Below are 57,671 nucleotides of genomic sequence, written 5' to 3'. Positions count from 1 at the left end.
GGCACAAATTATAGGTACTTAGAGATGTTTGGATACAAATGTACACTCAGGACAGACACCGAGGTCATGGCATATCTTTTTGACCTTCTTCTAAGAAGGCACAGACTTCCTGTTGAGATTGCAACAAAAGCGTTAGCAGCGCCGTTTTGGAGTGTGATCGACAGGCAAAGCGAACAAGAAAGAGATAAGCTGAGAGCTATCAGGATAGTTTATCAATCATGCCTTGTAAATGGACCATTTTCTATCATTTTAGGTTTCTCAAACGGAATATTAGCATTAAATGATAGGATAAAGCTAAGACCGCTGGTTGCAGCACAAAAAGGCGATTTTGTGTATGTTGCATCAGAAGAGTCGGCTATTAGAGAGATTTGCAAGGATCCAGAAAAGGTCTGGATGCCAAAGGGTGGCGAAGCTGTTTATGTTACTTTGGACGAAGGGGTGATAGTATGATTTCGCTATATGAAAACGAATTTGAGGTCGTAAGGGACGAGCTAAAGTGTATTCGCTGTAAAGTATGTGTGAGACAGTGCGCAAACGAAGTTCATGAATATGATGAAGAAGAAGACAGAGTGGTTGCAGATTCTTCAAAATGCGTTGCATGCCACAGATGTGTTGTAATGTGCCCAACAAAGGCGCTGACAATCAAAAAGACAGAAAATGCATTCAAAGAGAATGCAAACTGGCTACCTTCTTATATAAATGAAATATACAAACAAGCAGAAACAGGCGGGATACTTTTAACTGGTATGGGAAATGACAAGCCAATACCAATTTACTGGGATAGACTCTTAATAAACGCAAGCCAAGTTACAAATCCGTCGATTGACCCGCTGAGAGAGCCGATGGAGCTTAAAACCTTTATTGGTAGAAAACCTGACAAGCTTGAGTTTGATGAAAATGGTAATCTTAAAACCAAACTTCCGCCACAGCTTGAGTTAGAAGTACCTATTATGTTTTCTGCGATGTCGTTTGGCTCTATTTCACTCAATGCTTGCGAGTCTTTGGCGGCAGCAGCAGTTGAGGTAGGAACATACTGGAATACAGGTGAAGGTGGCCTTCATCAAAAGCTTTACAAGTACAAAGAAAGAGCAATAGTTCAGTGCGCATCAGGAAGATTTGGAGTTGATGTTGACTATTTGAATGCAGGTGCGGCAATTGAGATAAAGATAGGTCAGGGTGCAAAACCAGGGATTGGCGGGCACCTTCCTGGTGAGAAGGTTGGTGAAGAGGTATCAAGAACAAGGATGATTCCAATTGGTTCTGATGCAATCTCACCAGCACCACACCATGATATTTATTCAATTGAAGACTTAAGACAGCTCATTTTTGCGCTAAAAGAGGCAACAAACTACACAAAACCAGTTGGTGTCAAGATTGCAGCAGTTCACAACGTTGCAGCAATTGCCTCTGGTATTGCAAGAGCTGGCGCTGACTTTATCACAATAGACGGTGTCAGAGGCGGAACAGGTGCAGCACCGCTTAGAATAAGAGATAATGTTGGTATACCTATTGAGCTGGCTTTGGCAGCGGTGGACTCAAGACTTAGAGAAGAAGGAATTAGAAATCAGGTGTCAATCATTGTTGCAGGTTCAATCAGAAACAGCGCAGATGTTGTAAAAGCCATTGCACTTGGTGCTGATGCTGTTTTCATTGGAACAGCAGCGCTAATTTCCTTGGGGTGCCACGTTTGCCAAAAGTGCCACACTGGAAAGTGCAACTGGGGTATTGCAACACAGGACCCTGTTTTGGTAAAAAGACTAAATCCAGAGATTGGTGCAAGAAGAGCAGCAAACTTGCTTCGTGCATGGGCTCATGAGATAAAAGAGATGCTGGGTCTGATGGGGATAAATGCTTTGGAGAGCTTGAGAGGAAATAGACTTATGCTTCGAGCAGTAGGACTTACAGAAAAAGAGATGGAGATCTTAGGTGTGAAGCATGCAGGAGAGGGGGTCTAAAAAGGTGGCAAAGAAGATATTTCCAAAAGAAGAGGTGTGTGTGGGCTGCCATTTGTGCGAGGTCTACTGTGTGTATGCCCATTCTAAATACAAAAAGCCAACTGTGAAGGCCCATGAGCTTATAAAACTTTACAACAAACATAGGGATTCAAAACCAACTCCAAGGATTTTAGTTGAGGAAAAAAGTGGTGAGTGGACAACCTTTGCACTGCAATGCAGACATTGCGACGATGCCCCCTGCACTAAAGCTTGTATCACAGGTGCTATGAAAAAGCTTGAAGACGGAAGAGTCATCTGCGATGAGGAAAAGTGTGTCGGCTGCTGGTCGTGTATAATGGCATGTCCGCACGGGGCAGTAAGGCGTGGGGAGAACAAAAAAGCAGCATCCAAGTGTGATTTGTGCTTAGAACTTGGCGAGCCTGCGTGCGTGAAGAACTGCCCGAACGAGGCACTTGTAATCAAAGAGGTGTAAAAAAGGGGGAAATGAAGCAAGATGAGATATGTTATAATAGGAAACTCTGTTGCAGCCTGTGGCTGTATTGAGGCGATAAGAAAAGTAGATCTCCAAAACCCTATTGTTGTAATCTCAGATGAAAAGTACAGGGTGTATTCAAGACCACTTATTTCATACTATCTTGGTGGGAAAGTTGACGAGAACAAGATGTATATAAGGGATGAGGATTATTACGAAAAGAACAAGGTAGAAGCAATCCTTGGCAAAAGAGCAGTCTCAGTTGACTTCAAAAACAAAGAGGTTGTGCTTGATGATGGAAGTAAAGTAAAATACGATAAGCTCCTTATTGCAACAGGTGGGAAGCCTTTTGTGCCACTTACAAAAGGATTTGAGCTAAAAAATGTCTTTACATTTATCAAGTTTGACGATGTAAAGGCCATAGATGTGGCTATCAAGAATGGTGCAAAAAAGGCAACAGTTATTGGTGCGGGACTTTCTGGTCTTAAAGCAGCAGAGGCGCTTATCAAAAGGGGCTTAGAGGTTACAGTTGTTGAGCTTGCAAACAGGATTTTGGGCTCTATCTTGGATTTAGAGGCATCAAAGATAGTTCAGGATGAACTGGAAAAACACGGGATTGTTTTTAAGCTTGAAACATCTGTTGATGAGATAATTGGGGATGGCAAGGTTGAAAAAGTAAAGCTGAAAAATGGTGAGGTTTTAGATACCGACATAGTTGTGTTTGCCATAGGTGTTGTTCCAAACATTGACTTTTTGAAAGGGACAGAGCTCAAAATCAACCGTGGAATTGTTGTAGATGATCATATGAGGACAAACATTGAAGATGTATATGCAGCAGGTGACTGCGCAGAGGGGTATGACTGCGTCTATCAGCAGCAAAGAGTAATTCCTATTTGGCCAAATGCGTACAATCAGGGCGAGACTGCAGGTTATAATATGGCAGGAGTTGAAAAGACATTTGACAGAGGCTTTCCAATGAACTCTATAGGATTTTTTGATGTGCATATGATAACAGCAGGAATTGTCATGCCAAACTCAGATGATATAGAGGTTCTTGTAAAGCATGATAAAGAAAAAAATAGCTATAGAAAGATTTACATCAAAAACGGTCGTGTTTTAGGGTTTATGTTTATAAACTCAATTGACAGAGCTGGTATGATAACAAACATGATAAAAGAGGGCTTAAATGTTGAGAGCATAAAGCACAGACTCCTTGACGATGATTTTGGATACTTAGATTTGCCAAAAGAGCTGAGGCAAGAGAAGATTTTAGGGGGTGCAAAAGCTTAAAATGGCAGATAAAGGTAAACTTACAATAGATGCAAAGGGTATACACTACAAAGAACTCAATGAGATGATTGAAAATGCCCTAAATGAGGGGTATAAACAGATAGATTTGATAAACGTAAACGGTCAACGCTATATAGGTGATGGGCTAACTTTCCCAGACAGAAAACTTAACATCTATGGCACCCCTGGCAATGATATGGCAGCCTTTATGAACGGGCTTACAATAGAGGTTTTTGCAAACGGTCAAGACGGTATTGGCAATACTATGAACGCAGGCAAAATCATAGTTCATGGCTCAGCAGGGGATATTATAGGCTATGGTATGCGCGGTGGTGAGATATTTATTAAAGGCGATGTTGGATACAGAGTTGGAATTCACATGAAAGAGTATATGGACAAAGTGCCTGTACTTGTTGTTGGTGGCAAGGCGGGAGATTTTTTGGGTGAGTACATGGCAGGTGGAAGGATTATTGTACTTGGCCTTACTTTAAAGGAAGATGAGGAGATAACAGGGCTTTATTGTGGAACTGGTATGCACGGCGGAGTCATGTATTTAAGAGGCCAGCTTCAGCCGTATCAGCTGGGAAAAGAAGTGAAGATAGTTGATATGGAGGAAGAAGATTACAAGTTTATAGACAAGTACGTAACAGAGTTTGTAAAATACTTTGGCTACAGCAAAGAATTTATAATGTCAAAGCCGTTTTATAAGCTAATTCCATACAACAAGCGTCCTTACGGAAAGCTCTATGCTTATTAATAAAAAATTTTTTAGGTGGCCAGTGGTAATTTTGTTTTTGCCATTGGCCGCTTTATATTATTTTTCTCAAAAGAGGGGGTTTTGCTTTTGGATATTGAAAAGATTTTATTTGAAATGATAAAATACTTTAAAACGGACGTGCGAAGAATAAACCATGCAATAAAGGTATTATCATTTGCAAGGCTGATTGGCAAAATGGAAGGGTTAGATGATAGTAAACAGCAGATTTTAGAGATAGCAGCTATACTTCATGACATTGGTATAAAGGTTTGTGAACAAAAGTATGGTTCTACTGCTGGGCATCTTCAAGAAATAGAAGGACCAGAGGTTGCAAAAAGTATTTTAGATGGCTTTGATATAGACCAAAAAACATTAGAAAGAATTCTTTTTTTAATTGGCAATCATCATTCCTATCACAAGATAGATGATATAGATTTTCAGATTTTAGTAGAGGCTGATTTTATTGTAAATATCTACGAAGATGAGATGTCAAAAGAGGCTATAAAGCAGGTCAAGGAAAAATACTTTAAGACAAAAACAGGCACAGCACTTCTTAAAACTATGTTTGAGGTGTGAGGGGAAAGCTTTAAAGCAGTAGTTTGGCAGCACGGTCAACAACAAAAGTGTGTGTTGACGTTGAAGAAAATAGAAAATGTTGTACTGATGAAAGAAAGATATTTTTTGCCCTTTAGTGGGGTTGTTTCTTTTAGGGCGTATATGTCCTTTCAAGCAAAGTGTATATAAATTTCCTGAGGGTGATAATTTTACAACATTCAAAAGTGATGAGTTTATCAAACAAGCATTTTCTTGCGGTGCAGATGGATATTATATACCAACCAAAAAGTAGCTCTTCTGAAAACTTAGCAGAGTCAATCAATGCAATTTTACAAAGCAGGCTTATGCTTGACAAAGAGATTGCAAAGGTCTTGCCACCTTTTTTAAGTGAAAAAAGCAAGAAGTCCTGCTTAGAAAAGTTTGATTTAACTGATAGGGAAAAGAGATTATAAAGCTTGTTACAGAAGGCTTTCCAAATAAGGAAATAGCAAAAGCCCTCTTTTTAACAGAGGGCACAGTGAGAAATTACATGTCGGTTATGTTAGAAAAATTAAACTTGGAGAACAGAACTCAGCTTGCAGTGCTTTATTATAAAAATCTTAAATAGAGCTCGCGTAATTTCTAAGAGGTTAATTCTTTTACCTCAATATTGATAAGGTTAACGCCTGTCTACTTGTGTCTTCAGACATGAGTAAAGGCGTTATCATTATGTAATTGCAATATTAGATAAAACTACAATAGATGCTTGTTAATCTCCTTTGCATATATTATAATATATGCAAAGGAAATGACACAAAATGGCAGCAGTTCACCATGGAAGGGGATATGTATATTCCATTCAGTACCATATAGTTTGGTGTGTAAAATACAGTCATAAAATTCTGCAGGGAGAAATAGATACAAAATTAAAAGAAATACTTTTTGAGATAGCAAAAGAACAGGGGTTTGAAATAATAGCAATGGAAACAAATCAGGGCCATAAACTAAACTCTGGGGCGGACATTTATGGAATCCTTCATACTTTGTTGCAACAGTGAGTGAAAATACTGAAGAGCAAATAAGAGAGTATATTAATTCTCAAAAGGAGAAGTATTTCAAATGATAATCACATACAGATACAGGCTATACCCCACGAAAGAACAGGAAAGACAACTGAAGAAAACCTTTGGTTGTGTCAGATTTATATGGAATTATTTTCTTGCGTACCAGAAAGAAGTTTATCAAGAACAGAAGAAATCACCAAATGCTTTTACATGGATAAGACAACTGCAGCAACATCTCAAAAGAGAGTATCCATGGCTTAAGGAAGTGGACAAGTTTGCACTTGAAAACGAAATTAAGAATCTTGAACAAGCATTTAAAAGATTTTTCAGAATACAAGCTAAATATCCAAAGTTTAAGAGAAAGAAATCGCACTACTTTTCATACACAACGAACTTCACAAACAACAATATTCAAGTGGACTTTGGGAGATTAGCTAACAATACCAAACTAAACCGCTGCTGGGGTAGAATAAAACTTCCCAAACTCGGCTGGGTAAAAGCAAGAATTCACAGAACTTTTGACGGCAAAATTAAAACAGCAACTATAAAACTGTTCCCAACCGGGAAGTATTATGTATCTATAACGATAGAACAGGACAAAATAGAAAACCCGAAGATAAATGAGACACCACCAAACTTTGCGATTGCTTTAGACCTTGGAGTCAAAGACTTCTTTGTAGACAGCAGTGGCAGACATGTCGAAAATCCTAAAATCCTTGCAAAGTACGAAAGAAAAATAAAAAAAGTACAGAGAGAACTTTCGAGAAAGAAGGTTGGTAGCAATAACTTTGAGAAAACAAGAAAGAAACTTGCAAAACTGTATGAAAAGGTAGCAAATATCAGGATAGATTTTCTGCACAAATGGTCTTCACAGATTATTTGCGAAAACCAAGCAATAATTTGTGAAGACTTAAAAGTAAAAAATCTTGTGAGGCATCATCATTTGGCAAAGAGTATTATGGATGTATCATGGTCAAAATTTGTGGAGATGCTGGAATACAAATCGAAGAGGTATAACAGGATATTTCTAAAGGTACCATCAAATTTTCCCTCATCCCAGATTTGCAGCAATTGTGGATATAGAAATGAAGCGCTAAAGGACTTAAAAATAAGGACATGGCAATGTCCAGGTTGTGGAGTAGTACATGATAGGGATGAGAACGCAGCCAGAAACATACTGAAGCAGGGGTTGTTACAACTGGGTATTACTGTAGCTGTCGAGAATAGCAGGTAGGGCTGGGGCGGTCCGAGCCAATTCAAGGCAATGTCTGTGGAGACTGGACCTCTACTGCTGGGGTATCCCCAGTAGCAAGCCCGGTCAATGAAGCAGGAAGCCCGCGACTTCAGTCGTGGGTGGCTTCACGAATATTTAGGATTTAGAATCTTTAATCTTTCAAGGGAGTACGACTTTAGATACTCTTTCATTATACCTTCAAAATATTTAGCAGGTATTTGGACCTTGACCTTGTACACAGGGATTTTTGTGTTGCGAATATTCAGATAAGTTTCGTTAATTACTGTTTTTTGTTTTAAAACAAGCTCATAAATCTTTTTTTCTCTTTTTTCAAAAACTGGATTTATCTCAGACAGCCCCGAAGAAGCAAAAAATAACTTATACATCTGGCTATTTTCTGGAACTTCACAGAAAATAAGAGAGTCTGCTGGACTTTTAATGTAAAGCTTTTTATCCTTAACAAAATATATAGTATCATCTGTTTGAGAAATGATATAGATTTGATTGTTTTTCCTATCTAAAATCAGTTCTTCCTGATAGCTCAATAGTCCAAGTTCATAGTTTTCGGGATTTATTACGGTTTTTTGTTTATACCTTATTTTGGAGGCTTTATTTAAATTATCTAAAGCATCTCTTAAAGAAACATTAGGTACTGTTGTTTTAGTCTGGGCAATTACAATAGAAGCTTGATACGAAATTGTTAAAAGGCAAATTGAAAGAAGAATGGATAATACTGAGGCAATTTTCTTTCTCATGGTTAATTTCCTCCCTTACGTAGATAATTTGTAAATTTTCTCAAAGAATTATAACATCCAGTAGAAAATAATTCAATTCCTATTTTTGCATGTCAATTTCTTATTGAAGTTGTTTACTAGAACTGATATAATAAATATGCACACATTGTAGAGTGTGATAATGTAACTTTTAAAAAGTTACATTTAATTTTTAATTTATTTGAAACCGTTTTCTAAATTCAATTTTGTTTGATTTTATTTGGTATCTACCCCCAGCACATTTTTTTAAACCTTTTAAAATCCAAAAAATTGGAGGTGTTTTAAAAAGTGTCAATTGAAAAGAAAGTGAATGATCTTTTGCAGAAGATGACAATTGAAGAAAAGGTGTATCAACTCACAAGCATTCTTATACAAGATATTTTGGAGAATGACAAATTCTCACCACAAAAAGCAAAAGAAAAGATACCACACGGAATTGGGCAGATTACAAGGCTGGCAGGTGCGAGCAATCTGTCACCACAAGAGGCAGCAAAGACTGCAAACGAGATTCAAAAGTTCTTGATTGAAAACACACGACTTGGGATTCCTGCAATGATACATGAAGAATCTTGCTCGGGCTTTATGGCGAAAGGTGCAACTGTTTTTCCACAGAGCATAGGCGTTGCCTGCACATTTGACAATGAAATTGTTGAAGAACTTGCAAAAGTGATAAGAACACAGATGAAGGCGGTAGGTGCGCATCAAGCTTTAGCACCGCTGATTGATGTTGCAAGAGATGCACGCTGGGGAAGGGTTGAAGAAACTTTTGGAGAAGACCCATACCTTGTTGCAAATATGGCAGTAAGCTATGTAAAAGGGTTGCAAGGTGATGATATAAAAGAAGGAATTGTTGCAACAGGAAAACACTTTGTTGGGTATGCAATGTCAGAAGGTGGAATGAACTGGGCACCTGTCCACATTCCAGAAAGAGAGCTGAGAGAGGTATATCTTTATCCATTTGAGGTTGCAGTAAAAGTTGCGGGCTTGAAGTCCATCATGCCTGCATATCACGAGATTGACGGGATTCCGTGCCATGCTAACAGAAAATTACTTACCGATATAGCAAGAAATGAATGGGGATTTGACGGAATATATGTTTCAGACTACAGTGGTGTGAGGAACCTCTTAGATTATCACAAGTCTGTAAAGACTTATGAAGAGGCAGCAGCACTTTCACTTTGGGCAGGGCTTGACATTGAGCTTCCAAAGATTGAATGTTTCACAGAAGAATTTATAAAAGCTTTAAAAGAAGGCAAATTTGACATGACTTTGGTTGATGCAGCAGTAAAAAGAGTTTTAGAGATGAAGTTCAGACTTGGGCTTTTTGACAATCCATATATCAAAACTGATGGTATTGTAGAGCTATTTGATAACAAAGAACAGAGACAGCTTTCAAGAAGAGTTGCACAAGAGTCTATGGTACTTTTGAAGAACGACAATTTCCTGCCACTTTCAAAGGATTCAAAGAAGATTGCAGTAATTGGTCCAAATGCAAATTCTGTGAGAAATCTTTTGGGTGACTATTCATACCCTGCTCATATAGCAACACTTGAGATGTTCTTCATCAAAGAAGACAAAGGAGTTGGCAACGAAGAAGAGTTTGTTAGAAACGTAATCAACATGAAGTCTATTTTTGAAGCGATAAAGGACAAGGTTTCAAGCAATACTGAAGTTGTGTATGCAAAAGGTTGCGATGTGAATTCACAAGATAGGTCAGGATTTGAGGAAGCAAAAAAAGCAGCAGCGGACGCAGATGCGGTAATTTTGGTTGTTGGCGACAAGGCAGGTTTAAGACTTGACTGTACATCTGGCGAGTCAAGAGACAGAGCATCTTTAAGACTGCCTGGCGTTCAAGAGGATTTAGTAAAAGAGATTGTAAGCGTAAATCCAAACACAGTTGTGGTTTTAGTAAATGGTAGACCGGTTGCACTTGACGGGATTATGGAAAATGTCAAAGCTGTGCTTGAGGCATGGTTCCCAGGTGAGGAAGGTGCAAATGCTATTGCAGATGTTCTGTTTGGGGATTACAACCCAGGTGGTAAACTTGCAATTTCATTCCCACGAGATGTTGGTCAGGTTCCAGTTTACTATGGACACAAACCATCTGGTGGAAAGTCTTGTTGGCATGGGGATTATGTTGAGATGTCAACAAAACCGCTTTTGCCATTTGGCTATGGGCTTTCATATACCACTTTTGAGTACAAAAACTTTGCTATTGAAAAAGAAAAGATTGGCATGGACGAGAGCATAAAAATATCTGTTGAAATTGAGAACACAGGAAAATACGAAGGAGACGAGATTGTACAGCTTTACACAAGAAAGGAAGAGTATTTGGTAACCAGACCTATCAAAGAGCTAAAAGGCTACAAGAGAGTTCATCTAAAACCGGGTGAGAAGAAGAATGTTGTATTTGAACTCTATCCAGACTTGTTTGCGTTCTATGACTATGATATGAACAGGGTAGTGACACCTGGAGTTGTTGAGGTTATGATAGGTGCATCATCAGAGGACATTAAGTTTACAGGAACTTTTGAAATAGTGGGAAGCAAGAAGGATGCAAAAGAGCTTAAACACTACTTTAGCAAAGTTTGGTGCGAATAATATTTGAAGTTCAAAAAAACGAGGTTGCTGCACTTTTCTGAATTAAAAGGGAGTGTGGCAGCCTCATTTTTTTATAGCAACAATTTCTTTAAGGTAGTAAACAATATTTAAAAAGGATTTTAGTCTCGTAAAGTAGAAATATACAATTAATTACCTTATTTTAATTTGAAGGGAGAGTTATTTGTGGAAAAAATAATTTCAAATTTAAATACACTACCTTTGTTTATGCTTATGTCAAAAAAGCTTACAAAATCTAAGTCCAATCTTTTAAAGCTCATTGCTGCTGCTTCTATGCTAATTGACCACATAGGTTATTTGTATTTTCCCAATAGAGTACTTTTTAGAATAGTTGGACGAATTGCATTTCCTATCTTTGCTTTTCAGGTAGCAGCTGGTTTTAAGTTTACATCAAATCCTAAGAGGTATTTAAAAAGACTTTTCATATTTGCGCTGGTTTCACAGATTCCGTTTAGTCTTATGACAGGGGACCCATACGAGCTAAATGTGATTGCAACATTTTTCTTTGCAGCTGTAGCTTTATTTTTTATTCAGAAGAGATGGTATTTTCTTGTTATAATTCCACTTGCAATCTCTTATTTTGTTCCTATGGACTATGGAATATATGGTGTTTTGTCAATTCTAATTTTTTACTTATCCTTTGATATGCCGCTTTTGCAACTGATAGGATTTTGTATCCTTACGTGGTTTGAAGTACACCTTATTGGCTGGCCTGTCCAGTTTTATTCAATAATATCTGTAGTCCTGATTTTACTAATTAGAATGCTACCAGTTGAATTTGAACTAAGGCTAAACAAATACTTTTTCTACTGGTTTTACCCTGTTCACATGCTGCTTCTTGTTGTGATAGGAAAGATGTTTTAAGATGGGAATTTTCAAAGATTTGTAATTTTGAATGTTTAAAAAATGTGATAAGATTATGATAAGTAAAGACAAATTAAAACAAGAGAGAGATTGTATTATAAAAAGCCTTTTTGAAGGGAGCAATAAGCCAGAATGCTAAACATCAAAGGAAAACTCTTCTTAGCACCAATGGCAGGGTTTACAGACAAGGTATTTAGAAGCCTTTGCAGCAGGTTTGGTGCAGATGTTACCGTAACTGAGATGGTGAGTGCAAAGGCGATCGCAATGGGAAGCCAAAAGACAAAGGAGCTAATTTCGTTTTCTGAAGATGAAAAGATAAAAGGTGTTCAAATTTTTGGAAGCGACCCACATGTAATGGCTGAAGCGGTCAAAATTATTCAAGATGAATTTGAGTACGATTTTATTGACATAAACATGGGCTGCCCTGTTCCAAAAGTTGTAAAAAGCGGTGAAGGAAGTGCGCTGATGAAAAATCCTTCTTTGGCAGCAAAGATAGTTGAAAAGGTTACCAGAGTGAGCATAAAACCTGTGTCTGTCAAGATACGAAAAGGGTTTGATGAGGAGAATATAAATGCACCAGAGTTTGCCTATATCATGCAAGAAAGTGGTGCAAGTTTTATAACAGTCCATGGCAGGACACGCACACAGATGTATTCAGGGAAGGCTGACTGGGAGATAATAAAAATGGTAAAAGAAAAGGTTAAAATTCCGGTTGTTGCCAACGGCGATATAGTGGATTTTGAGTCAGCAAAAAAAGCCTATGAAATAACAAGAGCAGATAGCATCATGATAGGAAGAGCAGCTCTTGGGAACCCTTGGGTATTTCTTCAGATAAAAGAGGGATTTGAAAACGGGCAGGTTACAACAAGAGTCTTACCTCATGAGAAAATCAAAGTTGCAATTGAATTTTTCAGGCAGCTATGCGCTGAAAAAGGCGAGAAGATGGCAGTGCTTGAGGCAAGGAAGCATCTTAGTTTTTTTGTAAAAGGGATAGAAAATGCAGCTAAAATTAGAGATAAAATCAACAGGATTGATAATGCAGAGATTTTGGTTTCGTATCTTGAACAGCTGAAGGCCGAGCTTGAACTGAAGTTAAAAAAGGTCGATAATATTTTATAGAATTTTTTTCAAAATCTTTTTTGACATAATGAAAATGAGAAGGTGGACAAGTTGAGAAGGAAAAATTCGTTTTTATCTTTATTGATAATTTTGATGTTTGCATCAAGCCTTTTTACACCTGCATGGGCTCAACAGGCTATTGAATACACAACTGTTGCCGATTATTCCAAGATGATTAAAAATACCAAGATACTACAGCTTCCTCAAAATCCGGTATCAAAAAAGGGACTTTTGTTTTTAGCAGCGCTGGGATTTCTAAATTCGACAAACAAGGAAAATATAAAACCATCTGATATACTTACAAAAGAAGAAGCACTTTCGATAATTTTAAACAGTGCAGGAAAACAGCAAGATGCTTTCTTGAGAGCAGAAAAGTTAGAATCAAAAAGAGTATCTGGCACAAAGCTTGTGGTACCATACAACTACCTTTATTTAGGATATATACAACTTGCATATGACTTGAAAGTAATTTCCAAAAAAGAGTATCAAGATGCAATGTCACAGGTACAGCCAAGTCAAAAAGACCATGAAAAGATGACAGATGATCTTATCAAAAAGAATAACGAAATTGTTTCAAGAGCTATCTATGAAGGAAGGCCATATTCATATGATGACCTGATTTTTGTAAGGTCGGCACCTGCCACACGTCAGGAAGTTGCCCGCTGGGTTGTGTTAACATTCAAAATACTGCAAAGCTACGAAAACTTAGCCAAAACCTACCCTGACTATGATAAGATTGATAGTAAGTTTTTATCTTCAATAAATACTCTTCTTAAAAACGGAAGCTTAATCGGAAGGACTGATGGTTATCTTCATCCTGATGACTATATAACATATGAGGAGCTAAGTTTCATTTTGTATAATCTTAAAGATTACATTGTAAAGGCGAACAATCTTAAAGAAATGTCTGCTGAGTTAAAAAATATTCAAAGATATTCTGATAAGACTGTGTACAACTTTGAAGACGACAATGGAAATGATATAGAAATAACTACAATTCCAGGGAAACAAGATTTTGTTGTTCTAACAGACTCTGGTGCAGGTTTGTCCTCTTCATTGCAACAAGGGGATTATATTGACCTTTATGTAAATGACAAGGGTCAGGTTATATTGGGTGAGGTTTTATCCAAAGCAGGAACAGTGACATTGAAAGGTGTCATTACGAAGATTGATGTAAAAAAGAATACAATTCAAATAAAACTGCCAGATGGCAAGGCCTATGATCTTTTAGTAAATCCCAAGGCTATAATTTACGATACAAGAGCCTCAAAAGCTGTAAATCTTTCAGATTTGTCAGTTGGAAATATTGCTGTAGTAGTTGCAAAAAAGAACAGAGCAGATAACATTGAGGTTTTGTCTTATCAAGACCAAGACATCAGCAGAGTGGAAGGTGTTATTTCTCAGATCTCAAATGACAGAATTGTTATTAACTCAAACGGGAAGCTAATGTCGTTTTTGCTATCCCCTGATACAGTTTATGTCGACAAAGGAGATTTTACAAGAGGACTTACAAAAAATGATTTTTATCAAGGAATGAGGGTTTTAGTTGGAGAGTATGGTGGGTTTGCTCAGTATATCAGCACAACCTATGATGAGAGAGCTGAGGATATAGTCGGTGGTATACTTTATGAGATTGATACAAACTTAAGTTATATTGAAGTTTACAATCAAGACGGTGTCAGAAAAAGCTACAGGTTTTCTAAAAAAATGGGACTAAAGGTTATAAAAGATGGTAAAACCACTTCACCTGACAGTCTTTCGAAGGGCGATATAGTATATCTTTATTTTAATGGCGATTTTGTGAGAAGTATCACTGCAAGATCAAATCTCCAACCAAAGATTGCTAAAATTGAAGATATCCAGAGAAATCCGATTACAAAAATGCCTGAGAAGATATATCTTAATATTAATGGCAAAGTATATGGACCTTATGAACTGAGTAGCGATGTTGAGGTTGTAAAAAGTAACTCAAAAGGAAGTCTTAAGGATTTGGTTCAAGGTCAGTATGTAAAAGTCACCGGGTCCTTTTTTGGAGCCTCAGCAAATATCAAAAAGATTGAAATATCTACAAATGATTATGTAAAGAATATCTATATTGCAAAAGCAACTACAATCGGTAATATTTTGTATTTGTCAGATATTTCTATTTTGCGAAACAACCAGTTTGAAAGGTTGTATGACTACAAGACATTTAAAATACCATCTGACGCACTGTTTATTGTAGATGGTATAAAACAAAAAAGCACACCCATTTTACAGAATTTCTCTGTAGTGGTAATTACAAAGGATAGGTTTTCGCAAGAGACTGTAGCTACAGTCTTTGCTCTTTCAAAAGGGTGGTTTTCTCAACTGCAAGGTGAAGTGACAAATGTTAAGTCAGGTACCATTACGCTATCTGGTGAGCAATTAAACTTCAACCAAAACTCATACATTGTTGAAAATGGACTTCTTTCAAATACAGCTCCAAAAGTTGGGGATGAGATTATAGCTGTATCTGATGGGAAAAACCTTGTTGTTGCAAAATACAAAGAAGCAGTTTCAAAACCTATTATAGTAAGAGGCGAAGTTTCAGAGATTAGCGAGCTTGAATATATTAAGCTTAAAAACTTTGTATACCTTGACAAACAAAATGGCTGGCAATTTGTTTCAACCCCGCTTGTGCTTTCATACGACACCCAGACAGTATACTGTGATGTATATGGCATAAATAATCCAAAGGATATTTTAGGGCTTATAAACAAAAGTGTGTATGTTATTCATGATGGAAAGTACGCAAAGTCCATTATTGATGCAAGTTTTGGTGGGTATATAGTTATAGGGACAATGGGTAAAAATGGACAAGTTTTAAATCCGCAGTACCATGATATGGTTACAAAAACCTGGAATAAGATAAACACAAGCCTTGTTTTAGATCCGGCAAATGCAATTTTGATAAATAGTTCAGGTGATATTACATCGCAGCCACCGCAGTATGGGGATGAAGTGATCTTGCTTGTGCCTCAAACCAGCTTTAACATTTCTAAAGGAGTAGTAGAGCCATCTATTGTTATAATTAATTACTAAAAAACTTTAAGGTTTTTTGAGCAGTTTTAAAAGGGGGCATAACTTTTGAAAAAAAGGATTCTTGCTTTATTAATTGTCATTGTAAGTATTTTTCTTGGTCCCATTAAAATGGCATTTTCTGAAGAAGGGTATTTAGGTTATGAAGGAGGAATATCTTCCTACAAAGAATCTGACCCGAAAAAGACTAAAATAGATTATTACGAATACACTTTTGTGACAGGCCAACCTGTTTTGCTTTCTGGAACACTTGATGCAAAAATTAGAGCTGCTGGAAAATCTGAGACAATCTCTTACTCATATGATTTGAAGGACTCAACAGGCAAGATTACAGTAAAGAGAACAGTTAGTCTCAAAGGGAGCTTGACAAAACTTCCAAATGGTAGTATAACAAAGGAGTATACGTTGAGCAGCTACAAAGAGACACTGACAGTTGGTGGGGCTGTTTATAACCTTCAAAACTATTCATTTTCAAAATCAACAGCAGTAGATACAAACCCTGCTGTGAACTTCTATCAAGGTGAGTGGAATCTTATCAAAACATATGATGGAGGTTTGAAGATTTCGATTGAAGGTGAAAACTATGGATATGATGGGTACTGGGGGAGTGGTGAATTTCAAAAAGTAAAACAGACTATTGAAACACCTTCATGGTTTGGCGTTGCAAACTTTAACATCGCACTTGTACAAAAAACGCTGTTAGAATTTAAAAAGAACGATACACCATCAAGTATCACCGGTACATATGTTCTAAAATCTAAAGTAGAGGGTAACCTTGACATAACCTATGACATGCCTACATTTACCAAAAACGGTGAGGTCTTGACAAAGCGAAACAAGGGTAAGATTCAAAAAAACATTGAGAAGTCTCCAATCATCAGAATGGCTGTTATTCCAAGCCTGCCCAAGGTAAAAGGATATGAATATGAAGAGGCGGTAAATACATGTTTTGCCTTCAATGGTTTTGACAACAAAGATGATTTTGTTCCAACAGAGTATATTACAAGAGCTCAATTTGCAAAGCTTTTACTTGACACGCTGAACATTTATAGTAACTATTACAACCCGCGAACAGTTCAGAAAAAATCAATCTACAAGGATGTTCCGCTAAATCACAAGTATTATGGGTATATATATGCAATTACAAAAGCCGGACTTATGAAAGGGAAGTCCGCTGATTATTTCAAACCTGAAGACTATATAACAAGAGCTGAAGCAGCTTTGGTAATTTCAAGAGTAATAGGTTTTGACAAAAAGATAACTCAGCCCATAACACAGACAAGCTATTTAGACGATAGCAGCATTCCCACATGGGCAAAAGATGCTGCTCAGGTTTTAAAAGACACAGGAATTATGGCAGGTACTGAAGAGAATATGTTCATGCCCCAGGAAAGGCTTACAAAAGGTGTTGCTGCTAATATCATATTTAATCTTATTAACTATCTTAGAAATGATCTTCCACAGCAGTATCTTAACATGAGCATTTTTCACACTGATTAAAAAAGAAGATAAAAACAATATATTAATGGAGGTAAAGGTGTAAAATGAGCAAAAACAAGAAACTTTTTCTCAAAATTATTGCAATTGTAATTGCATTGTCTTTATTTGTTGCAATTCCTGTATATTCTCAGTTTTTTATAATCTCAAATGACTATCCCACAGATCAGCAAATGGACTATATCAAAAAAGTGCTGCAAGTTGCCAAGGTTTATCATATTGGAAAGTACAGCTATGATGATTTGATTGACATGATGTTTGCAGGACTTTTCAAGAGCCTTGACAAGTACTCAGAATATATGAAACCACAAGAGGCTAAAGACTTTACAGAGAGTGTGAATGGGGAGTTTTCTGGAATAGGTGTTCAGATAGAAAAACAAGATGATTATATTGTGATAACTGGTGTGTTTGATGGAACGCCAGCAAAAGAGGCAGGATTAAAGGTTGGTGATAAAATCATTGCAGCAGATGGGAAATCTCTTGTTGGCAAGACAACAGATGATGCTGTAAAGCTTATTCGCGGGCAAGAGGGAACAACTGTTGTGATTGACATTTTGCGAGATGGCAAAACTTACAGATTTTCTATTGTAAGAAGAAAGATAAAGATTCCTGTTGTTGAGTACAAGGTGTTAGAAAATAATATCGGTTATATTAAACTTACACAGTTTTCACAAGGTGCGTCAAATGAAGTCAAGAGGGCTCTTGATGAGTTTGACAAAAAGGGAATTAGAAATATCATATTTGATGTACGAAACAATCCCGGTGGGCTTTTGGATGAGGTTGTAAAGATTTGTGAGTTCTTTGTACCAGAGGGACCAATTGTAACAATTGAATACAATACCTTCAAGGATGAGTATAAATCAAAGAATAAAAATCCAAAATACAAACTTGCTGTTTTGACAAATGAATCAAGTGCTTCTGCCTCTGAGATATTTGCCCAAGCTATTAAAGACAGGAAGGTTGGTGTTGTGATTGGTACAAAGACATACGGCAAAGGGACAGTCCAGACACTAATCTCGCTTCCCGAAACAGCTACTAAAAAAGGGTATATGGCAAAGGTTACAGTTGCTAAGTATAAATCACCGTCTGGGTACTATGTAGATGGCAAAGGTGTTATACCAAATATTGAGGTGCAGGATGATTCGCTTTCCCAGTTTGGACCTGACAAGATTTTGGCTTTAACAGCAACTAAGAAATACAAAAAAGGCGATATGGATTTTGAAGTACTTGCTGCTCAGCAAAGACTTTATTATTTGAGGTATTTGGGTAGCTGGACTGGAAAAATGGACGATGCGACTGTGAATGCACTCAAGAAGTTCCAAAAAGATAATAAACTTTCACCAAATGGAGTACTTGATATAACAACTCAAAAGAAGTTAAATGAAAGGTTTACGGAGTTTTTAAAGTCAAAGTATGTTGACAAGCAGCTACAAAGAGCTATTCAGTACTTTAAGCAAGGAAAGTAAAAATGGAAAGGGACCTTCTTTGGCAGAATCCTGAGAAGGTCCCTTTTTTGATTTTGAAATTTGTTAATAAAATTGATTGAAAATATCTAAATTAAAAATTAAAATATTGTTAAGGTAATATAACAAAAATAAAGAGAGGAAAGGATAGGTCTCAATATGGCATTTGGAACAGATATAGGAATCGATTTGGGAACAGCAACAGTTTTGGTGTATGTCAAGGGCAAGGGTATAGTTTTGAGAGAACCGTCTGTTGTTGCAATAGAGCAGACAAGGAAACAGATTTTAGCAGTTGGGGAAGAAGCAAGGCGAATGATAGGAAGAACTCCTGGAAACATTGTGGCGGTAAGGCCACTCAGAGATGGTGTTATATCAGACTATGAAGTGACAGAAGCAATGTTAAAGTATTTTCTTGGGAAAGTGCTTGGCAGGCGTGTATTTTTCAAGCCGAGGGTTGTTGTGTGTGTCCCATCAGATGTAACAGAGGTTGAAAAAAGGGCTGTTTTGGATGCTACATATGAAGCAGGAGCAAAGCAGACATTCTTGATTGAAGAGCCAATTGCAGCAGCAATTGGTGCAGGTCTTGATATTTCAAGGCCGATGGGATGTATGGTAATAGACATTGGTGGGGGTACAACAGACATTGCAGTAATTTCGCTTGGTGGAGCGGTTGTGAGTGAGTCAATTAAAGTTGCAGGGGATAAATTTGACGAGGCAATTATCCGATATATAAGAAAGAAGCACAGTGTTGCAATTGGTGAAAGAACAGCAGAAGAACTCAAGATAAACATAGGATGTGCTTACAAAAAACCAAAGGTAGAATCTATGGAGGTCCGTGGAAGAAGCCTTCTTACTGGTCTTCCAAAGACAATTATTGTCACATCAGACGAGATGTTGCAGGCCTTAGAAGAACCAGTGTCGGCTATAATTGAAGCTGTTCACAGAGTACTTGAGAACACGCCACCTGAGCTTGCAGCTGATATTACATCGACAGGGATTGTTATGACAGGTGGGGGAAGTCTTTTATGGGGTTTGGACAAGCTGATTTCTGAAAAGACAGGTATTCCAACCAGAATTGCAGATGACCCAATTTCATGTGTTGCGCTGGGTACAGGAAAGGCGTTAGAAGCACTTGATCAACTGGAATCAAGTTTGATAAAAGACTCAAGAGTAAGGTAAAAAAAGGGGATTTTATAAAATGATTAGAGGAATTTACACATCTGCATCAGGGATGATTCTAAACCAAAAACTCATGGATTTGACTGCTAACAATATTGCAAATGTGAGTACAACTGGGTTTAAAAGAGATATTGCCCAGGTTGAAAGCTTTAGAAGGATGATGACCTACAGGATATACGATGACTCTTCAAATAGTATTGACAATGCAATTGGGTATATGTCACTCGGAGCAGACGTTTCAAGGATTGTTAGCGATTTTTCTCAGGGGCTTTACATAAAGACAGACGAACCTTTGAACTTGGCGATAAGAGGAAGTGGATTTTTTGCTGTAGAAAAAGTTGATCCTCAAACAGGTCAAGTTCAGGTTTACTATACAAGAAATGGTGCATTTACACTAAATTCAAATGGTGAGCTTGTGACACTTGAAGGTTTTCGTGTCCTTGGACAAAACGGAAGGATTGTACTGCAAAATCAGGGACAAATCAGGATTGATGAGCAGGGTAACATCTATCAAGACGGCAGATTTGTTGACCGTTTGAGACTTGTCGATTTCCAAGACAAAACTCTTTTGCGTAAAATCGGCAATAATCTTTTTGAAGCAGATGCACAAAGTCAGCAGATAGCTTTTAGTGGAAGGGTTTTACAAGGATATTTGGAAGGGTCAAATGTAAATTCTGTCCAAGAGATGGTCAATATGATAAATGTTTTGAGAGCGTATGAGGCTAACCAAAAGGCTTTTATTGCACAGGATGAGACTTTGCAGAAGGCTGTGAATGAGATTGCGAGAAAGTAGTCAAAATGTAACTTGTAAGAAGAATTAGAGAGGTAAAAGGAGGAAAGGAAATAAGATGATGAGAGCTCTTTATTCTGCTGCCCTGGGTATGAAAGCGCAGCAGACAAATGTTGATATCATATCCAACAACCTTGCAAATGTGAACACAACAGCTTTCAAAAAAGACAAAGCAGAGTTTAAAGACCTTTTGTATGAGACTTTGTCGCGAGCAGATGTTGTTGCAGGTGATGGGAAGCCTGTAAGTCTCCAAATAGGTCATGGTGTGACAATATCTGCTATCACAAAGAGCTTTTCAGAAGGTAACTTGGAGAGGACTGAAAACCCGCTTGATTTGGCAATTCAGGGGGAAGGATTTTTTGTGGTATCAACCCCTAATGGTCCAAGGTATACAAGGGATGGAAGTTTCAAGGTTTCCAACGTTGAAGGACAGATAAAACTTGTGACCTCAGATGGATATCCTGTCTTGGCAGAGGGCGACACAGAGATTGTTCTTCCGGAAACTGCAATATCAAGTATCACAATAGATGAAACAGGAAGGATAACTTACAAGGACGCAGAAGGTCAAATCCAGGATTCAGGATTTAAAATCAAGATAGTAAGGTTTATAAATCCTCAAGGACTTTTGGCAGAAGGCAAGAACTTATATAACGTCTCTGCTGCATCTGGCGACCCTGTTTCTGAAGAGGAGATAGAAGGTCCAAAGAGCAGAATACTTCAAGGATTCCTCGAGATGTCAAACGTTCAGGTTGTTGATGAGATGGTAAAGCTTATTATTGCCCAAAGAGCGTATGAGATCAATTCCAAGGCTATCCAAACAGCTGACGATATGCTCTCTATGGCAAACAACCTGAAGAGATAAAAGAATAGAGGCAGGTAGTTATCAATGAATGGGATAATGAGTTTTAATATTCAGGCAGGTTATCAGAAGTCGATAGATAATTCTGTAATAGACAGGCTTGAAAAAGCGTATTCTGAGAAAGACGAACAAAAGCTAAAAGAGGCTTGTGAGGAATTTGAAGCTGTCATGTTGTCGGCCATTTTTAAGCAGATGCAAAAGTCAATTCCCAAAGGTGGTCTTTTTCAAGAAAGTATTGCAGATGATATTTTTAACGACATGTTTGTTGACGAGGTTTCAAAAAAGGCTTCAAAACAAGGTGGAATTGGTCTTTCCAAGCTTTTGTATGATTCGATGATAAAAAAGATTGAAAATGAATATAAATTCAAAGGGGAATAAAAACAGCCGGCAATTTTGCCGGTTTATTTTTTTGCTTTGTTGAAAATTGAAACTAATAGGTGTAAAATATATTTAAAAACACACAAAAGCAAAAAATTTTTCTTAATCCCAATTTTTTAACCGTTTTCATTTTGACATTTTAGTTGGGATTTGTGCAAAATGGAATTTAAACAAGGGGGCGCAAAAGAAAGTGTATAAATTTATATTCTCAGCATTTGGAGATGAGATAGCAAGCAATTTAGATGAGCAAATAGAAGTTTTGCAAAGACATGGTATTGAATATTTAGAGTTTCGTTCTGCAAATGGCAAAAGCGTTGCTGACTATACTGAAAATGAAGCAAAGGAGGTTTTAAAAAAGTTAAAAGACAGTGGTATAAAGGTTTCAGCAATAGGGTCTCCAATCGGCAAGGTTGATGTAAACTGCGACTTTGAAAAGTATCTTGAGCTTTTCAAGCACATCGTTGAGCTTGCCCACATCCTTGAGACAAGGTACATACGCATCTTTTCGTTTTATGTTCCAGAGGGTGAAGAAGAAAAGTATACAGATGTCGTCATAGAGAGGATTTCAAAGTTTACCGAGATTGCTAAGAGAGAAAATCTTGTTCTTCTTCACGAGAACGAAAAGGAGATATATGGAAGCAATGCCGAAAGGTGTTTTAAAATCCTCTCCACAATCAACTCACCAAATTTGAGAGCAACATTTGACCCGGCAAATTTTGTTCAGTGCAAAGTAGAGGTCTATCCTCACGCATTTGAGCTTTTAAAGGATTATATTGAGTACGTGCATGTAAAAGATGCAAAATTTTCAGACGGGAGTGTCACAGTTGCAGGTGAAGGTGATGGAAGGATAAAAGACGTGATAGCTGCACTAAAGAGGAGAGGTTTTTGTGGTTTTTTGTCGATAGAGCCTCATCTTAACAATAACCTTCCTGGTGGTGGACCTGAAAACTTTGCAAAAGCTTTTAGAGCGATTAAAAAGATTATAGATGAGGAAGGAGAGGTTTAAAAAATGTCAAAGCTTAAGTTTGGCATTGTTGGCTGTGGGGTTATATCAAAGACGCATGCGACTGCTATCTCAGCTCTTTCAAGCGATGCAGAGCTTGTTGCTGTGTGCGATGTGGCAGAAGACAGAGCCAGAAAACTTGCTCAAGATTTTGGTGTAAAAAAGATATATACTGACTATGAAAAGATGCTTCTTGATCCTGAGATTGATGTTGTATCTGTCTGCACACCCTCTGGTATGCATGCTGACATGGCAGTCTTGGCAGCAGACGCAAAAAAACATGTGATTGTTGAAAAGCCAATGGATATAACGTTGTCTAAAGCTGACAAAATAATAGAAGCTCAAAACAGGAACAACGTGGTGATTTCTATAATTTCACAGCACAGGTACAGCGATTGTATGCAGCTTTTAAAAAGGCTCACAGCAGAAGGAAAGTTTGGAAACATTGTTTTAGCAACAAGCTATACTAAATGGTACAGGTCTCAGGAATATTATGACAGCGGAGATTGGCGTGGGACATGGAGCTTAGATGGTGGCGGTGCACTTATGAACCAGTCTATACACTATATAGACATGGTTCAATGGATTGTTGGAAAGGTCATAGAGGTGTATGCATATTGTGTAACCCGGGCACACAAGCGTATTGAGGTTGAAGATGGAGCTGTTGCAGCGGTCAAGTTTGAAAATGGGGCGATAGGCGAGATAGTTGGAACAACAAGTGCATATCCAGGTTTTGAAACAAGGCTTGAGATTTTTGGTGAAAATGGTTCTGCAATAGCTATTAACACCCAGCTTAAAAGTCTTTACTTCAAAGATGGGTCTGAAAAGGAGTATTTGGAGAGCTACAAAAAAGAGGAAGATGGCCCTGCTGGTGCATCTTCTGCTGCCATCAAAGAAGAAGGACATGTAAGACAGTACAGAGATGTAATAAATGCTATAAAAACCAGGACAAAACCACTTATCCCTGCTGAGGAAGGGAGACATCCTGTTGAAATAATACTTGCCATTTACCTCTCAAGCCTGAGAGGGAAACCTGTAAAGCTTCCTCTTGAAAGTGACGAGGAGGTCTTAAAGGAGATTGAAAAGATAAAAGGTAAAGGATTCTAAATAGGAAAAAAGGGGCTTGCACAGAATTTGTGCTAAAAGCCCCTTGATTGTTCTTATCTATGTTTGAAAGGTTTCTTTACTTTACATAATTTTTCGTTAAAAAATCTAAGCTGAGTCTCAAACTTTCAAAAGGACTTCTTTGACAAATATCCTGCTCAATTATATACCACTGAACACCTGCATCAATACAGGCTTCTATTATTCCATCCCAGTCTAAATTTCCAAAACCCACCTCAAACATGCCTTGCTTAAAATCTTCAAGCATTCCCATGTCTTTTAAATGAACAAGTGGAATTCGACCTTTTAGTTTTCGTATCCACTTTTCAGGACTTGCTCCAGCAAACTGAACCCAGTAAGTATCGATTTCAAACATTAATACTTCTGGGTCAGAATTTTCAATTAAAATCTCAAGCCATGTTTTACTGTCATATCTTTTAAACTCAAAACTGTGGTTGTGATAAGAAAGCGATATATTTTCTTCTTTTAACTTTTTTCCAATTTCATTGCACTCTTTTGCAAATTCAAGTGCTCCTTCAAAACTTCTAAATTTGTTTGGAGCAGAGGGGATTACAATATGATAACAGCCTAATATCTTATGCTCTTCGATTACAGATTCAATTTCATTTTTCAGCCTTTCAAAAGGGGTATGTGTTGCACAAACTGTTAATGAAAGTTCGTCAAGCATATTTTTTAATTTACAAGTATCAATCTTAGCCATGCCTGAGATTTGTACAGCTCTAAAACCAATTTCGCTAATCTTTTTTAAGGTGTTATATATATCTTCTTCAGTTTTTAAAAACTCACGCAGTGTGTAAAGCTGAGCTGCTATTTGTTCTTGCTTCATTTGAATTTAACACCACTTTTCTTTTTTATTTGTAAGATCTATTTAATTGTAGCACAAAACTTTACTCTTTAATAGCCCCAAAAAATGTTATCACGAATAGACAAAAGAACGGAGATGACCTTATTATCAAGATGTTGTAGTTTAGAAGGAAAAATTACAAAACCTTGATATTTTGTTATAAACAACTGCTGAAAAATTTAATACACCCTGCAATATTTATGCTGCTCTTTTTCTTCATCCAGGGCGGATGGTGCTGGTCTGCCAAAACACGAAAATGGCTTGTTACCAATTTTAAAATCATTCCAATCTAAAAGCCCAAAGATGTTTCCAAGACCAATAAAGCCCATGCACCGTTTTAAGACTTATGAGTTGCCCCAGTTGTCAGTATGGTGACAATCAAATATTGTCTACCAAATGAAATTTTTGATGGTATAATAATTTGAAAACTGTCCTTTTTTGCAAATAGAAGTTTTAAAGGGGGCAAAAAATGTTGTTGTATACATTTTTAAATGCCATTCAGGGAGTACTGGTAATTTTATTTGTGCTTATGCTTGGATATTTTCTTGCAAAGTACAGGTGGTTTGACTCAAAGGTATCTGACCTTTTTGCAAAGGTTGTTGTAAATGTGTCGCTGCCACTTTATATGATAGCAAACCTCACTTCAACCTTTACAAAAAGTGAACTTGAACATTCAGCAAAAGGGCTTTTGATTCCATTTTTGTCAATCCTGCTTTCTTACAGTATTGCTGTGATAATAGCAAGAGTTGCAAATGTAAAAGCTCACAGAAGGGGTCTTTTTGCAGCCATATTTTCGCTTTCAAATTCGATATTTGTAGGGCTTCCTATGTCTCTTGCGCTTTTTGGAGATGTCGCAACACCTTATACACTGCTGTATTACATGGCAAACACTACTATATGGTGGACATTGGGTGTATATGGGATTATCCGAGACAACAAAACCGAAAATCAAAAGGTTTTGAATATAGATACTCTAAAGCGCATATTTAACCCGCCTTTGATTGGATTTTTGATAGGAGTTGGTCTTGTACTTTTGCAGATAAAGCTTCCAAAATTTATATTTGACAGTTTTAAAATGGTAGGAGGGCTTACCACCCCCCTTTCCATCTTCTGTGTAGGTATAACAATGTACGAGATGGGATTTAAAAATTTCAGGTTAGATAAAGATAGCATTTTAGTATTTGCAGGAAGATTTCTTGTCACACCTTTTATCACATGGCTTCTTTCACATTTTATTCCCGTTCCTAAACTCATGCGAGATGTATTTATCATAATGTCTGCAATGCCTGTGATGGTAAATTCAGCTATAATTTCGAGGGTATATAATGGTGACTATGAATTTGCTACTGCTATGATTACATATTCCACTGTGTTTTCGGTTGTAATAATGCCGTTTTTGATGGTGCTGATTAAGATTATTTAGTTTTTTCAAGGTTCCTTTTCTTAAAGGTGGTGATAAGAACGATTGTGGTCAAACCTATAGTAACCAGACCAGATATATAAAACCCAGCCCAGGGAGAGATTTTTTGCGAAATTGTTCCTGTAAATAGATTGCCAATCGGTGTTGTTCCAGCATTGCAAAGAAAGTAAATACTCAGTACCCTTGCTCTGAAGTCATCGCTTGATGAAAGTTGCAAAAGAGCGTTTGCACTTGTGTTAAAACTTATTGCAAGAAGCCCAACAAGTACAAACAGCACACAAGCGACTGCATAGCTTTTGTTCAGACCAAGAAAAATGTAAACTATTGACACAGAAAGAATGAACTTAAAAAGTAGATTTAAATTAATCTTTTCTTTTCTTCTTGTAGCTGTCAAAAATGCGCCTATAAGTGATCCAATTCCCATCGATGACATCAAAAGCCCAAAACCTGTTTCATTTCTGCCCAGAGCAAGTTTTGCATACACAGGGATAAGAACGTTAAAATTGAGTATGAATGTGCCCATGATTAAAACAAGCGATATTGTTTTCAGAAGTACTTTGGTCTTATACACATACTTGAGCCCTTCTATCACCTCTGCAAAAACACTTTTACCATTTTCCTCTTTTTGAGGCTCTTTGGCGTCAATTAGAAATACACCTATAATAACTGGCACAAAACTTATAGCATTTGCCAAAAAACACATCTCAATTCCAACTGTTGATATTACCAAGCTTGCAATGACAGGGCCTATAATTCTTGCAAGGTTGAAAATCATAGAGTTAAGCCCAACAGCGTTTGGCAAGTCCTCTTTTCCAACGAGAGTTATCATATAAGACTGTCTTGCAGGGTTATCAAATGTTGTAACAAGACCTCTTAAAATAGCTAAAATTACTAAGTGCCAGTAGCGAACTGTGTGTGTATATGTAATCAAAAATAGAATGAAAGCAAAGAATAGAAGAAGGCTTTGAGTTAACAAAATAATTCTTCTTTTTTGCCTTTTATCAAGTATTGCCCCTGCAAAAAGCGAAATAAACATTACAGGTACTTGTTCACATGCAGTGACAATACTCAAAAGCAACGCTGAATTTGTAAGCTCTAAAGCCAGCCATTGCATTGCCATGTTCTGCATCCATGAACCAATTACCGATATTGCCTGCCCAAACCAGTAATACCTATAGTTTTTGTGCCGGAGAGCTCTGAACGGTCCAGACGTTAAAACAAGTTGCATCAATTTTCCACCTTCTTGTAGATGTTGTGAGGAATATATTTGATTCTTGTGGGTAAAAGTATCACCCTCCTTTTGATATTAAATTTTAATATAACACCTCTTAGAATTATTATAACATCTGAACTAATCACAATCAAATCAGCATTTTGAAAATAGTCAATATGTACAAATTTAATTGGATATTGTGTACAAAGGTAGTTTTTTCGAAAAAAAAGTTAAGCAGAATTCAATAGCAGTATATGTGGAAATATTGTGTTATTATGTTGAATAGTTTTGATATAGAAGATAGACAAATGTATAAAGAAAGTTTCAAGATCTGAGGCAAAAGTTAAGATTAAAAAGATATTTGAGGATTTTGTAGCACCAATAGTGAAAAGAGTGTGCTATAATAGCATTAAAGTAAATAAAGGAGAAACAACCCTGCTTTGGAGGCATAGACTAAAATGAAGGTTGAAGATGTGAAAGAAAGGCTTTTTCAAGATAGTTATATAGATATAGCTGTTGAGGAATATTTAAGGTTTAAAGAAAGTAACGAATATGGCGAAAGATACAAAGAGCCAGTTTTGAAAAAACTCAATGATTATTTAAAGAACAAAAGAATAACAGCAGAAAATATCCTGGAAGTTATCAAAGAATTTCAAAATCAAAATCCAACAAGCGGAAGCTTTGTTCATTGGAAAAGCTTGCTTGATTTGTTCAACTTTGCAATGCAAGAACCTTTTAAAGTGGCTGAGCTTTTAAACTTTTTATATGAAGACTCTGCGGATTTAACTCTGAGGATAAAAAGGTTTATAGAGAGTGCTAAAGATTACAATCCTAAGAGCAGTTTTGGCACTCCACTTATTGGATATTTATTAGCAGGGTACGATATGCGCAGGTATCCCTTGTATAAAGATGATGCTTTTAAAGATTTTCTTAGGTCGTTCGGAATTGATGAATTTGCAAAAGATGTTGCTGAAAAGTATTACAATTACTACTCAATATGCGGAATTTTAATAGATTACTTTGTAAAAAAAGACTATATGAAAAATCCTTCTATGTTAGATGCTCAAGATTTTATTTTTTGTATCACATCTTACAAACAGTTAGTGTGTAAGATAGCTGTCAAGTATCTGTATAGTCATGCAAAACTCCTTCATGCTTTTGAGAGGGATATTACAAAATTTATTAATTATATTAATAATCTTCCAGAAGATTATATTGTACACTTAAAGGACAAATATTCAGAGAATGAAAAAGTAAATCTCATAAGATTTAAAATAGCTGAGATGATTTTGGAAAACAAAAAGATAACAGTTGAAGATTTTGAAGAGCTGAAAAATGACGTTCAAAGCAAATCAGAGAAAAATATCTTAAAACCCTGGTCTGATTTTGGAATTTTGTTTCCTTTTTATTTTGATAGATTTAAAGAAAAAGTAGATATAGAATTGAGAAAAATTTACAATGCTATAAAATCAATAGAACACTTTTCTGATTTTGAATTCAAAGAAAACAAATACATCTGCAACTTTGAAGGACCAGCTAATTTTGGATCTTCAAGATGTTGGATTGCTTTGTATCCTAAGGATAAAGAGACACACAAAACATCAGCACAACTGTTTATTGATGTGAGCGCAGAAGGTGTTAAGTATGGTCTTTGGATTGGTTCAGAATTAAAACAAAGAATAAAGGGAGAAGTAGAAGATATTGAAATTATTACGAACGTAGAAGATTTTTCTTTTTCAAAGGTTGAAAAAAAGCTTGTTGATGTTTTTGATAAATTCAAAGAACTTAATTATTCGGAGCAAAATAATGAAGTTAGCACTCAAGAAGCAAAGAAGCCTGAAATAAGTGTCGATTTTGACAAAACCCTAAGAATAGAAAATTTATTTTTCGAAGATGAAGAGGTTTTACTCAAAAGAATCTCCACAGCACTAAAATCGGGTAAACATATTATCTTGATTGGTCCACCTGGCACAGGTAAAACAAAACTGGCAAAAGAAATATGCAAAAGTTATGGTGTTGAGTATGAAATGGTCACAGCTATGTCAGATTGGTCAACATATGATACAATTGGTGGATATAAACCTGACATTGATGGAAGTCTGTTCTTTGATGAAGGAGTATTCTTGAGGCTTTTTAAAGACAAAAATAGCAAAATACTCACCAATAAATGGCTAATAATTGATGAGATTAACAGAGCAGATATAGACAAGGCATTTGGTGCTCTTTTTTCAGTGATAACAGGTCAAAAAGTAATTCTGAGTTTTAAAACCAAGGAAGGTGAAAACATAGTTATAAGGCCTCAAGAGGGTGATGACGATATCTATCCCAAAGACCATGAATATATAGTGCCGAGAGATTTTAGAATAATTGGGACAATGAATACATTTGACAAAACTTCTCTTTATGAGATGAGCTATGCATTCATGAGAAGATTTGCCTTCATTCCTGTCACCATTCCCAAAAACATTGATGGTGAACTTGTAGAGAAGTATTTAAGAATTTGGGGAATAGAAGACAGGAGCATTAACAACATTAGCTTAAAAGAGGGTTTAGCAAAGGTTTGGGAAATCACTAATAGATATCGAAAAATTGGGCCAGGAATTATTGAAGATGTAGCAAGATATGTAAGCATTGAAGGGGATTATACTTCTGCAGTAATTTTGTATATTTTACCACAGTTTGAAGGGCTTTTAGAAAATGAGATAAAAAACTTTGTGGAAGAATTATGTCAAAGTGAAATCGGTGATTTTACAAAGCAGAAAGAAAAATTAAAAGATTTTGTAAGTGATTTTTTTGGTTTTTTTGGTATTAGTTTTTGACAATGGGTGATAATTATGAAAACACCAAAGGAAGTACTTTATGAAGCCATTAAAGACCATTTGATTATTTACCTCAAATCCGGCAAATTGTCACTGTTTACTTTTTTAAACAAATTGAATTTGAATATTCATAGGATAGAAGACCTATTAAGAATTCATTTTTTACTAAAATCAGAAGTAAGAGATTTTGTATTAAATCTTCCAAGTATGCTAAGAAAGTTAAAAGTCTCAACCATTCTAAGTGAAGAAACAAATCATGTTCAAGTTAAAGGTCAGATAAATTGGCAGAAGACACTTATAAGAAGATTTAACCAAAATTGTAAAGATTCAACACTCTTGTGTTGCAATCAGACAAATAAACTGTATAGTACAAAGGAAAACCTTGTTTTGAAGGAATTCGTAAGAGTATTGTATGAAACTATATTTCTGGATATTGGTATGGAAAGGTTTACCAAATTTGAATGGTATGAAAAGGGAAAAGAGATAAATAAAATTGTTAAGGAACTGTATGAAAAAAATTCATACTTAAGTAAGATAGACCTTAACCATGCAAAGATAACGGATAGAATGATTGAAATGGTTTCAAAGCACAGAAATAATTTATATAGTCAAGCTGCAAAGCTTTTAAGAGAATATAGAAGAGTTGTGCGGCTTGATTTAGAAGAGGAAGAAATAAAAAATCTATTTGAGAAAACTTTTATTGAAGTGGCTGATGAGAGTACGTTGTTTGAACTCTACTGGATAATTAGAATTTTGCGAGATAACGCTTCAGATGAAAAGTTATTTGTTGTAGATGGGAAAAATAATAAAATTGCTATGTGGGAAGATGAGGTATTTGAGTATCATCTTTATCACAATGTTTCTAATTTGAAAGACATTATGTTTAAAGTAGGATTTGAAGAGGTGGAAGATGTAGATAATGAATATTTCAAAAGATATACAAATGCAAGAAAAATGGCTAAACAATTGGCTTTTTATCTTTTTGACAACAAAAATACTTCTGATGACAGTTTTTGGAGTGGTAGACCTGATATTCTAATAGAAGTTCGCAATAAAAACAATGGCGAATTGGTGAAATTGGTAATTGGAGAGGTAAAATATACTACAGATAGGGAATACATGATGGAAGGTCTTTATCAGTTATTAGAATACATCTATTTTGTCAAACAGAATGATAAATATCTCTTTCACAACCAAAAGAATAGAGTTGAAGTCCAAGGTGTACTTTTTGTTGATAACATTGAATTTACACCTCTTGAAAAAACTACTGGATTAAAATTTATACTCCACACTCCAGTAAAGTTATTCTTTGCCAAAGAACCAACTAAATAAATGTTCACATTGTTATTTTTCGAACATAGGTATATAATAGATAAAGTAATAAATCACTTTCATATGAAAGGGGGACGAGAATGGGAAAACTTTTTGGGACAGATGGTGTTAGAGGCATTGCAAATAAAGAACTTACATGCGAGCTTGCGTTTGACTTAGGAAGGGCTGGAGCATATGTGCTTGCTGAAACAAAGCAAAAGCCCAAAATTTTGATTGGCAAGGACACAAGAATCTCGTGCGATATGCTGGAAGCTGCCCTCTGTGCAGGACTTACATCGGTTGGAGCAGATGTGTACTTGGCAGGAGTTGTCACAACACCTGCAATAGCTCATCTGGTAAAATCCCACGGGTTTGATGCAGGGATTATGATTTCTGCATCACACAATCCGTATGAGTTTAATGGTATCAAATTTTTTAATTCCCAGGGTTTTAAGCTTTCTGACCAGATTGAAGAAAAAATTGAAGATATTATTTTAAACAAAAAATGGGATGAGGTTCCACACGCTCAATTTGATGCGATAGGAAGGGTAAATAGGGTTGATCTTAAAAAGGACTATCAAGAATACTTAAAATCGACATTAAATGGTGCAAGCTTCAAAGGACTTAAAATTGTCATTGACTGTGCAAATGGTGCAGCCTCTGCAATAGCACCAGAAGTTTTTGAAGATCTTGGAGCAGAGGTCGTGGTAATAAACAATCAGCCAGATGGTACAAACATTAACAAAAACTGTGGGTCTACTCACCTCCAAGCTTTGCAAGAGGAAGTTGTTAAAAACAAAGCTGACTTTGGCATTGCATATGATGGTGATGCAGACAGGACGCTTTTTGTTGATGAAGAGGGCAATACTGTTGATGGGGACAAAATAATGCTTCTTTTAGCACAAAACCTAAAACAGCAGGGAAGACTAAGTTGCAACACCTTGGTTGTGACAGTCATGAGCAACATGGGACTTTTTGTTGCAGCAAAAGAACTTGGCATCAACCTGGAAGTTACAAAAGTTGGAGACAGGTATGTTCTTGAAAAGATGCTGGAAGGCGGCTATAGTATTGGCGGCGAGCAGTCAGGCCACATAATACTTTTAGACTATGCAACAACAGGCGATGGAATTTTAACCAGCCTTCAGCTGACAAAGCTTATTAGAGAAAGCGGTAAGAAGCTTTCTGAGCTTGGAAAGATCATGAAGGTATATCCTCAAGTGCTTGTAAACGCTAAGGTTGAAAATGGAAAGAAAGACCTTTATTCAAAAGACCCTGTAATTTTAGAGGCAATCAAGAAGGTTGAAGAAAAGCTAAACGGCAAAGGAAGAGTCTTGATAAGACCATCTGGCACAGAGCCTTTAATTAGGGTAATGATTGAAGGCGAGGATTATGAAGAGATTAAAAAAGATGCAGATAATCTTGCAAGCTTGATTGAGTCAAGGCTTTCATAAAAGTTTCTAAGCTAAGTTAAAAAAAGCTTTTTTTAACAAAAAGCTTTTTCAAAGCGCCAGGACCTCTGGAAATTATAGCGCTATTGCCTTTGCGCATTTTTTCCAGAGGTTGACGAGGACTGGGGAGAATCGAGGTTTTCGGCGGGTGCCCCAGCGGGGTTTTGCCTTTTTCCCTCGCAACTTTCTGCTACAAACCCCGGAAGGCAACTTCTGGGACAAAGGCAGAAAGAAAAAAGGCTTATATCCTTGTATTGGCTATGAGAAAATAGCAGCTTGGAAATTAAATATAAAGCTCAAAAGGAGGACAAAAACAAATGTGCGGAATTGTTGGCTATGTTGGCACAAAAAACTGTGTCCCTATTTTGCTCTCTGGGCTTAAAAGACTTGAGTACAGGGGATACGATTCTGCCGGTGTGGCAGTTATCGATATAGATAAATCAAAGATTGACATAGTAAAGACAAAAGGAAGGCTTACCATTTTGGAAGAGAAGCTAAATCAGAATCCAATTGAAGGTTTTGTTGGGATTGGTCATACAAGATGGGCAACACACGGTGAGCCGTCTGATGAGAACTCACATCCGCATGTGAGCCAGAACGGCAAGGTTGCAATTGTCCACAACGGAATCATAGAAAACTATTTGAAGCTGAAAGAATTTCTCATAAAGAAAGGTTACACTTTTGCATCAGATACAGACACTGAGGTTGTTGCTCATCTTATAGAGTATTACTATGACGGTGACATTTTAGATGCATTTATAAAGACTCTTGAAAAGATACAGGGCTCATATGCGCTTGGTGTTCTTTGTCTTGACAGACCGGATATGATACTTGCAGCAAGAAAAGACAGTCCATTAATTGTGGGACTTGGCCAGGGTGAAAACTTCATAGCATCAGATATCCCAGCTATACTGGAGTACACAAGAGATACCTATATTCTTGAAGAAAATGAGATTGCCATTGTGACAAAAGATAAGGTAGAGATTGTAAATACCGAAAAAGAGCCAGTTAAAAAAGAGGTATTTCATGTTACATGGGATGTATCAAGTGCAGAAAAGGGCGGCTATGAACATTTCATGATAAAAGAGATAATGGAGCAGCCAAAGGCTATCAGAGATACCTTGACAGGTAGGCTTCCAGACAGTGGTTTTGAAGTGAACCTTGATGGAATTAAGATTACCAAAGAGGATTTACAAAAACTCAACAAGATATTTATCGTTGCATGTGGTACAGCATACCATGCGGGGATTGTAGGAAAGCATGTCATTGAAAAGCTCACAAGAATTCCTGTTGAGGTTGACATAGCAAGCGAGTTCAGATACAGAGACCCAATAGTAGATGAGAATACATTAACAATTGTGATTTCCCAGTCTGGTGAGACAATAGACACACTTGTTGCAATGAGAGAGGCAAAGGCAAGAGGTTCAAGAACGCTTGGGATTGTAAATGTTGTCGGGTCATCAATTGCAAGAGAGGTAGATGACTGTCTTTATACATGGGCAGGACCTGAGATTGCGGTTGCATCAACAAAAGCTTACACAACACAGCTAATATGCCTGTATCTTATTGCACTTGACTTTGCGACAAAGCTTGGAACAATTTCTTATGAAGACTTTGCAAAAATCAGAGATGAGATCAAACGACTTCCTGAAAAGGTTGAGTATGTTCTGACACATAGGGAAAATATACAAAAGTATGCGTCTGAGCATTTCAATGCAAAGGACATCTTTTATTTGGGAAGAGGCTTGGACTTTGCAGTTGCAATGGAAGGGTCTTTAAAACTCAAAGAGATTTCGTACATTCACTCAGAAGCATATGCAGCAGGTGAGCTAAAACATGGAACAATTGCACTGATTGAAGACGGAACATTTGTAATTGCGCTGGCAACACAGGAAAAGCTTTTTGAAAAGATGGTAAGCAACATAAAAGAGGTAAAATCACGTGGTGCTGTTGTACTTTCTGTTGCTCAGGAGGGAAATACCGACATAGAAAATGTATCAGACCATGTTTTGTATATTCCAAGGACACTTGACATTTTAGCACCAGTTTTGACAGTTGTGCCACTGCAGCTTTTTGCATACTACACAGCAGTCCAGAGAGGCTGCGATGTTGACAAGCCAAGGAACTTGGCAAAGAGTGTGACTGTGGAGTGATTTGAAAAAATTCAACAAAATAGGGATAAGTGGTTACAGCAATATCAAAAAAAGATGTGCCACTTATCCCTTAATTTTTTTATACCTCTCTCCCCACTCATACATAGCATCAAGAATGGGTTTTAAGCTAAGCCCAAGCTCTGTGAGCGTATACTCAACCCTTGGCGGAACTTCTGGGTAAACCTTTCTAATGACAAGCCCATCCTTTTCCATTGACCGTAGCTGCTGTGTGAGAACCTTTTGGCTAATGCCATTTATGCACTTTAGAAGTTGATTAAACCTTTTTGTACCGTGCAAGAGCTCTCTCAAAATAAGGATTTTCCATTTACTACCTATCAAGGCCAGCGTAATTTCCACAGGACAGAGTGGCATATTCTCATTTGAATTTTTCAATGTTCATAACCCCTTTTTTTTCTTTAAGGTTACCTAAAGTATAGTATATCACAAAAAAGTACCTACTTGCAATTATATACTAACAGTGAATAATATATTATTTGTAATCAGTGGGAAGGAGGGATTCCAAAGTGAAGGTAATAGGAATTATTGGCAGTCCGCGCAAAGGTGGCAATACCGAAATTTTGGTTGAAAAAATCTTAAGCGGTGCAAAAGAAGCAGGGCTTGATGTGGAAATATTTAAATTGAATGAGCTGAATATTCATCCCTGCCAGGGATGTAATTTTTGCCAAGAAAACGGCAGGTGCCAACAGCAAGACGACATGCAAAAAATATATAATGCGCTGTATGCTGCCGATGCACTGGTTGTTGGCTCTCCAATTTACATGAGCTATGTTACAGCCCAGACCAAGCTTTTTTTAGACAGACTGTATGCGCTTTTAAAGATTGGAGAAGGTTCAAGAATACCTGCTGGCAAAAAGTGTGTTCTTGTATATACTCAAGGTGCTGGCACAGATGGAGAGAAGATAATGAACGCAATAGCTGGATTTTTTAAATGGGCATTTAATATGGAGATAAAAGCTATAATAGGTAGTAATAACCTAAATCCTGCAGGCGAAGTGACAAATAGAAAAGAATTACTTGAAAGAGCTTTTGAGGTGGGAAAAGAGATTGTAAAAGGATAATATAATAAAATTTAAAAATTGAAGATAGAAGTTAATAATTACAGTAAATAATTACAGTAGGGATAAGTGCAATTGTTGAAAATAAAGTGTTCAAGTTTCCACTTTTCCATAGATTCTTAGTGTAAAATATTTATAGGATATTGAATGGAAAAAAGCTCCCTCCTCTTGGTAGAAGAGAAAAAATGATGTAGAATATAAGGTTGAAAAAACTAAAGAGAAAAGGAAAAGCAAACCAAAGGAAGGAGCAAAATGACTAAAGATATTGTATCAAAAATAAAAGAACTTTTAAAGACTTTTGAGGACGGATTAGAGAAGATAGTGCGAAGGGAGAAGGATTTAACAGAATATTCAATTGAGCTTAAGAAGCAATTGGACCAGATAGGTAAGGGGATAATAGAGGAGGCATGTAAATTTATAGATGAAGTGGTGAAAGAAAGCAGAGAGAGGAAGAAGAGGTATGAGGTTGTAAGGAAAGATAAGAGAAGTTTAAGGACAATATTTGGGGATATTGAATATGAGAGGAGGGAGTTAAAATAAAATTGTGTCCACTGTATAATTTAGTATTGAAATAATCATCAAAGGGGGACTACTTAAAATGAATAAAAACGAAATTTTCGAAACTACTAAAAACATGGCCCAAGAAGCAAGTATTAAATATGTATTGCTTCCTGTGATGGCTCTATCCGCCCAGCTCTAAAGCAACTACAAGTAAAACTTGCAACACCTGCCTTGTGTCTTGAAATCTCTGTCCCTCGAACACGCCCTTAGAATTTCCGACCTTCTATTCTCTTCTTTTTCGCTACAAAAGAGTTGATAGTTCGTACACCGATCTTCTTATATCGCAAGTATGTCAATGGTTATTCTTTAGCGTTCCCTTGTCCAGACTTTGAAAAACTTAAATCTCCCTTATTCCGAAAACAAAATCCTAAAAATCAAAGAAGACCTCAAAAAATGAACTTCAATTATTCAAACAAAAAGAATTGCCCACAAGTGCTTTTGCTTCTTTTCATCGATGGTTATTCAGAAGTGAAGTTAAGGATAATTCTAAGATAAAACTTGCTACTTGCAATGCCAGCCTCGGTATCGACTCAAAAAAGGTAAAAAAGACATTTTGGTATTCTGCTCTTTCTTCGGAAAAGAAAATAAGGCTGATTGGATGAAAGTATTTAAAGACTTAATTACAAGAGGTTTTAAAGAAGTTTTAATTGTTATAAGCGATGATTTTCCTGGTATTAAAGATGCTGTCAAACTTGCTTACCCTCTTGCTGAGCTTGAGCTTGCTTTTGTCCACCTTGAGCAAAATAGCTGAAAAAATATATGACAAAATTATAGAGCTTTCAGCTTTTAACAAGAGTTTAGAAAGATTTAGAATTTCTTTCTCCGATTTTGACAAAGCTGCAGCAAAATTTAAAGAACTTTGCGATGGATACCTTTCAAAATATCCTCGATTTGTTAAAACAATATCAGAAAAAGCAGAGTTTTATCTTGCCCATATGAAATACCCCATATGAAATACCCTGAAGAATTAAGAAAGCATATTTATACCACAAGCGCCGTTGGAAGTGTAAATAGCATGATTGAAAAGTAAAGAAGTAAAATTCAGGTGGATATATCAAGACTGCCAAAGTCTTAGAAATTAATATTTACTTACAGCAAGAAACCTTACGCCGTACAAAATGGAAAAATAGAGCTTTTCAGTATTAGAAAATACATCAATAACATAACCCAACTTTACAACTTGCGTTATAAATTGGAAACACAAAATTCTTGACAAGTCTCGAAGTTAGTTAATTAAAGAAAATTGTGTTGTTAGTACTTTCATAAACGGTAAGATTTTATTAAAATAAAATTAATTAATATCAAAATTTGCTGTTATTATATTGAAGTCGACTTTTATAATAAGAGAGGTTAATTAATATGGCTTTATGGGGAATTTTTATCAGTGCGTTTTTAATAGGCTTTTCAGGAGCAATGATGCCAGGGCCAATGTTAGGGGTCACGATTGACGGCAGTCTAAAAAAAGGGTGGACAGCAGGACCTTTGACAGTATTAGGACACGGAATGCTGGAACTTATATTAATTGTCATCATGACATTCGGGCTTAAAGATTTTTTTACTAATCCGACAGTTGCAGGATTTGTTGGACTATTTGGCGGTGCTTTCCTTGCATGGATGGGGTATGGAATGATAAAGTCCGGCATAAACAAGTCAGTTTCTCTGGAAAATCAAATAACGGGAAATAGTGCAGGCATGAGAAATCTTGTATTGGCAGGAGCACTTGTAAGCGCTACTAATCCTTACTTCATTCTCTGGTGGGCGTCTACGGGGATGGAATTAATACGCCAGTCTTATACTTTAGGGTTAATTGGCGTTTTGTTCTTTTTTATAGGACATATTTTATCGGACTTTGTGTGGTATTCAGCAATTTCCATGGCACTTTCCAGAGGAAAAAAACTGATAAGTGATGTTGTATATCGCTGGATTATTTTGTTGTTAGGCATATTTATTTTAGCATTTTCAATCTATTTTATAAATAGTGGTTGGAAAATGCTTCAAACCTGATGATATAATTTCAAGAGGGACCTAATGAAAAAAGGTACTATTGCCTTGTAATAGATTTAAAATTTAAACTGGAGGGCAAGCTCTATGAAATCAATTAATATATACCACTCATTCTCCTTGGAAACCTGAATTTTCTTTGTCTTTTTTTTCTTGTTCTTTAATAAAATTAACCACATTTATCACGGGCAAAATAAGAGGATTAATATTAGCTGCTTTTGTTATATCTGAAACAGTTGAACGTAAATAAGGAAATAAAATTGCTGTACCGTTATATTTAGTTAATTCAATAAATTTTTCTCGTTCTATGTTCTCACTTCCTCTAAAATAACCTGTTAATGAAATTTCTAAACTAAAAGGAAAATTATTCTCTTCTGCGTTTCCAAATATGTTACACTTTAATGTAACGGTCGATTTTTTTTCTTCTTCTCTTACATTTATGTTGACAGCTAAAGAAAATCTTACTTCTATTGGCTTATTTTCTAATTTTGCTTGATGATTATAATTATAATGAATATAATCAACCACATAATTTTCAAATCTGAAATACGGAGCACTAACTTCTTTCATCACTAAGCCACCTTTTGCCCTATATTTAAATCCTCTATATTTATATTAATTTCTTCATTATTCTCAAAAACATAATATGGATAAGTGGAGTACCACATATCTCCCTTTAAGCTCAAGTTATCAATGTAATCGTTATTTTCAATCTTACTTGTATTAACCCCTACTGGATAAGCTATTTCGAAATCATAGTAAAGTTCTTCTATAGACTCTTCTTTGCTATTCTCAATTTCTTCTAATAACCGTAATAATTCTTCATCGGTCATGTTATCTATCTGTTTATTGATATAATCAAAATATTCCTTAACAGTAATAGGTCTCATTGATATATACCTCCTCAATGCTTTTTATGCATTCAATATTTTTCACACATACTTGAACCTGTATAGGATATATGTTAGTGCCTGATATTGGTTTGCTGCTGGGAACTATATATGCAGCTCTGACAACATCAAAAGGACAAAGTCTATACATTAAATCTATTACATGCAACTCTCTCCACCTAAATTTATTATTCCCCTTATTATCAATTCTATTCTTAATTTTATGAACAAGTGCTTTAAACAATTCAAATGTTTCCAAATCACACAAATCCAACAGAGTATCAGCTTCTATTCGACTTTTTATTATTACCCAGTCGCGATATTTTCTTGCCTTGGTACACCAATTATAAGCCTGCTTTAAATCATTTTCAAAAAAATAAACACCTTCACCTAACCACTGCTTTTTACCCCTCGATATCAAAAATTTTTTGCTTGCTAATATTTTTATAGCACTTTCACGAGTTGTTCCATGATAGCCTGTACAGGAATAAGGTCTTATTAATTTAAGTTTTTCCATATCAATGATATGTATCTCCCTTTGTTAGCTTATTTTAAAATTTCACAATTAACATTCTAACGACATTATAACACTTGAAGAAAAAAAGTGAAGTATAAAATTTGGAAATTTTCCTTGTCAGTTCTAAGTCAAATATGTTATTAAATAAAGTTATTGATGCCACATCTTTATAGATAAAGATAGTTTCAATCAAGTTTATAGCCACTGTCTGCTAATAACATTCTTAGGTTTGTTGTCTAATATCTCCTACACAGGATCAAGATGTTCTGGAATTGTTGAATAAAAAATGTTATCTCATGCACAGCTTTAGCAGGGTTTAACCCGCCTCTGAGACTACCGTGGATAAATGTACATAAGCTTAGAGAGATGAAACATAAAACTATGTAAATTCCACAAACCACCTATTCTCATCACAAAAAAGATACAGTACTTTTGAGCGGACAAGGATTTTATATCTTATGCCTTGTCCGCCTGCTTTTAAAGAGGCAGCATTTCTTTTTTCTATAATTTTGTCAATCTCATATGTTTTCCCATCAACCCAGACAAACGAAATTGGAGTTATTTCTCCTTCCTTTGAAAAATGAGCATAAACTTCTACAAATATTTTTCTCATTTTAAAAACCCTCACCCTCTCATGTTTGTTTTGAAAAACAAAATTTTATTTGAAAAATGCAACAGGATGAATTTTGTTGTGCAGAGGAATCTCGCAAGGCAAGTCAGATTTAGTCAAAAGTATAGCTGGCAAAACTGCGCTCTGCCCAAACCTTCTTCGAATTTGGTCAATAGCTTTTTCAAGCTGTTCTAATTTGAGCTTTTTCAAACTGTCAAACTCAAGCTGATAAAATGAGTTTGCACAAACAAGATCTAAAGCTCTTACGCCAAGCGACCTTATGCTATTTTTAAAGTTCCAGTGTTTTTTAAATATTTCAAAAGCTTTTTGAGAGATTTCTCTTGCCAGAAAAGTAGGATTTTTGAGTTTTTCCTGCCTTGTTATTGAAAAAAGGAAACTGTCTCTTATCCAAACTTGGACTGTATAACATTTTAAATACTGCTGACGAAGCCTCTGCGCAACAGACTCAGAAAGCATTCTAATAACATATTCTGCATCTTCGTAGCAAGTCAAATCTCTTGGCAGTGTTATGCTATTGCCAATTCCTTTGATGTTATCTTCAAAAAGTGGGGGAGTAACAGGTGTTGTGTCAAGTCCATTTGCAAATATCCAGAGTACCTCACCCCATTTGCCAAGGATTCTTTTAAGATATTCAGGTGAGCTTTTGGCTATATCACCTATTGTATAAATTGCCCTTGAACTGAGCTTCTTTTCTGTTGCGCTACCGACATACAAGAGGTCTTTTGCAGGCAGCGGCCAGACAATTTGTTTAAAGTTTTCTTTTGTGATAACTGTTACAGCATCGGGTTTTTTGTAGTCGCTTCCAAGCTTTGCAAATACTTTGTTAAATGATACTCCAACAGATACCGTCAGACCAAGCTCAGTTTTTATTCTTTCTTTGATTTCATAAGCAATCTTTCTGCCACTTCCTAAAATTTTTGTAGACTCTGTCACATCAAGCCAGCACTCGTCAATTCCAAAAGGCTCTATCAAATCTGTATACTCAGAGTAAATTTGTTGCACAAGTTTTGAAAATCGGATATAAAGAGGAAAATTAGGCTTTAAAATTACAAGGTTTGGACATTTTCTCAGTGCCTGCCATATAACATCGCCTGTTTGAATACCATATGATTTTGCAATCTGATTTTTTGCAAGAACTATTCCATGTCGAAGCTCACTTTCACCACAAACAGCAACAGGTTTGTTTTTCAGCTCAGGATGATAAAGACATTCAACAGACGCATAGAAGTTATTAAGGTCACAGTGCAAAATCACCCTGCCCACTTTTTCTCACCTATAGAACATAAGTTTGTATATACATTATAACACCGAAAATATGTTTGATAAATAGAAATATTAGGCAATTTCAAAAAAAGCTATTCAGATTTATTCCATACTCGAAATATATAGCCATTTGATACTGAAATAAGATTTACAGGGAGAAAAAGTTTAATAAAGGAATGACGGCAAGGAACTGTTTTGTTACCGCTAAACATTGTGCAATGTGAAAAAATGATTTATAATAAATTGATGACTAACTATGAAAGACTTCTCATGCTTTTGATTTTTTAGATACAGGAAGGGATGATGTATATGAGTTGCCCTGAATGTGAAAACAGATTGGTCTCTAATTTTAAAAACCAGAAAGTAGATCTTTCTTTGCTTGACCCTGTTTTGGATGAGTACAAAGGAGAAAAGAGTAACATTATAGCGATTTTACAAAAAACACAAGAGATTTACGGATTTCTGCCATTAGATGCACTAAGTTATATCTCAGAAAAAACAGGTGTAAAAAAGGCTAAGATATATGGAATTGCAACCTTTTATGCTCAATTTAGGTTAAAGCCAGTTGGGAAATATGTGATCTTACAATGCCAAGGGACTGCATGCCATGTAAATGGGTCTGAAGAGATTAAGAATGCCTTGTGTGATGAATTGAATATAAAGCCAGGTGACACAACAGAAGACGGGATGTTCACCTTAGAAGAGGTTGCATGTCTTGGTTGCTGTAGTCTTGCACCTGTTATGATGATAAATGGTGAAACATATGGAAAACTTACACCTGATAAGGCAAGGGAAATTATACGTAGGATATATGAAAGAGAGAAAAATGTATAGAAGAGGTGGCAGAGATGAAAATTCGAGTGGGACTTGGCAGCTGTGGTATGGCGGCAGGCGGGAACAAGGTCATGGAATGTATACAACAGGAGTTACGCTCCAGAAACCTTGATATTCCAGTGGAACCAACAGGTTGTATTGGTCTTTGCTTTTTTGAGCCACTTGTTGATGTCATAGATGGTGATGATGTATACACCTATGGCAATGTTACGCCTGAGATGATACCCAAGATAATTGAAAGCCATGTTATTGGCAAAAAACCGCTTGATGAATTTATTGTATCTACCTCTTTCGAACCATACCCGATGTTGAAGTCGCAGGTAAGAATTGCACTAAAAAATTGTGGCCGAATAAATCCTGAAGATATCGATGATTATATAAAGAATGGTGGTTATGAAGCGCTTAAAAAAGTGCTAACGTCAATGACGCCTGAAGAGGTTATTGAAGAGATAAAGATTTCAGGGTTACGCGGTAGAGGCGGTGCAGGATTTCCGACATGGTTTAAGTGGGATGCGGCAAGAAAAGCAAGTGGAGATATAAAATATGTGGTTTGTAATGCTGATGAGGGTGACCCTGGTGCTTTTATGGACAGGAGTATTCTTGAAGGTGATCCTCATGCAGTTTTAGAGGGAATGACTATTGCTGCATATGCTATTGGTGCAAAGGAAGGGTACATTTATGTTCGTGCTGAATATCCACTTGCAATAAAGCGTCTGGAGATAGCAATAGAGCAGGCAAGAAATAGAAACCTGCTTGGGAATAATATTCTAAATACCAATTTTAGCTTTGATATAAAGCTAAAAAAAGGTGCAGGGGCATTTGTATGTGGTGAAGAAACTGCACTTATTGCGTCTATAGAAGGCGAAAGAGGTATGCCAAGACTAAAACCGCCATTTCCGGCTCAATCAGGGCTATGGGGTAGGCCTACAAATATAAACAATGTTGAGACATATGCAAATGTACCATGGATAATCACAAATGGAGGCAAGGCTTTTGCAAGCTTAGGAACAGAAAAAAGTAAGGGAACAAAAGTGTTTGCAGTTGCTGGTAAGATAAAAAGAGGTGGATTGGTTGAAGTTCCTATGGGCATGTCACTACGCGAGGTTATATACAACATAGGTGGCGGTATAAAAGACGACAAAGCATTTAAAGCAGTGCAGATGGGCGGACCTTCTGGTGGATGCATTCCGGCCGACCTTATAGATACTCCAGTTGACTACGAAAGCATAACAAAAACTGGTGCTATAATGGGTTCTGGTGGAATGATAGTAATGGACGAAACTACCTGTATGGTTGATATAGCAAGATTCTTCTTAGAATTTACTTGTAAAGAATCCTGCGGTAAATGTACTTATTGTCGTGTCGGTACAAGACGTATGCTGGAGATTTTAGATAGGATATGCAATGGCGAGGGTAGGGACGACGACTTAGAATTGCTTGAAGAGCTGGCAGTTAGTGTTAAAGACGGTTCACTGTGTGGACTTGGACAGACTGCTCCAAACCCAGTCCTTACAACTCTTAGATATTTTAAAGATGAGTATATAGCACATATAAGAGATAAAAAGTGTCCTGCAAAGCAATGTAAAGCGCTAATAACCTACTCTATATTGCCTGAAAAATGTACAGGTTGTGGACTTTGTGCAAGAAAATGTCCAACTAAAGCAATAACAGGTGAGCGATTAAAACCACATGTTATTGATCAGAGCAAATGCACAAAGTGTGGAACGTGTATGAATGTTTGCAGATTTGGTGCTGTCAATGTTGAATAAAGAGGGAGAGGATGTTTATGCGACTTGTAAGGGTGAACATTGACAACAAAGAGATATTTGCCGAGGAAGGGAAAACAATCTTAGAAGTAGCACATGAGAATAATATAGAAATTCCCCATCTTTGCTATGATAAAAGGTTAAAACCTTACGGTGCATGTGGGCTCTGCGTTGTAGAAATAGAAGGCTCACCTAAATTGGCAAGAGCATGTTCAACATATGTTACTGATAAAATGGTTATAAAAACAGATTCACCACGTGTCAGAAATGCACGCAAGATGGCTTTAGAGCTTTTGTTATCCGAGCACAGAGGAGATTGTAGACCTCCCTGTGTCCTGGCTTGCCCTGCTCACACCGATTGCCAAGGGTATGTGGGACTTATTGCAAATGGTCAGTTTAGAGAAGCGGTTGCGCTCATAAAAGAACAGTTGCCGTTTCCTGCAAGTATAGGTAGAGTGTGCCCACACCCTTGTGAGGAAGCATGCAGAAGAAATATGGTGGACCAACCTATTGCTATTGCCGAGCTCAAAAGATTTGTAGGGGACATTGACCTTTTGGACGATGGCTATATACCGCCGATAAAACCAAAGACAGGTAAAAAGGTTGCTATTGTTGGTGGTGGGCCGGCTGGGCTTACATGTGCGTTTTTCTTGGCAAAAGAAGGTCATGACATAGTTGTTTATGAGGCTATGCCAAAAGCTGGTGGTATGTTAAGATACGGTATACCTGAATACAGACTTCCAAAGAGGATATTGGATAAAGAAATTGAGCTAATTGAAAAAATGGGCGTTCAAATTAAGACTAATATGCGGCTTGGTGCTGATATTTCTTTAGAGTATCTTCGCAAAAACTATGATGCAGTTTTCTTAGCAGTTGGTGCTTGGAAAAGCTCAACACTGGGATGTCCGGGAGACAGTGCAGAAGGTGTTATAGGTGGGATTGAGTTTTTGCGAAAGGTTTCTATGAACCAGCCAGTAAATCTTGGACAGCGTGTTCTTGTAGTTGGCGGTGGTAACACTGCTATGGATGCTGCAAGAACAGCAATAAGACTTGGTGCAAAAGAGGTTACAGTGCTTTATCGTAGAACGCGTGAAGAGATGCCTGCCGAGGATATAGAAGTAAATGAAGCGGAAGAGGAAGGAGTAAAGTTCCAGTTCCTTGTTGCACCTATTGAGGTAATAACTGATGGAGGCAGGGTCAGGGCGCTTAAGTGTCAGAGAATGCGACTTGGTGATATGGATGAATCAGGAAGAAGAAGACCTGTGCCAATAGAGGGTGCTGAGGTTATTTTTGAAGCTGATACAATTATATCTGCAATTGGTCAGAAAGTAAGAGTGGAAGATGTAGAAGGGTTGGAGCTTACAAGACATGGTACAATAAAGGTTGATGAAGGCACATATCAAACAAGTCTTGAGGGTGTATTTGCAGGTGGTGATGCTGTAACAGGTCCAAAGATTGCAATAGAAGCTATAGCACAAGGGAAAAACGCAGCAAGGGTTATCGATAGCTATCTTAGGGGCAAGTTAGAGCCAATTAAAGAACCATATTATGTAAAGCAAGAAGACCTTACGCCAGAAGACTTTAAAGATAGAGAGAGAAAACCAAGGGTACCATTAAAGGTAGCAAATGCCGAAGAAAGAAAGAATAACTTCAGAGAGATAACATCAACAATGACAGAAGAAGAGGCAATTGCAGAAGCATCAAGGTGTCTTGAGTGTGGATGCATGGATTACTTTGAGTGCCAGCTTTATAAATATGTTAACCAGTACGATGTAGATCCTCAGCGGCTTTCAGGTTACAAGCACAAAAGATATGAGCCTCAGAAGCATCCGTTTATTGAAAGAAATCCCGACAAATGTATTTTGTGCGGTCTTTGCATAAGAGTTTGTGAAGAGGTAGTTGGAGTTTGCGCGCTTGGATTTGTGAATCGCGGCTTTGAAACAATAGTCAAACCAGAGTTTGGTTTGCCGTTAGAAGAGACAAGCTGTATATCCTGTGGACAGTGTGCTGACATATGCCCAACAGGTGCATGTATTGGCAAACAACCTGTTGCAAAGCAAGTACCAGTTAATACTGTTGCTACAAAAACTGTATGTACTTTCTGTGGCATGGGTTGTGAAATGCTGGTAGAGACGAAGGGGAATTTGATATTTGATGCATCACCAGTTCAATCAAATGAGGGTATGCTTTGTGCTTTTGGCAGGTTTGGTATAAAGTATGTAAACGACAAAGACAGAATTTTAGCACCTTTGATTAAAGTAAATGGAGAACTATCTAAAACCACTTTTGACCAAGCACTGATTGAGACTGCTAAAAAACTTCAAGCAATTAGAGCATCATATGGTAAGGATAGTATAGCAATAATTGCATCACAGAGGTTGACAAATGAGGAAGCTTTACTTCTTACAAAACTGGCACAAAAACTTGACACTACTGTGATAGGTTCTTTCGACTTGAGGGAGTCTGTACTCGATAGAATATTTGGTTTGAACGATTCAACTAATAGTTTTGATGAAATTTACTCTACTGACCTTATTGTAGCTGTTGGCAAGGTAGCAGAAAACCATGCAGTAATGGGTGCTAAACTGAAAAAAGCAGTTGAATTGGGTGCAAAACTAGTTACAATAAACAATGGAGAGACAAGAGCAGATGAGTGGGCAATTGCAAAATACAAGATAAATAATACAGTCTTCTTCAAGGCCACAATAAAAGCTTTATTCGAAATGAAAGCTGTCGATGAAGATTATGTATCTAAAATAGCAGTTAATTTAGATGAACTAAAAGATGATGTAAAGAATGTTGAGGTTACAGATGAAGCAAGTGAGTTTGCAAAAATCATAGCTGGTGCGAAAACTGCTATGGTGATTGTAGACGAAGAGAGTGTATCAGACACAACAATTGGACAACTTGCTGATATATTAGCATTGACACAAAAAATTGGAAGACCGCGCTGCGGTATAATTAAAGTAACTGGCCTTGGCAATACTCAAGGTGCTTGGGATATGGGTATTAGAATGAGCAAAGAAGGAATAGTAAAGCTGATTAATGAAGGAAAGGTCAAGGCTGCGTTCATAGTAGGAGAGGATCCACAAGCTGCAGATGAGAACCTGAGAGAAGTTTTAGACAAACTGGAATGTTTGATTGTTGCTGATGTATTTTTGACAGAAACGGGCAAGAGAGCCGATGTTGTTCTTCCACTTGTGAGCCATGTTGAGAGCACAGGAACTGTGACAAGAGCTGACGGAAAGATACAAAATCTGAACTTGGTACTAAAGCCAAAGAGTGGGCTTTCTAATTTGGAGTTGTTGTTGAAATTGGCTGAACTATTTGGTTTGCAATATAACTTAGAGAAACTAAACCGCGAAATGGTTGAATTGCTCCAAAATGAGAACAAGTATAATCAGCAAATACTTTACACAGAAGGGTTTGCAACTCCAGATAAGACCGTACACTTATTTGTATCAAAGGATGCACCTGCTTTTGTAGAAAAAGCAGTATTTGACACAGTGAAAAATCGATTTAAGAAATACTTACAAGATAAGCATTTGAAATACTAAAAATAGGCTCTCTTAACAAGAGAGCCTATTTTGATTTTTAATATTTTTGATTGACAAAAAACAAACAATGTTTATATAATAATAATTGGAATGTTAATTTTTTAACAGGAGGTAATTTGTATGTGGGAAACTAAAATAAATCCTTTCAAGATATTTGAACTTAGGTGTAAAAACACAACATATTTCGGAATTGGTGCTATTAATAAAATAGGCGACATTTTGGAGGATTTGAAGAAGAGGGGAATAAATAAAGTTATACTTATAACTGGCAAAAGCTCTTACAAAATAAGTGGAGCTTGGGATGTTGTAAGGCCTGCACTGGAAGAAAAGAAAGTTGACTTTTGTATTTATGACAAAGTTGGGCCAAATCCAACTGTTGATATGATCGAAGAAGCGGTTGAAATGGCTAAAAGTTTTGGTGCACAAGCAGTTATTGGTATCGGTGGAGGAAGTCCAATTGATACTGCAAAAAGCGTTGCTGTACTTCTTGAATACAAAGACAGGAATGCAAGAGAACTTTACGAGCAAAAGTTTGCTCCTGAAAAAGCTGTTCCAATAATAGCTATAAACTTGACACATGGTACAGGTACAGAAGTTGATAGATTTGCTGTTGCAACTATACCTGAGAAAAATTACAAACCTGCAATTGCATATGATTGTATCTATCCATTATACTCAATAGATGATCCTCAGCTTATGACAAAACTTGATAAAACACAAACTGTTGCAGTTACAGTAGACGCGCTCAATCACGTTACAGAAGCCTCAACAACATTGGTAGCATCCCCATACAGTATTTTAACCGCACAGGAGACTGTAAGGCTTATAGCAAAATATCTACCTGTTGCAATAAATGAGCCACAAAACCTTATTGCAAGGTATTACCTTTTGTATGCATCAGCATTAGCAGGTATCTCGTTTGATAACGGACTTTTACATCTTACACATGCTCTTGAACACCCGCTAAGTGCTGTAAAGCCTGAACTTCCACATGGCTTGGGACTTGGAGCACTTCTTCCTGCTATAGTCAAGACAATTTATCCATATCAGGCTGAAGTTTTGGCATCTGTTTATGAGCCAATTGTTCCTAACTTAAAAGGAGTGCCTTCAGAGGCAGAATTTGCAGCTAAGAAAGTGGAAGAGTGGTTGTTTGAAATGGGGTGCGATAAGAAACTTTCTGACTTTGGATTTAGCCAGAGCGACGTTGATAATCTTGTGGACTTGGCACTTGAGACACCGTCTTTAGGGTTACTCCTTTCAATGTCTCCAGTTAAAGCAACCAAAGAAGTAATTAAAAAGATTTACGAAGAATCATTGTACCCAATGAAGTGAGACTTTGATTGTGGCAGATAAAAGTAAATATCTGTGACTTCTCTATAATGAGCAATAGTTGGGGTGGCATTTTTTAGTACCACCCCAACATTGTTAATAAACACTTTAGTATTTCTTGTCTTTCTATTAACTTGTCAGAAGAGCATCCTTTCAGGCTTATTCACCTAAGCTTTTTTGTCCTCACAGAGGCTAAACTTACATTTTACTCAGCACATCATAAAAGAGAAGGATGCTAAAATGTTGATGTGCAATTTAGGAAATTTTAAATTTAGCAAGTGTATGGTATAATTAGAGATAAGTACTATGAATAGTGTAGATATTTATATAACAGCTAAACTTTCACTACTTCTAATTGATGTACATACTGTAAAAGAAAATAAAACAATTAAATCAAAAAGTATATTGAAAGCTTTAGCCTGAAAGGTGGTCAATAATGATGAAATTTGGTATGAGAAAACCAAGCATAAGAAAAAGCATAGCTGCAAGGACAAGTATCAAAAGGTTTATCAGGCATAGTTTAGGCTTGAAAGCACCGAGGGGCTATGGATGGATAACAAATCCTAAAAAATACATGTACAACAAAATCTATAACAGAACAACTTTTAGCATATTTTCACTTTTTAAGAAGTTATTCAAATGAGGATCTATATGAAGTGAAAGTTTTAATAGGGAAAAGGCAATATATAATCTTTGCCTATGGTGAGACACTTTTATTTTTGCAAGAGTGTACTTCTAAGTTATGGACACTTCGCAATTGTTATTGATATGGCACAAAATTTGAGGGCATGTGAGAAGATTTTCCTATTTGCTCAAAGCTACATGCCCGCTCAAGATATACACATCCTAAAAAACCCGGCAGATGAAAATGACAATCCATGGTATTCAGTAAATTTTGAGGACATTTTAGTAACGGCAGAGTGGCAGTTCAAAAAGGGGTACGTTTATAGGTTTTAGTGAGTAAAAACTTATGTGTAACCTGTTTAGTGTGTATTAGTTTCAAATGACTAACAAAAGATTTGTAAAAATTTTGTTGACAAATATAACTTATAAGTTATATAATTAAGGTGTCAAGGATGGAATTTAACAAAGTGGAAAATATAATTTATCCAGAGGGGTTTATTTCAAACTATATTTATTGTCATTCAGGGCTTAATAGTGACTTAGAAGAGATTATAGATAAAAGTGGTGAAAAAGCCCAGTTTGGTCGGAAATTTAGAAAAGCACTTAAGTTTTTAGAAGCTCTCAAGAAAAGTTGTACTAATCAATCTCAGATTTTTGAGAAATTAAAGAGGGAAGAAAAGCCCAGCCAAACAGAAAAATCCAAAAAGTTATTCTTATGCAATTGAAAAAGCGAAAGAACGTCTTGAGGAGCTCAAATCTACATATCCTGATTTAAAACTGGTTACTACTTAGTTTTTGCTATTAAATCGCAAGGGTTAGTAGAGTAAATAAGTGGATATAATATTATAGAAGAAATTTTGTTTTTAGAGGTGAACGTAAATGAATGAACTAATTAAGTTGGAATCTCCATATAAAATAGTGGAGAAATATGTAAGTGAAGAAGATAAAAAATATTTTGAATTAGATGATATTCTAGTGAATATCGCATTAAGCTTGATAAATTACAGAATAAAAAATAATCTAACCCAAAAAGAATTAGCTCAAAAGCTTGGTATGACGCAGGCAATGGTTTCAAAGCTTGAAAGTGGAGAGTATAATCCTACTGTAAAAATGCTTTATGAGATATCAAAAGCTCTTGGTTTAGAATTTAAAGTCGAGTTGAGAGAAAAGACAGAACCTATGGAACAGTGGATTGAATGTAGTGAGTCTTTTATTGACGTGGGAAGTAGCAACAGAGTAGGTGATGCGGCTTGATAGATATAGATATGATAAAGGCTGATTTTCAAATTATTTCTAGTAGAGTTGTAAAATTTGAGCTTGAAACAAGGGATTGGAACGAAGAGAAGGAAAATATTAGTGTAAGCAATAACTATGATTATGAAATTATAAAACTTGAAGAAAATGAACAGTTGTATTATGGGGTTCTCCACTTCAAATCGTATTTTACTGCTAAGGTTAAAAATAAACTTTTGTTTAAAGTTAATATTATATATGAAGGTGCATTTATAGGCAAAAAAGAAAAATTAGGTATGCAAGATTTCAAGAATATGTTAGAATTAAATGGAATAGTGACGTTAGCTCACTTGACACGGGCATATGTGATTTCTTGTACAGCCCTGGCAGGCTTTAATCCTCCTGTAAGATTACCCTTGATAAACATACATAAGTTAAAGGAAATGAAGGAGCAGACCATGACGCAAAAACAATGAGTTTGCAATGTTTAAAAAAACTTGTACTTTATCTAACTACAACTATTGATAGATAAAAAATTATTTAAAACAGAGCTGGATTTATGGAAATGAGTTTGATGAATATTGGACACAGGTAATTTATAAAAGAAAAACTCTATAATCCAATCAGGCAAAATTATGTGCATATTCCTAAGAACTTCAATTGAAGAAACTTTAGCAAAAACACCCTTTTAAAAAATTGTTATTAACTTACTTGCGACTGTTTTGAAAGAGAAGGTGGAAGCAAAAAGGATGATAAATATGCTTTTTGATATGGGGCAGATTAACAGAGGGAAGGAAATTGTAAATACTGGCATAGTCACCCTAATTCTTCTCTTATTTGGAGATTTTATTATTAACTTAACATCTCTCGGTATTAACGAAGAATTAATAAAAAAGATTGTGTTTAATGGAATAGTTTTTATTAATATACTTTTATTTACTGACTTTCTGATAAGAAGAATGGACTATCAATATTGGATAATTGAAAATTGGTGAGAAAATAGGATGTTGCTATCGTTCAGAGGCTTTTGTTGAGTGACTTAGTAGATTTGTTTTAAAAGATTCCTTGAAGAAAGCGGCTGTAGTAGAGAATAAAATAACTAGTTAGGATGAAAATCTACCCAAATTACATTTTTAGCAAATGCTATATTTTCAAAGGGCAGGCTGTGTAAAAGCTCTGCTCTTTTTTTGTCATTTTACTTGAAAAAATTTTATAAAAAAGTTATATTGTTGTTAAGAAGAATAATAGTGAGCAAGTGTTTGGTTGGAGAGCAAGTGGAAAGATGAAATTTGGCATGAGAAAACCAAGTATAAGGAAAAGTATAGCTGCAAGGACAAGCGTCAAAAGGTTTATCAGGCATAATTTGGGTTTGAAAGCTACCGAGGGGATCAAGATAGTAATTTTTTGAAATTAAAGGAATTAAATGTGAGCAGCTAACGTTTTATGCAGTTGATATAAGGATACTCAGATGATTTTTATATTCCTTAAATAGAAGAAGCTAAAGACTCTTATAAGTTAGCGGTGTTGGTCAAAGAATTTGTTATTAAGAAAGTTGAAGTTTAAATCAAAGAAAGAAAAATTATATAATAAGGAGATGATTTTTTAAATGGAAACAAGCAAATTTGAATTCGAACTTCCTAAGGAAATTATTAATTATTTACCAAGTGATAATGAAGAGTTTTTAAAGAAAATTAAGGAACTTATAGTTTACACATTAGTAAAAGAAGAAAGGATTTCATTTGGTATGGCAGCTGAAATACTTGGAATGAATAAAATAGATTATTTGGCTGACTTAGGTGCCTTAGGCATAAGCTATTTTGACCAAACCATTGAAGAAGTAATTGAAGATAAAAAGAATTTGGATAAGTTGTTGGAGGATCACAAAAGTGATAGTAGTTTCTAACACAACTCCAATTATTGCTTTAGCAAAGATAAATAAGTTGGAGATTTTAGAGTATTTATTTGGAAGAATTATATTTCAGAAGGAGTTTACAAAGAACTTATATCTAATAAAAAGTTCATCTTCGAGATTGAACAGATAACCAAGAGTAGTTTTATAATTACAAAAGAAGTCAAAAATCGATTAGCAGTAGAATTAGTTCAAAAAATGCATGGTTTAAACATAGGTGAAAGTGAATCAATAATATTATTTAAGGAGCTAGGTGGAGACCTTTTAATCATGGATGAAAAGAAAGGTAGGAAAGTGGCATCTTCTCTGGATATAAAACTTACAGGAACATTAGGTATTTTATTGAAGGCAAAACAGGAAGGTATAATCATTGAGTTAAAACCCTTATTAGAAAAGTTAATCGAATCAAATATCAGGATAAGCCATAAGCTATATAAGGAAATTTTGAAAAGTGCTAACGAAGTATTCTAATTTAAATGTTTCAAGAAACTTTTTAAATCAAATGATATGATTAAGAATATGATAGAAAATAATCCGAAAGGTGGTCGATAAAATGAAATTTGGTATAAGAAAACCAAATATAAGGAAAAGCATAGCTGCAAGAACAAGCGTCAAAAGGTTTATCAGGCATAATTTGGGCTTGAAAGCACCAAGAGGATATGGGTGGATGACAAATCCTAAAAAATACATGTACAACAAAATCTACAACAGAACCACTTTTAGCATATTTTCACTTTTGAAAAAGCTGTTTAAATGAGGAGCTGACTAAGATGCCGATGATAAGAAAGCTGATATATTTAGCAACAGCAGCTATTTTTATTTTTTCTTTAATGGTTGGTTGTACAACTGAACAATCTCAATTGGAAAAAACTGAAATTGCAAAAAAGCCAAAATTAAAAGAAAAGGATGGTATTACTTTTCCCACTAATAAATCAGAACAGAGTTACAAGGAAAGTCTGATAAATAGCCATGGCAAAACGATAAGTGAAAGAATAAAAGTACCAGAAGGATATCAAAGAGTTGAAGTTCCAAGAGGATCTTTTGCTGAGTTTTTAAGGAATCTACCTCTCAAACCCCATGGCACAAAGGTAAAGTACTATAATGGTGAAGAAAAACCAAACGACGTATATGTTGCAGTAGTTGATATGGATGTTGGCACAAGAGATTTGCAGCAGTGTGCAGATGCTGTCATAAGGCTTTATTCAGAGTATCTTTATAAGAACAGGCAATATGGCAAAATTCATTTTAACTTCACAAATGGCTTTAGAGCTGATTTTAAAAAGTGGATGCAAGGTTATAGAATAAGAGTTGAAGGCAACAAAGCTTATTGGATAAAAGCTGCTGGATATGATGATAGTTATGAATGTTTTAGAAAATATCTTGACATGGTATTTGCATATGCTGGAACACTGTCACTTTCTCAAGAAATGAAAAGAGTACCACTGAATGATTTGCAAATTGGAGATGTATTTTTAAAAGGAAGCGACCCTGGACATTGCGTTATTGTAGTTGATATGGCCCAAAATCCGAAGACGGGTGAGAAGATATTCTTGCTTGCACAAAGCTATATGCCAGCCCAAGACATTCACATCTTAAAAAACCCAGCAAACGAAGATGGCAATCCATGGTATTCAATAAACTTCGGAGATATTTTAGTAACTCCAGAATGGCAGTTTACAAAAGATCAGGTTTATAGGTTTGGGGATTAGAGAGAGGAGGAAAAAGTTTGAAATTAGCTTTTAATCTGCTTTTGGATTTATGGTATGTATGGGTTTTACTAATTATAAGCGCAATATTATCATTGTTGAGACCGAAGATAAAAGGAGCAATAGGTGAAAAATCAGTTTCGTTTTTTCTGGCTCGATTAGACCCTAAAAAGTATAAAGTTTTGAATAACCTTTTAATTAAAGTTGGTTCTAAAACAGTTCAGATAGATCATGTTGTTGTTTCGAATTATGGAGTATTTGTTATTGAGACAAAAAATTATCAGGGTTTGATATATGGCAAAGAATATGATGAATACTGGACGCAAGTTATATACAAAAGAAAAGAAAAATTTTACAATCCGATTAGGCAAAACTATGGTCACATCCAAGCGCTTAAAGAAATATTATCAGATTTAGGTGATATAAAATTTATCTCAGTGATAGTTTTTACCACAAAGGCTGATTTAAAAATTGAAACAAAAACAGATGTTGTTTGGACAACTAAACTTATAAAAACGATAAAGAAGTATAATAGAGAATGTTTGACTGATGAACAAAAAGAGAAAATTTTTCAGAGGCTTTGTTCAGTGAATATTAATAGCTATAGAAATATGAGGGAACATGTGAGAACTGTTAGGAGCAATAAATTAAAGGAAAACAAATAGAGAGTAACATGATAAAATCAGATAATATAAAAATATTGGAAGTGAAAGAGAAACATGTATTCACCAGAAAAATGTTTATCTACAGTACTGCGTATCTACAATACTAGTGATCTTCTTTTTGCAGATATGTCCACGCTAGCTCAAATGCTATTGGAGGTGAAAAAATGATTGAAAAATTTGAATATAAAGGTATATGGTGGCTTCCAAACAAACCTAACAAACAGGTTTCAGGCACACTTACGTTTACCCCTGAGAAAGGAGCAATTTTAGAGTTAATAGGTTCTTTTAAGGATCTCAAAGATATGGACAAAATGTTGAGCCCTGACATTATATTAGGTGTATCCTCAAGTGGAAAAGATATTACTTTATATAGATGTTTTGAAACCCAATCAAACCTAAATTTACCAAGTTTATCAACATCTTCATTCTATGCTAATATAGTTTTTGTAGGTGCGCATTTCCAGAAAAACGAGAATATAAGATTTAGAAAACTATCTATCTATTATTCGAATTTAGATGAATGGGTTAATATTACTGGATTCAAAATTGGGTATGACGAAAAAGAAGTAACGATAAAATACAATTTACCTGAACCTATTCAGGCAAGAATTGATGATAATTTTAAGCTATTTATAGATTTTCGAGTTAAAGGTCCCACACATTCTATTGTGCAAAAGGAAGCAACTATCAAACAGAGCACATATATAAGAATAGAACCTTTGGAGGAAAAGTCATTTGACGAATACATGAATGTTTTGTATCATATTCAAAATTTTTTAACTCTCGGAATCACAAAACCGGTTTATCCATTGGTTATTGAGGGTATAACAGCAGCGAACAAAAAAATATTAAATGGCAAAACATATTATCCTTCTGTTAAAGTGTTCTATAAAGTGTCAGACATTTCTAAGACATGTGAACTGTTATTACCCTTTTACATGCTTTTTACCTTTAGTTACATTTCTGATAAATTCGAGTTTTTTCTCAGAAATTGGTTTAAAAAAGTAGATTTATTAAAACCTGTTTATGATTTATATTTTGGTACATTATATAATCCCCGGATGTATCTTGAACATCGTTTTTTAAGCTTAATCCAAGCGATAGAATCATATCATCAACGTACTTATGGTGGAAAATATTTGTCAGATGAGGATTATAAAGAAGTATATAATGCATTAGTAAATGCAATTCCATCGGATGTTAGAAATGACTTAAGAGATAGATTGAAAAGATATCTGAAATACGGGAACGAATTTTCTTTGAGAAAGAGATTGGAAGAAATCTTTGATAAATATCGAGAAATTTTAAATGTGTTCATAGAAAAAGAAAGTGTTTTTATTGATAAAGTAGTTAATACCAGACATTACCTGACTCATTACGATGAGAAATTAAAAGAACAAGCTGCTAATGGGGAAGAACTCTATAATCTTACCCAAAAACTCAAAATATTACTAGAGATATGCTTGCTAACAGAATTAGGATTCAGTTTAGATGAAATTAAAAGATTGTTTTCAGAAAATAGAAGATATAAGATGGCATCTATCTGATAACACTTCAAAATAGCAAAGTGTAGCTAATTACAATAATTAATAGCTTTGCTCAAATTCATATTCAAAGAATTTTCAAATACATACCATCTATTATCTACCATTATACCCATAACCATCTGTTGATGAGGTGATAATATGATATCAAAAATACCAGAATTACCAAACAAAATAAAAGAAGCAGTAAATAATAGAACTCTTGCTGTCTTCATTGGAGCAGGAGTATCGCGGTTAATTGGATGCAAGGGTTGGGAGGAACTTGCTCAAAATCTTGTTAAGAGATGTTTCACAACTAAAAAGAAAGATGGTTCTAGACTTA

Annotated in this window: 56 protein-coding genes and 5 pseudogenes (1 of these 61 running past the window's edge); 51 read left to right on the top strand and 10 right to left on the bottom strand. The window is 36.0% G+C overall.

Annotated elements, in window-relative coordinates; genetic code table 11:
• From H964_RS04445 to tnpB, 10 genes and pseudogenes are all read left to right on the top strand, one after another.
• Window positions 1-450, top strand: partial view of a class II glutamine amidotransferase gene (locus tag H964_RS04445; protein ID WP_039765031.1) — the final stretch only. Its footprint begins 645 nt before the window's first position; only the last 450 of its 1,095 coding nucleotides appear in the window; the start codon falls outside the window, past its left edge; its stop codon occupies window positions 448-450.
• A complete protein-coding gene (locus tag H964_RS04440; RefSeq protein WP_011916151.1) occupies window positions 447-1,955 on the top strand; it encodes a glutamate synthase-related protein in 1,509 nt (502 codons plus the stop codon). Before H964_RS04445 ends, H964_RS04440 begins: the two co-directional genes overlap by 4 nt.
• Window positions 1,956-1,959: 4 nt before the next feature.
• On the top strand, window positions 1,960-2,427 hold the full coding sequence (locus H964_RS04435; protein WP_083931443.1) for a 4Fe-4S dicluster domain-containing protein: 468 nt from the start codon (window positions 1,960-1,962) through the stop codon (window positions 2,425-2,427).
• Between the two features lie 21 nt (window positions 2,428-2,448).
• On the top strand, window positions 2,449-3,717 hold the full coding sequence (locus tag H964_RS04430) for an NAD(P)/FAD-dependent oxidoreductase (protein WP_039765027.1): 1,269 nt from the start codon (window positions 2,449-2,451) through the stop codon (window positions 3,715-3,717).
• Between the two features lies 1 nt (window position 3,718).
• Complete coding sequence (locus H964_RS04425) at window positions 3,719-4,474, top strand: hypothetical protein (protein WP_039765025.1); 756 nt, start codon at window positions 3,719-3,721, stop codon at window positions 4,472-4,474.
• Between the two features lie 114 nt (window positions 4,475-4,588).
• Window positions 4,589-5,050, top strand: coding sequence for an HD domain-containing protein (locus tag H964_RS04420; protein WP_083931447.1), 462 nt, complete (start codon window positions 4,589-4,591; stop codon window positions 5,048-5,050).
• A gap of 242 nt (window positions 5,051-5,292) precedes the next feature.
• Window positions 5,293-5,481, top strand: coding sequence for a response regulator transcription factor (locus H964_RS12665; protein ID WP_202804050.1), 189 nt, complete (start codon window positions 5,293-5,295; stop codon window positions 5,479-5,481).
• Window positions 5,475-5,636: a response regulator transcription factor gene (locus tag H964_RS13305; protein ID WP_083931441.1), complete on the top strand. Its 162-nt coding sequence runs from the start codon at window positions 5,475-5,477 to the stop codon at window positions 5,634-5,636. Before H964_RS12665 ends, H964_RS13305 begins: the two co-directional genes overlap by 7 nt.
• A gap of 190 nt (window positions 5,637-5,826) precedes the next feature.
• Window positions 5,827-6,131, top strand: a pseudogene (locus H964_RS04410) (transposase).
• A complete protein-coding gene (gene tnpB, locus H964_RS04405; RefSeq protein WP_039765017.1) occupies window positions 6,128-7,306 on the top strand; it encodes an IS200/IS605 family element RNA-guided endonuclease TnpB in 1,179 nt (392 codons plus the stop codon). The pseudogene H964_RS04410 and the gene tnpB overlap by 4 nt, the downstream one beginning before the upstream one ends.
• A 125-nt stretch (window positions 7,307-7,431) precedes the next feature.
• Here tnpB and H964_RS04400 read toward each other — a convergent pair whose 3' ends face one another.
• Window positions 7,432-8,061: a hypothetical protein gene (locus H964_RS04400; protein WP_237738193.1), complete on the bottom strand. Its 630-nt coding sequence runs from the start codon at window positions 8,059-8,061 to the stop codon at window positions 7,432-7,434.
• A 306-nt stretch (window positions 8,062-8,367) separates the two neighbouring features.
• Here H964_RS04400 and H964_RS04395 point away from each other — a divergent pair, with 306 nt between their 5' ends.
• From H964_RS04395 to H964_RS04340, 12 genes are all read left to right on the top strand, one after another.
• Entirely contained in the window at window positions 8,368-10,680 is a 2,313-nt protein-coding gene (locus H964_RS04395; RefSeq protein WP_039765014.1) for a glycoside hydrolase family 3 N-terminal domain-containing protein, read from the top strand.
• A gap of 183 nt (window positions 10,681-10,863) precedes the next feature.
• Complete coding sequence (locus H964_RS04390; RefSeq protein ID WP_011916160.1) at window positions 10,864-11,562, top strand: TraX family protein; 699 nt, start codon at window positions 10,864-10,866, stop codon at window positions 11,560-11,562.
• Window positions 11,563-11,694: 132 nt separating this feature from the next.
• Window positions 11,695-12,681, top strand: coding sequence for a tRNA dihydrouridine synthase DusB (gene dusB / locus H964_RS04385; protein WP_039765012.1), 987 nt, complete (start codon window positions 11,695-11,697; stop codon window positions 12,679-12,681).
• Between the two features lie 42 nt (window positions 12,682-12,723).
• On the top strand, window positions 12,724-15,744 hold the full coding sequence (locus H964_RS04380) for an S-layer homology domain-containing protein (RefSeq protein ID WP_442855712.1): 3,021 nt from the start codon (window positions 12,724-12,726) through the stop codon (window positions 15,742-15,744).
• 57 nt (window positions 15,745-15,801) lie between these two features.
• Window positions 15,802-17,241, top strand: a complete 1,440-nt coding sequence (locus tag H964_RS04375; protein ID WP_442855713.1) for an S-layer homology domain-containing protein — start codon at window positions 15,802-15,804, stop codon at window positions 17,239-17,241.
• A 44-nt stretch (window positions 17,242-17,285) separates the two neighbouring features.
• Window positions 17,286-18,704: a S41 family peptidase gene (locus tag H964_RS04370; protein WP_039765005.1), complete on the top strand. Its 1,419-nt coding sequence runs from the start codon at window positions 17,286-17,288 to the stop codon at window positions 18,702-18,704.
• 156 nt (window positions 18,705-18,860) lie between these two features.
• Window positions 18,861-19,880 (top strand): rod shape-determining protein, encoded by a 1,020-nt coding sequence (locus H964_RS04365; RefSeq protein WP_039765003.1) that lies wholly within the window; start codon window positions 18,861-18,863, stop codon window positions 19,878-19,880.
• 19 nt (window positions 19,881-19,899) lie between these two features.
• Window positions 19,900-20,673 (top strand): flagellar basal-body rod protein FlgF, encoded by a 774-nt coding sequence (gene flgF, locus H964_RS04360; protein WP_039765000.1) that lies wholly within the window; start codon window positions 19,900-19,902, stop codon window positions 20,671-20,673.
• A 55-nt stretch (window positions 20,674-20,728) separates the two neighbouring features.
• Complete coding sequence (flgG, locus tag H964_RS04355) at window positions 20,729-21,532, top strand: flagellar basal-body rod protein FlgG (protein WP_039764998.1); 804 nt, start codon at window positions 20,729-20,731, stop codon at window positions 21,530-21,532.
• Window positions 21,533-21,556: 24 nt separating this feature from the next.
• The gene (locus H964_RS04350; protein WP_039764995.1) at window positions 21,557-21,907 is read left to right on the top strand and encodes a rod-binding protein; all 351 of its coding nucleotides are present in this window, start codon (window positions 21,557-21,559) and stop codon (window positions 21,905-21,907) included.
• 190 nt (window positions 21,908-22,097) lie between these two features.
• On the top strand, window positions 22,098-22,913 hold the full coding sequence (locus tag H964_RS04345) for a sugar phosphate isomerase/epimerase family protein (RefSeq protein ID WP_039764993.1): 816 nt from the start codon (window positions 22,098-22,100) through the stop codon (window positions 22,911-22,913).
• A gap of 3 nt (window positions 22,914-22,916) precedes the next feature.
• Window positions 22,917-24,017: a Gfo/Idh/MocA family protein gene (locus tag H964_RS04340; protein ID WP_039764990.1), complete on the top strand. Its 1,101-nt coding sequence runs from the start codon at window positions 22,917-22,919 to the stop codon at window positions 24,015-24,017.
• A 76-nt stretch (window positions 24,018-24,093) separates the two neighbouring features.
• On the opposite strand, the gene H964_RS04335 is transcribed toward H964_RS04340, so the two are convergent.
• Both H964_RS04335 and H964_RS12485 read right to left on the bottom strand, forming a co-directional pair.
• Entirely contained in the window at window positions 24,094-24,861 is a 768-nt protein-coding gene (locus H964_RS04335; RefSeq protein ID WP_039764988.1) for a sugar phosphate isomerase/epimerase family protein, read from the bottom strand.
• 197 nt (window positions 24,862-25,058) lie between these two features.
• Complete coding sequence (locus H964_RS12485; protein ID WP_162151433.1) at window positions 25,059-25,208, bottom strand: hypothetical protein; 150 nt, start codon at window positions 25,206-25,208, stop codon at window positions 25,059-25,061.
• A gap of 143 nt (window positions 25,209-25,351) precedes the next feature.
• Between H964_RS12485 and H964_RS04330 the strand changes: the two genes are divergently transcribed.
• The gene (locus H964_RS04330) at window positions 25,352-26,302 is read left to right on the top strand and encodes an AEC family transporter (RefSeq protein ID WP_083931445.1); all 951 of its coding nucleotides are present in this window, start codon (window positions 25,352-25,354) and stop codon (window positions 26,300-26,302) included.
• On the opposite strand, the gene H964_RS04325 is transcribed toward H964_RS04330, so the two are convergent.
• Window positions 26,295-27,527: an MFS transporter gene (locus H964_RS04325; RefSeq protein ID WP_039764985.1), complete on the bottom strand. Its 1,233-nt coding sequence runs from the start codon at window positions 27,525-27,527 to the stop codon at window positions 26,295-26,297. The genes H964_RS04330 and H964_RS04325 overlap by 8 nt on opposite strands.
• A gap of 443 nt (window positions 27,528-27,970) precedes the next feature.
• Between H964_RS04325 and H964_RS04320 the strand changes: the two genes are divergently transcribed.
• The 4 genes from H964_RS04320 to glmS all read left to right on the top strand — a co-directional run bounded on the left by H964_RS04320 (window position 27,971) and on the right by glmS (window position 35,243).
• A complete protein-coding gene (locus tag H964_RS04320; RefSeq protein WP_039764984.1) occupies window positions 27,971-30,331 on the top strand; it encodes an AAA family ATPase in 2,361 nt (786 codons plus the stop codon).
• A gap of 15 nt (window positions 30,332-30,346) precedes the next feature.
• Window positions 30,347-31,663 carry a hypothetical protein gene (locus tag H964_RS04315; protein ID WP_237738192.1) on the top strand — a complete coding sequence of 439 codons (1,317 nt, stop codon included), beginning with the start codon at window positions 30,347-30,349 and terminating at the stop codon, window positions 31,661-31,663.
• An 80-nt stretch (window positions 31,664-31,743) separates the two neighbouring features.
• On the top strand, window positions 31,744-33,093 hold the full coding sequence (gene glmM, locus H964_RS04310; RefSeq protein ID WP_039764982.1) for a phosphoglucosamine mutase: 1,350 nt from the start codon (window positions 31,744-31,746) through the stop codon (window positions 33,091-33,093).
• 314 nt (window positions 33,094-33,407) lie between these two features.
• Entirely contained in the window at window positions 33,408-35,243 is a 1,836-nt protein-coding gene (glmS, locus tag H964_RS04305) for a glutamine--fructose-6-phosphate transaminase (isomerizing) (protein WP_011916178.1), read from the top strand.
• A 63-nt stretch (window positions 35,244-35,306) separates the two neighbouring features.
• Here glmS and H964_RS04300 read toward each other — a convergent pair whose 3' ends face one another.
• Window positions 35,307-35,636, bottom strand: coding sequence for a winged helix-turn-helix transcriptional regulator (locus tag H964_RS04300; RefSeq protein WP_039764980.1), 330 nt, complete (start codon window positions 35,634-35,636; stop codon window positions 35,307-35,309).
• 131 nt (window positions 35,637-35,767) lie between these two features.
• Here H964_RS04300 and H964_RS04295 point away from each other — a divergent pair, with 131 nt between their 5' ends.
• The 4 genes and pseudogenes from H964_RS04295 to H964_RS04280 all read left to right on the top strand — a co-directional run bounded on the left by H964_RS04295 (window position 35,768) and on the right by H964_RS04280 (window position 38,884).
• Entirely contained in the window at window positions 35,768-36,322 is a 555-nt protein-coding gene (locus H964_RS04295; RefSeq protein WP_039764978.1) for a flavodoxin family protein, read from the top strand.
• Window positions 36,323-36,571: 249 nt separating this feature from the next.
• Window positions 36,572-36,856 (top strand): annotated as a pseudogene (locus tag H964_RS04290) (UPF0236 family transposase-like protein); the annotation flags it as partial.
• Window positions 36,857-36,917: 61 nt separating this feature from the next.
• A pseudogene (locus tag H964_RS04285) lies at window positions 36,918-38,093 on the top strand (IS256 family transposase).
• Window positions 38,094-38,239: 146 nt separating this feature from the next.
• Window positions 38,240-38,884 (top strand): LysE family transporter, encoded by a 645-nt coding sequence (locus H964_RS04280; RefSeq protein WP_011916183.1) that lies wholly within the window; start codon window positions 38,240-38,242, stop codon window positions 38,882-38,884.
• A gap of 108 nt (window positions 38,885-38,992) precedes the next feature.
• Here the strand turns inward: H964_RS04280 and H964_RS11955 are convergent, their stop codons facing one another.
• The 5 genes from H964_RS11955 to dinB form a co-directional block, all read right to left on the bottom strand.
• A complete protein-coding gene (locus tag H964_RS11955; RefSeq protein ID WP_011916184.1) occupies window positions 38,993-39,451 on the bottom strand; it encodes a protein-export chaperone SecB in 459 nt (152 codons plus the stop codon).
• A 2-nt stretch (window positions 39,452-39,453) separates the two neighbouring features.
• Window positions 39,454-39,771 carry a hypothetical protein gene (locus tag H964_RS04270; protein WP_011916185.1) on the bottom strand — a complete coding sequence of 106 codons (318 nt, stop codon included), beginning with the start codon at window positions 39,769-39,771 and terminating at the stop codon, window positions 39,454-39,456.
• Entirely contained in the window at window positions 39,752-40,288 is a 537-nt protein-coding gene (locus tag H964_RS04265; protein ID WP_011916186.1) for a hypothetical protein, read from the bottom strand. Before H964_RS04265 ends, H964_RS04270 begins: the two co-directional genes overlap by 20 nt.
• Before the next feature lie 379 nt (window positions 40,289-40,667).
• Window positions 40,668-40,901: a hypothetical protein gene (locus H964_RS04260; protein ID WP_011916187.1), complete on the bottom strand. Its 234-nt coding sequence runs from the start codon at window positions 40,899-40,901 to the stop codon at window positions 40,668-40,670.
• Between the two features lie 45 nt (window positions 40,902-40,946).
• Window positions 40,947-42,182, bottom strand: coding sequence for a DNA polymerase IV (gene dinB / locus H964_RS04255; RefSeq protein WP_039764972.1), 1,236 nt, complete (start codon window positions 42,180-42,182; stop codon window positions 40,947-40,949).
• A 309-nt stretch (window positions 42,183-42,491) separates the two neighbouring features.
• On the opposite strand from dinB, the gene nuoE reads away from it, so the two are divergent.
• The 20 genes and pseudogenes from nuoE to H964_RS04165 form a co-directional block, all read left to right on the top strand.
• Window positions 42,492-43,016: an NADH-quinone oxidoreductase subunit NuoE gene (gene nuoE, locus H964_RS04250; RefSeq protein WP_039764969.1), complete on the top strand. Its 525-nt coding sequence runs from the start codon at window positions 42,492-42,494 to the stop codon at window positions 43,014-43,016.
• 14 nt (window positions 43,017-43,030) lie between these two features.
• Window positions 43,031-44,785 carry an NADH-quinone oxidoreductase subunit NuoF gene (nuoF, locus tag H964_RS04245; RefSeq protein WP_039764966.1) on the top strand — a complete coding sequence of 585 codons (1,755 nt, stop codon included), beginning with the start codon at window positions 43,031-43,033 and terminating at the stop codon, window positions 44,783-44,785.
• Window positions 44,786-44,802: 17 nt separating this feature from the next.
• On the top strand, window positions 44,803-48,339 hold the full coding sequence (locus H964_RS04240; protein WP_039764963.1) for an NAD(P)-binding protein: 3,537 nt from the start codon (window positions 44,803-44,805) through the stop codon (window positions 48,337-48,339).
• 120 nt (window positions 48,340-48,459) lie between these two features.
• Window positions 48,460-49,671: an iron-containing alcohol dehydrogenase gene (locus tag H964_RS04235; RefSeq protein ID WP_039764960.1), complete on the top strand. Its 1,212-nt coding sequence runs from the start codon at window positions 48,460-48,462 to the stop codon at window positions 49,669-49,671.
• A 436-nt stretch (window positions 49,672-50,107) separates the two neighbouring features.
• A complete protein-coding gene (locus H964_RS04230) occupies window positions 50,108-50,311 on the top strand; it encodes a hypothetical protein (protein WP_011916194.1) in 204 nt (67 codons plus the stop codon).
• Between the two features lie 101 nt (window positions 50,312-50,412).
• Window positions 50,413-50,625, top strand: a pseudogene (locus H964_RS12835) (DUF4846 domain-containing protein); the annotation flags it as partial.
• Between the two features lie 119 nt (window positions 50,626-50,744).
• Window positions 50,745-51,017: a hypothetical protein gene (locus H964_RS04220; RefSeq protein ID WP_011916195.1), complete on the top strand. Its 273-nt coding sequence runs from the start codon at window positions 50,745-50,747 to the stop codon at window positions 51,015-51,017.
• A gap of 154 nt (window positions 51,018-51,171) precedes the next feature.
• The gene (locus H964_RS04215; RefSeq protein ID WP_011916196.1) at window positions 51,172-51,546 is read left to right on the top strand and encodes a helix-turn-helix domain-containing protein; all 375 of its coding nucleotides are present in this window, start codon (window positions 51,172-51,174) and stop codon (window positions 51,544-51,546) included.
• Window positions 51,543-52,001, top strand: coding sequence for a protein-export chaperone SecB (locus H964_RS04210; RefSeq protein ID WP_011916197.1), 459 nt, complete (start codon window positions 51,543-51,545; stop codon window positions 51,999-52,001). Before H964_RS04215 ends, H964_RS04210 begins: the two co-directional genes overlap by 4 nt.
• A gap of 55 nt (window positions 52,002-52,056) precedes the next feature.
• Window positions 52,057-52,171, top strand: a pseudogene (locus H964_RS13490) (NERD domain-containing protein); the annotation flags it as partial.
• Window positions 52,172-52,274: 103 nt separating this feature from the next.
• The gene (locus H964_RS04205; protein ID WP_011916198.1) at window positions 52,275-52,520 is read left to right on the top strand and encodes a hypothetical protein; all 246 of its coding nucleotides are present in this window, start codon (window positions 52,275-52,277) and stop codon (window positions 52,518-52,520) included.
• 287 nt (window positions 52,521-52,807) lie between these two features.
• Window positions 52,808-52,933, top strand: a complete 126-nt coding sequence (locus tag H964_RS13165) for a hypothetical protein (RefSeq protein WP_271628821.1) — start codon at window positions 52,808-52,810, stop codon at window positions 52,931-52,933.
• A 198-nt stretch (window positions 52,934-53,131) separates the two neighbouring features.
• Complete coding sequence (locus tag H964_RS04200; protein ID WP_039764951.1) at window positions 53,132-53,428, top strand: UPF0175 family protein; 297 nt, start codon at window positions 53,132-53,134, stop codon at window positions 53,426-53,428.
• Window positions 53,412-53,567, top strand: a complete 156-nt coding sequence (locus tag H964_RS12830; RefSeq protein ID WP_237738191.1) for a hypothetical protein — start codon at window positions 53,412-53,414, stop codon at window positions 53,565-53,567. Before H964_RS04200 ends, H964_RS12830 begins: the two co-directional genes overlap by 17 nt.
• A 65-nt stretch (window positions 53,568-53,632) precedes the next feature.
• Window positions 53,633-53,905 (top strand): DUF3368 domain-containing protein, encoded by a 273-nt coding sequence (locus H964_RS12825; protein ID WP_237738190.1) that lies wholly within the window; start codon window positions 53,633-53,635, stop codon window positions 53,903-53,905.
• 82 nt (window positions 53,906-53,987) lie between these two features.
• Window positions 53,988-54,191: a hypothetical protein gene (locus H964_RS04185; RefSeq protein ID WP_011916201.1), complete on the top strand. Its 204-nt coding sequence runs from the start codon at window positions 53,988-53,990 to the stop codon at window positions 54,189-54,191.
• Between the two features lie 13 nt (window positions 54,192-54,204).
• Complete coding sequence (locus H964_RS04180) at window positions 54,205-55,143, top strand: DUF4846 domain-containing protein (protein ID WP_039764946.1); 939 nt, start codon at window positions 54,205-54,207, stop codon at window positions 55,141-55,143.
• 17 nt (window positions 55,144-55,160) lie between these two features.
• Window positions 55,161-55,805 carry a nuclease-related domain-containing protein gene (locus tag H964_RS04175; protein WP_039764943.1) on the top strand — a complete coding sequence of 215 codons (645 nt, stop codon included), beginning with the start codon at window positions 55,161-55,163 and terminating at the stop codon, window positions 55,803-55,805.
• Window positions 55,806-55,969: 164 nt separating this feature from the next.
• Window positions 55,970-57,352 (top strand): HEPN domain-containing protein, encoded by a 1,383-nt coding sequence (locus H964_RS04170; RefSeq protein WP_039764939.1) that lies wholly within the window; start codon window positions 55,970-55,972, stop codon window positions 57,350-57,352.
• A gap of 138 nt (window positions 57,353-57,490) precedes the next feature.
• On the top strand, window positions 57,491-57,671 hold a 181-nt coding region (locus H964_RS04165), incomplete at its 3' end, for a hypothetical protein (RefSeq protein ID WP_039764937.1).

The organism is Caldicellulosiruptor sp. F32 (genome assembly GCF_000404025.1).
Taxonomy (GTDB): domain Bacteria; phylum Bacillota; class Thermoanaerobacteria; order Caldicellulosiruptorales; family Caldicellulosiruptoraceae; genus Caldicellulosiruptor; species Caldicellulosiruptor saccharolyticus.
The sequence above is the reverse complement of the archived record's forward strand: the minus strand, read 5'-3'. Positions and strand labels throughout refer to the sequence as shown.

Excerpts from the sequence above, each read along its gene's own strand:
- H964_RS04440 (WP_011916151.1), top strand. The coding sequence starts at position 447 with ATGATTTCGCTATATGAAAACGAATTTGAGGTCGTAAGGGACGAGCTA.
- H964_RS04430 (WP_039765027.1), top strand. The coding sequence starts at position 2,449 with ATGAGATATGTTATAATAGGAAACTCTGTTGCAGCCTGTGGCTGTATT.
- H964_RS04425 (WP_039765025.1), top strand. The coding sequence starts at position 3,719 with ATGGCAGATAAAGGTAAACTTACAATAGATGCAAAGGGTATACACTAC.
- H964_RS04420 (WP_083931447.1), top strand. The coding sequence starts at position 4,589 with ATGATAAAATACTTTAAAACGGACGTGCGAAGAATAAACCATGCAATA.
- H964_RS12665 (WP_202804050.1), top strand. The coding sequence starts at position 5,293 with ATGGATATTATATACCAACCAAAAAGTAGCTCTTCTGAAAACTTAGCA.
- tnpB (WP_039765017.1), top strand. The coding sequence starts at position 6,128 with ATGATAATCACATACAGATACAGGCTATACCCCACGAAAGAACAGGAA.
- H964_RS04400 (WP_237738193.1), bottom strand. The coding sequence starts at position 8,061 with ATGAGAAAGAAAATTGCCTCAGTATTATCCATTCTTCTTTCAATTTGC.
- dusB (WP_039765012.1), top strand. The coding sequence starts at position 11,695 with ATGCTAAACATCAAAGGAAAACTCTTCTTAGCACCAATGGCAGGGTTT.
- H964_RS04370 (WP_039765005.1), top strand. The coding sequence starts at position 17,286 with ATGAGCAAAAACAAGAAACTTTTTCTCAAAATTATTGCAATTGTAATT.
- H964_RS04365 (WP_039765003.1), top strand. The coding sequence starts at position 18,861 with ATGGCATTTGGAACAGATATAGGAATCGATTTGGGAACAGCAACAGTT.
- flgF (WP_039765000.1), top strand. The coding sequence starts at position 19,900 with ATGATTAGAGGAATTTACACATCTGCATCAGGGATGATTCTAAACCAA.
- flgG (WP_039764998.1), top strand. The coding sequence starts at position 20,729 with ATGATGAGAGCTCTTTATTCTGCTGCCCTGGGTATGAAAGCGCAGCAG.
- H964_RS04350 (WP_039764995.1), top strand. The coding sequence starts at position 21,557 with ATGAATGGGATAATGAGTTTTAATATTCAGGCAGGTTATCAGAAGTCG.
- H964_RS04340 (WP_039764990.1), top strand. The coding sequence starts at position 22,917 with ATGTCAAAGCTTAAGTTTGGCATTGTTGGCTGTGGGGTTATATCAAAG.
- H964_RS04335 (WP_039764988.1), bottom strand. The coding sequence starts at position 24,861 with ATGAAGCAAGAACAAATAGCAGCTCAGCTTTACACACTGCGTGAGTTT.
- H964_RS12485 (WP_162151433.1), bottom strand. The coding sequence starts at position 25,208 with ATGGGCTTTATTGGTCTTGGAAACATCTTTGGGCTTTTAGATTGGAAT.
- H964_RS04325 (WP_039764985.1), bottom strand. The coding sequence starts at position 27,527 with ATGCAACTTGTTTTAACGTCTGGACCGTTCAGAGCTCTCCGGCACAAA.
- H964_RS04320 (WP_039764984.1), top strand. The coding sequence starts at position 27,971 with ATGAAGGTTGAAGATGTGAAAGAAAGGCTTTTTCAAGATAGTTATATA.
- H964_RS04315 (WP_237738192.1), top strand. The coding sequence starts at position 30,347 with ATGAAAACACCAAAGGAAGTACTTTATGAAGCCATTAAAGACCATTTG.
- glmM (WP_039764982.1), top strand. The coding sequence starts at position 31,744 with ATGGGAAAACTTTTTGGGACAGATGGTGTTAGAGGCATTGCAAATAAA.
- glmS (WP_011916178.1), top strand. The coding sequence starts at position 33,408 with ATGTGCGGAATTGTTGGCTATGTTGGCACAAAAAACTGTGTCCCTATT.
- H964_RS04280 (WP_011916183.1), top strand. The coding sequence starts at position 38,240 with ATGGCTTTATGGGGAATTTTTATCAGTGCGTTTTTAATAGGCTTTTCA.
- H964_RS11955 (WP_011916184.1), bottom strand. The coding sequence starts at position 39,451 with ATGAAAGAAGTTAGTGCTCCGTATTTCAGATTTGAAAATTATGTGGTT.
- H964_RS04270 (WP_011916185.1), bottom strand. The coding sequence starts at position 39,771 with ATGAGACCTATTACTGTTAAGGAATATTTTGATTATATCAATAAACAG.
- H964_RS04265 (WP_011916186.1), bottom strand. The coding sequence starts at position 40,288 with ATGGAAAAACTTAAATTAATAAGACCTTATTCCTGTACAGGCTATCAT.
- H964_RS04260 (WP_011916187.1), bottom strand. The coding sequence starts at position 40,901 with ATGAGAAAAATATTTGTAGAAGTTTATGCTCATTTTTCAAAGGAAGGA.
- nuoE (WP_039764969.1), top strand. The coding sequence starts at position 42,492 with ATGAGTTGCCCTGAATGTGAAAACAGATTGGTCTCTAATTTTAAAAAC.
- nuoF (WP_039764966.1), top strand. The coding sequence starts at position 43,031 with ATGAAAATTCGAGTGGGACTTGGCAGCTGTGGTATGGCGGCAGGCGGG.
- H964_RS04240 (WP_039764963.1), top strand. The coding sequence starts at position 44,803 with ATGCGACTTGTAAGGGTGAACATTGACAACAAAGAGATATTTGCCGAG.
- H964_RS04235 (WP_039764960.1), top strand. The coding sequence starts at position 48,460 with ATGTGGGAAACTAAAATAAATCCTTTCAAGATATTTGAACTTAGGTGT.
- H964_RS04230 (WP_011916194.1), top strand. The coding sequence starts at position 50,108 with ATGAAATTTGGTATGAGAAAACCAAGCATAAGAAAAAGCATAGCTGCA.
- H964_RS04220 (WP_011916195.1), top strand. The coding sequence starts at position 50,745 with ATGGAATTTAACAAAGTGGAAAATATAATTTATCCAGAGGGGTTTATT.
- H964_RS04215 (WP_011916196.1), top strand. The coding sequence starts at position 51,172 with ATGAATGAACTAATTAAGTTGGAATCTCCATATAAAATAGTGGAGAAA.
- H964_RS04205 (WP_011916198.1), top strand. The coding sequence starts at position 52,275 with ATGATAAATATGCTTTTTGATATGGGGCAGATTAACAGAGGGAAGGAA.
- H964_RS13165 (WP_271628821.1), top strand. The coding sequence starts at position 52,808 with ATGAAATTTGGCATGAGAAAACCAAGTATAAGGAAAAGTATAGCTGCA.
- H964_RS04200 (WP_039764951.1), top strand. The coding sequence starts at position 53,132 with ATGGAAACAAGCAAATTTGAATTCGAACTTCCTAAGGAAATTATTAAT.
- H964_RS12825 (WP_237738190.1), top strand. The coding sequence starts at position 53,633 with ATGCATGGTTTAAACATAGGTGAAAGTGAATCAATAATATTATTTAAG.
- H964_RS04185 (WP_011916201.1), top strand. The coding sequence starts at position 53,988 with ATGAAATTTGGTATAAGAAAACCAAATATAAGGAAAAGCATAGCTGCA.
- H964_RS04180 (WP_039764946.1), top strand. The coding sequence starts at position 54,205 with ATGCCGATGATAAGAAAGCTGATATATTTAGCAACAGCAGCTATTTTT.
- H964_RS04170 (WP_039764939.1), top strand. The coding sequence starts at position 55,970 with ATGATTGAAAAATTTGAATATAAAGGTATATGGTGGCTTCCAAACAAA.